The sequence below is a fragment of the Formosa sejongensis genome, assembly GCF_033447105.1.
In the GTDB taxonomy this organism is placed as follows: Bacteria; Bacteroidota; Bacteroidia; order Flavobacteriales; family Flavobacteriaceae; genus Formosa.
In genome coordinates, this window is the sequence record NZ_JAWQUN010000029.1 from 1 (window position 1) to 46,224 (window position 46,224).

Annotated in this window: 41 protein-coding genes; 6 read left to right on the forward strand and 35 right to left on the reverse strand. The window is 31.5% G+C overall.

From position 1 onward, the window contains the following. Positions 1 to 304: 304 nt before the first annotated feature. Both R6X41_RS17880 and R6X41_RS17885 read right to left on the reverse strand, forming a co-directional pair. On the reverse strand, positions 305 to 964 hold the full coding sequence (locus R6X41_RS17880; protein WP_318501723.1) for a BON domain-containing protein: 660 nt from the start codon (positions 962 to 964) through the stop codon (positions 305 to 307). A gap of 145 nt (positions 965 to 1,109) precedes the next feature. Beyond that, positions 1,110 to 1,325: a hypothetical protein gene (locus R6X41_RS17885; RefSeq protein ID WP_318501724.1), complete on the reverse strand. Its 216-nt coding sequence runs from the start codon at positions 1,323 to 1,325 to the stop codon at positions 1,110 to 1,112. A gap of 587 nt (positions 1,326 to 1,912) precedes the next feature. On the opposite strand from R6X41_RS17885, the gene R6X41_RS17890 reads away from it, so the two are divergent. From R6X41_RS17890 to R6X41_RS17900, 3 genes are all read left to right on the forward strand, one after another. Beyond that, entirely contained in the window at positions 1,913 to 2,971 is a 1,059-nt protein-coding gene (locus R6X41_RS17890; protein WP_318501725.1) for a response regulator, read from the forward strand. 180 nt (positions 2,972 to 3,151) lie between these two features. Continuing rightward, positions 3,152 to 3,997 carry an ATP cone domain-containing protein gene (locus R6X41_RS17895; RefSeq protein ID WP_318501726.1) on the forward strand — a complete coding sequence of 282 codons (846 nt, stop codon included), beginning with the start codon at positions 3,152 to 3,154 and terminating at the stop codon, positions 3,995 to 3,997. A 712-nt stretch (positions 3,998 to 4,709) separates the two neighbouring features. Then, the gene (locus tag R6X41_RS17900) at positions 4,710 to 7,226 is read left to right on the forward strand and encodes a cation-translocating P-type ATPase (RefSeq protein ID WP_318501727.1); all 2,517 of its coding nucleotides are present in this window, start codon (positions 4,710 to 4,712) and stop codon (positions 7,224 to 7,226) included. A gap of 167 nt (positions 7,227 to 7,393) precedes the next feature. Here the strand turns inward: R6X41_RS17900 and R6X41_RS17905 are convergent, their stop codons facing one another. The 14 genes from R6X41_RS17905 to R6X41_RS17970 form a co-directional block, all read right to left on the reverse strand. Continuing rightward, a complete protein-coding gene (locus R6X41_RS17905; RefSeq protein WP_318501728.1) occupies positions 7,394 to 8,131 on the reverse strand; it encodes an SDR family oxidoreductase in 738 nt (245 codons plus the stop codon). Between the two features lie 378 nt (positions 8,132 to 8,509). Then, positions 8,510 to 9,307, reverse strand: a complete 798-nt coding sequence (locus R6X41_RS17910) for a haloacid dehalogenase type II (protein ID WP_318501729.1) — start codon at positions 9,305 to 9,307, stop codon at positions 8,510 to 8,512. A 53-nt stretch (positions 9,308 to 9,360) separates the two neighbouring features. Then, positions 9,361 to 9,963: a TetR/AcrR family transcriptional regulator gene (locus tag R6X41_RS17915; RefSeq protein ID WP_318501730.1), complete on the reverse strand. Its 603-nt coding sequence runs from the start codon at positions 9,961 to 9,963 to the stop codon at positions 9,361 to 9,363. Between the two features lie 200 nt (positions 9,964 to 10,163). Continuing rightward, on the reverse strand, positions 10,164 to 10,871 hold the full coding sequence (locus R6X41_RS17920; RefSeq protein WP_318501731.1) for a HEAT repeat domain-containing protein: 708 nt from the start codon (positions 10,869 to 10,871) through the stop codon (positions 10,164 to 10,166). A 164-nt stretch (positions 10,872 to 11,035) separates the two neighbouring features. Next, a complete protein-coding gene (locus tag R6X41_RS17925) occupies positions 11,036 to 12,211 on the reverse strand; it encodes a DmpA family aminopeptidase (RefSeq protein WP_318501732.1) in 1,176 nt (391 codons plus the stop codon). Between the two features lie 244 nt (positions 12,212 to 12,455). Further along, positions 12,456 to 13,400 carry an alpha/beta fold hydrolase gene (locus tag R6X41_RS17930; protein WP_318501733.1) on the reverse strand — a complete coding sequence of 315 codons (945 nt, stop codon included), beginning with the start codon at positions 13,398 to 13,400 and terminating at the stop codon, positions 12,456 to 12,458. 42 nt (positions 13,401 to 13,442) lie between these two features. After that, positions 13,443 to 15,011 (reverse strand): GMC oxidoreductase, encoded by a 1,569-nt coding sequence (locus tag R6X41_RS17935; RefSeq protein ID WP_318501761.1) that lies wholly within the window; start codon positions 15,009 to 15,011, stop codon positions 13,443 to 13,445. A 706-nt stretch (positions 15,012 to 15,717) separates the two neighbouring features. Beyond that, the gene (locus R6X41_RS17940) at positions 15,718 to 16,941 is read right to left on the reverse strand and encodes a TAXI family TRAP transporter solute-binding subunit (protein WP_318501734.1); all 1,224 of its coding nucleotides are present in this window, start codon (positions 16,939 to 16,941) and stop codon (positions 15,718 to 15,720) included. 273 nt (positions 16,942 to 17,214) lie between these two features. After that, positions 17,215 to 17,739 (reverse strand): hypothetical protein, encoded by a 525-nt coding sequence (locus tag R6X41_RS17945; protein ID WP_318501735.1) that lies wholly within the window; start codon positions 17,737 to 17,739, stop codon positions 17,215 to 17,217. 335 nt (positions 17,740 to 18,074) lie between these two features. Beyond that, positions 18,075 to 18,626, reverse strand: a complete 552-nt coding sequence (locus tag R6X41_RS17950) for a GNAT family N-acetyltransferase (protein ID WP_318501736.1) — start codon at positions 18,624 to 18,626, stop codon at positions 18,075 to 18,077. 360 nt (positions 18,627 to 18,986) lie between these two features. Further along, positions 18,987 to 19,685, reverse strand: coding sequence for a DUF4488 domain-containing protein (locus R6X41_RS17955; RefSeq protein WP_318501737.1), 699 nt, complete (start codon positions 19,683 to 19,685; stop codon positions 18,987 to 18,989). Positions 19,686 to 19,868: 183 nt separating this feature from the next. Further along, positions 19,869 to 20,597: an NYN domain-containing protein gene (locus R6X41_RS17960; RefSeq protein ID WP_318501738.1), complete on the reverse strand. Its 729-nt coding sequence runs from the start codon at positions 20,595 to 20,597 to the stop codon at positions 19,869 to 19,871. Positions 20,598 to 21,182: 585 nt separating this feature from the next. Continuing rightward, positions 21,183 to 22,925: an amidohydrolase gene (locus tag R6X41_RS17965; RefSeq protein WP_318501739.1), complete on the reverse strand. Its 1,743-nt coding sequence runs from the start codon at positions 22,923 to 22,925 to the stop codon at positions 21,183 to 21,185. Between the two features lie 171 nt (positions 22,926 to 23,096). Next, positions 23,097 to 23,969 carry a LysR substrate-binding domain-containing protein gene (locus tag R6X41_RS17970; protein ID WP_318501740.1) on the reverse strand — a complete coding sequence of 291 codons (873 nt, stop codon included), beginning with the start codon at positions 23,967 to 23,969 and terminating at the stop codon, positions 23,097 to 23,099. Between the two features lie 108 nt (positions 23,970 to 24,077). Here R6X41_RS17970 and R6X41_RS17975 point away from each other — a divergent pair, with 108 nt between their 5' ends. Then, positions 24,078 to 24,701, forward strand: a complete 624-nt coding sequence (locus R6X41_RS17975) for a LysE family translocator (protein WP_318501741.1) — start codon at positions 24,078 to 24,080, stop codon at positions 24,699 to 24,701. Positions 24,702 to 24,784: 83 nt separating this feature from the next. On the opposite strand, the gene R6X41_RS17980 is transcribed toward R6X41_RS17975, so the two are convergent. Then, positions 24,785 to 26,851, reverse strand: a complete 2,067-nt coding sequence (locus tag R6X41_RS17980) for a cation:proton antiporter domain-containing protein (protein ID WP_412176281.1) — start codon at positions 26,849 to 26,851, stop codon at positions 24,785 to 24,787. A 1,031-nt stretch (positions 26,852 to 27,882) separates the two neighbouring features. Between R6X41_RS17980 and R6X41_RS17985 the strand changes: the two genes are divergently transcribed. Further along, the gene (locus tag R6X41_RS17985; RefSeq protein ID WP_318501743.1) at positions 27,883 to 29,073 is read left to right on the forward strand and encodes a winged helix-turn-helix domain-containing protein; all 1,191 of its coding nucleotides are present in this window, start codon (positions 27,883 to 27,885) and stop codon (positions 29,071 to 29,073) included. Between the two features lie 70 nt (positions 29,074 to 29,143). On the opposite strand, the gene R6X41_RS17990 is transcribed toward R6X41_RS17985, so the two are convergent. The 17 genes from R6X41_RS17990 to R6X41_RS18070 form a co-directional block, all read right to left on the reverse strand. Further along, positions 29,144 to 29,275: a hypothetical protein gene (locus R6X41_RS17990; RefSeq protein ID WP_318501744.1), complete on the reverse strand. Its 132-nt coding sequence runs from the start codon at positions 29,273 to 29,275 to the stop codon at positions 29,144 to 29,146. 27 nt (positions 29,276 to 29,302) lie between these two features. Continuing rightward, a complete protein-coding gene (locus R6X41_RS17995; RefSeq protein WP_318501745.1) occupies positions 29,303 to 29,431 on the reverse strand; it encodes a hypothetical protein in 129 nt (42 codons plus the stop codon). 1,269 nt (positions 29,432 to 30,700) lie between these two features. Then, positions 30,701 to 31,570: a hypothetical protein gene (locus tag R6X41_RS18000; protein ID WP_318501746.1), complete on the reverse strand. Its 870-nt coding sequence runs from the start codon at positions 31,568 to 31,570 to the stop codon at positions 30,701 to 30,703. Between the two features lie 9 nt (positions 31,571 to 31,579). Then, entirely contained in the window at positions 31,580 to 32,290 is a 711-nt protein-coding gene (locus tag R6X41_RS18005) for a hypothetical protein (RefSeq protein ID WP_318501747.1), read from the reverse strand. Positions 32,291 to 32,473: 183 nt separating this feature from the next. Then, complete coding sequence (locus R6X41_RS18010; protein WP_318501748.1) at positions 32,474 to 33,619, reverse strand: SMI1/KNR4 family protein; 1,146 nt, start codon at positions 33,617 to 33,619, stop codon at positions 32,474 to 32,476. 133 nt (positions 33,620 to 33,752) lie between these two features. Continuing rightward, positions 33,753 to 34,082, reverse strand: coding sequence for a hypothetical protein (locus tag R6X41_RS18015; RefSeq protein WP_318501749.1), 330 nt, complete (start codon positions 34,080 to 34,082; stop codon positions 33,753 to 33,755). Between the two features lie 187 nt (positions 34,083 to 34,269). After that, a complete protein-coding gene (locus R6X41_RS18020) occupies positions 34,270 to 34,710 on the reverse strand; it encodes a hypothetical protein (RefSeq protein WP_318501750.1) in 441 nt (146 codons plus the stop codon). Positions 34,711 to 34,803: 93 nt separating this feature from the next. Continuing rightward, positions 34,804 to 35,385, reverse strand: a complete 582-nt coding sequence (locus R6X41_RS18025; RefSeq protein ID WP_318501751.1) for a hypothetical protein — start codon at positions 35,383 to 35,385, stop codon at positions 34,804 to 34,806. Positions 35,386 to 35,786: 401 nt separating this feature from the next. Beyond that, positions 35,787 to 36,779 carry an ankyrin repeat domain-containing protein gene (locus tag R6X41_RS18030; RefSeq protein WP_318501762.1) on the reverse strand — a complete coding sequence of 331 codons (993 nt, stop codon included), beginning with the start codon at positions 36,777 to 36,779 and terminating at the stop codon, positions 35,787 to 35,789. Then, positions 36,776 to 37,411 carry an ankyrin repeat domain-containing protein gene (locus R6X41_RS18035; RefSeq protein WP_318501752.1) on the reverse strand — a complete coding sequence of 212 codons (636 nt, stop codon included), beginning with the start codon at positions 37,409 to 37,411 and terminating at the stop codon, positions 36,776 to 36,778. The genes R6X41_RS18030 and R6X41_RS18035 overlap by 4 nt, the downstream gene beginning before the upstream one ends. A gap of 18 nt (positions 37,412 to 37,429) precedes the next feature. Continuing rightward, on the reverse strand, positions 37,430 to 37,690 hold the full coding sequence (locus R6X41_RS18040) for a hypothetical protein (protein WP_318501753.1): 261 nt from the start codon (positions 37,688 to 37,690) through the stop codon (positions 37,430 to 37,432). A gap of 86 nt (positions 37,691 to 37,776) precedes the next feature. Then, a complete protein-coding gene (locus R6X41_RS18045; RefSeq protein WP_318501754.1) occupies positions 37,777 to 38,766 on the reverse strand; it encodes a WG repeat-containing protein in 990 nt (329 codons plus the stop codon). Positions 38,767 to 39,320: 554 nt separating this feature from the next. Further along, on the reverse strand, positions 39,321 to 40,097 hold the full coding sequence (locus R6X41_RS18050; RefSeq protein ID WP_318501755.1) for an MBL fold metallo-hydrolase: 777 nt from the start codon (positions 40,095 to 40,097) through the stop codon (positions 39,321 to 39,323). A 64-nt stretch (positions 40,098 to 40,161) separates the two neighbouring features. Continuing rightward, positions 40,162 to 40,737: a Crp/Fnr family transcriptional regulator gene (locus R6X41_RS18055; protein ID WP_318501756.1), complete on the reverse strand. Its 576-nt coding sequence runs from the start codon at positions 40,735 to 40,737 to the stop codon at positions 40,162 to 40,164. A 511-nt stretch (positions 40,738 to 41,248) separates the two neighbouring features. After that, positions 41,249 to 41,836: an HAAS signaling domain-containing protein gene (locus R6X41_RS18060; RefSeq protein ID WP_318501757.1), complete on the reverse strand. Its 588-nt coding sequence runs from the start codon at positions 41,834 to 41,836 to the stop codon at positions 41,249 to 41,251. Beyond that, the gene (locus tag R6X41_RS18065) at positions 41,826 to 42,170 is read right to left on the reverse strand and encodes a PadR family transcriptional regulator (RefSeq protein ID WP_318501758.1); all 345 of its coding nucleotides are present in this window, start codon (positions 42,168 to 42,170) and stop codon (positions 41,826 to 41,828) included. The genes R6X41_RS18060 and R6X41_RS18065 overlap by 11 nt, the downstream gene beginning before the upstream one ends. Before the next feature lie 686 nt (positions 42,171 to 42,856). Further along, complete coding sequence (locus R6X41_RS18070; RefSeq protein WP_318501759.1) at positions 42,857 to 43,636, reverse strand: 2-keto-4-pentenoate hydratase; 780 nt, start codon at positions 43,634 to 43,636, stop codon at positions 42,857 to 42,859. A 416-nt stretch (positions 43,637 to 44,052) separates the two neighbouring features. Here R6X41_RS18070 and R6X41_RS18075 point away from each other — a divergent pair, with 416 nt between their 5' ends. Continuing rightward, entirely contained in the window at positions 44,053 to 44,997 is a 945-nt protein-coding gene (locus R6X41_RS18075) for an IS110 family RNA-guided transposase (RefSeq protein ID WP_318501763.1), read from the forward strand. A gap of 50 nt (positions 44,998 to 45,047) precedes the next feature. Here R6X41_RS18075 and R6X41_RS18080 read toward each other — a convergent pair whose 3' ends face one another. Continuing rightward, complete coding sequence (locus R6X41_RS18080; protein WP_318501760.1) at positions 45,048 to 45,530, reverse strand: hypothetical protein; 483 nt, start codon at positions 45,528 to 45,530, stop codon at positions 45,048 to 45,050. Between the last annotated feature and the right edge of the window lie 694 nt (positions 45,531 to 46,224).

A 46,224-nucleotide genomic window follows, 5' to 3' on the forward strand; every position in this document is an offset into this window, starting at 1 on the left:
AGAAAGACCTATAAAATCAAGAAATAGTACAAAAATCTTTTTTTTAAGATAAAAAGTAAGTCAAATCCATTTAAAAAACATGGAACTTAGAAAATTATTAAATATTGCAACGGTCTTAATTTATTGAAAATGATTTACGGAATTATATTTTGCGATAAATCTATCCGTTGGCAGCTAATAGTTGGATTTGGCATACTGGTTCTTATAGGATTATTATTCGCTTTTTTATAAATCTATTGCAATAGGTATTCAGATAAAACTTCTGTTAATTATGATTTTCTGTGTCTTTCTAAATGATTAGTGTTTATGTAATAACTTCCAATTCATTTTTTACTTCATAAATTCCTCGAGCATAAAAAGCCGACTTTTGCGCTTCCTCCTTTTCAACAAGAGAATGAACTTTACCTGTTAATTTTATAATATGGTCTTCCATAAATTCAATAGTAATATTATTGGCATTTATATGTACAGATCGTTCAAAAGCTTTGCTTATTCTTTCTTTTATTTGAAACGGTTTTTCATCTGTTTTCTTAATGGTAATATCGCTAAATATGCCCTTAACTCCTGCTAAATTTTGTATCACACGTTTTGTATCTTCTTTTTGGTAAGACCAGTCAACCTCACCCGTTAAAAAAATATAACCATCTTCAACTTTTACACTAATTTTTTCTTCTGGTACAGCTGTATTCCATAGCAATGCATCTATAATTGCATTTGCGATTTCAGTATCGGTTCTATCTTCTTTAGTATCATACCCAACTTCAATATCCTCGGCAACCGCTTTTACGCCTTTTACTTTTTTCACTGCTTCTTCCGCAGCGATCTTATGGGCATAGCTAAACACTCTTCCTGTAAGGGTTACTATGCCATTTTTTACTATCACACCAATTTGGGTTTCATCTATATTTGGTTGAAATACCAATTCGTCTAACACATCTTGTTTAATTTGTGTATCTGTTTTCATGATAATGTTTGATATTTAATTTCCTTTAATCTGAAAAGTACTAAATACCCTAAATCCTTGAAGTGATATTTCGAAAATTCCATCTTCTTTAGTAATGGAATCATGTAATGTATTCACCGCTTGAGTGTATTAAAATTATTAAAAGCTACTTTTCTTTTTGGTGTGTTACAACATAGCTCTCCAATAATTCTTTTAATTCTTTAAGATATTCTTTCATTAATTTTTTATTCATATTTGGGTGTTCAAAAGCAGGAATCGTAATAGGTTGCTCGTCCAAATATTTATATAATTCAGGATAATCCGTTTCAATGGTATATGTTATATCAGAGATTTCTTGTAATATGGTTTTTAAATTAGGCATAATCTTGTGTTTTTTAATGAGGTAATGTCATGTTAAGATGGTGCATGTTTATAATTGTCTATAGGTCTAATTCTATATTCAGTTATAATTACTTATTTAATACTGATTATGTGAATGTAAAACGCAAAATAGAAATTGGAAATGATAATAATCATACAACTAGATTTCTCATCATTTGTGGCTTTGAGTAAATTTAAAAGGAAACGGATATAACGTTGCGATTTTCTGTAATGCATAGGTGTAATTCAGGGTTGTTAATATAAGTATTAGCTATACCACACTTTATCTTCTAAGTTTATTTTGAATTTGTAAAGCCAATTATTATTAGATATGAGTTGCTTTACCTTTTTAATCAAGATCCTATATTTTAAAGCACCAAAATAGATGTGATATATGTGTATACAAATGATAGATATAAGTACTTCAAAATTCAGTAAAATTTAAATTCGGGGGATTTGTGTTTAAACGATTAATATATCATCATTTACCTAACTAGAAATTGATATATCAATATAAATGAGGTAAATTAGAAAAACAATAAAAATTTGGCAATTATTTATTGTTCAGGTTTATACAAAATTAGGTTAATGAAAAAAACGATATTCTTAATAGAAGATGATAGAACGTTATTAGAAAACACGATAGGTTTTTTAGAATTAGAAGGTTATAATGTTATTAAAGCAACGAACGGAAAATTTGGAATAGAACACGTTGTAGAATTTAAACCTGATGTGATTCTTTGTAATATTATGATGTCGGAATCTGATGGTTATGATGTTTTAGAAATGCTATCTAGCCATCATGCTACTAATTATATTCCTTTTATATTTCTATCTGGAAAAACAGCCATTACGAATATTAACAGAGGGATAGATTTTGGTGCAGACGATTATATTACAAAACCGTTTACTGAAGATAGTTTAATTTCTACCATAAAGAAACGTTTAGAAAAGTCGGCAATAATGTCCAGAGTTCTTGATAAAGAACGTCGTTTATCTAAAATAGATGCTGAAAGTGATATTCATAATTTAAACGAACTTAAAAACTTTTTTGATGACAAAGGAGAACTCTCAAATTATAAAGACGGCGAAACTATCTATAATTATGGAGATCATTCAAATAAAGTGTATTTAATATTAAAAGGCGTTGTAAAATGCTTTAGAGTAGACGAAAAAGGTAAAGTGCTTACAACCGCACTTTATAAACCAGATGAATTTTTAGGTTTCGCCTCTTTCGATAATAACACAATTTATCACGAATCTGCTACAGCCTTAAATGATGTACAACTTGCAGGAATACCCAAAATAGTACTCAATCAAATATTGGGTGAACACCAAAGCATTTCGCTTGAGTTAATGGAGATGCTAAATAAAAATATTGAAGAAATAAAAGAACAATTATTACATATGGCTTACGGTTCTGTTCGTAGAAAAACAGCTCAATCTTTATTATATTTTGCGAAAGCATTCAATAAAAAATCTAACGAAAATATGCACATTTTAAGAACAGATTTAGCGAGTGTCGCTGGCATTGCCTCAGAGACTCTAATTCGCACATTGTCTGAATTTAAAAAAGCAGGGTATATAGAAGTAGATAAGCAATATATAAGGATTATAGATCTAGATCAGCTTGAACTTATAAGTTAATTTATAAAAATTTACATGCAGCCCTAATTTGAATAAGATTAGGGCTTTTTTTATTGTATTTAGTATTGTTTTTGTACTGACAATTATCATTGTAAACTCTTTAAGAAAATTTTATATTTGATAGTGAGCTGATTTTGAGTGGTTTTATAAATCAAATTAACTATTAATATACCTTCGATTATGAATGGGAATCAAGACTTTAATATTATAAAATCATCTGGAGAGAACGTTAAATTTTCATTTCATAAACTTAAAAATTCTTTAACGCGAAGTGGGGCAGACGAGGAAACCGTAGAGTCTGTTTTAAGCGTAGTAAAAAACGAATTATATCAAGGCATTTCTACTAAAGAAATTTATAATCGCGCTTATAGTTTATTGAAAAATAAAAAAGGTGTATTAGCTTCAAAATACAAATTAAAAAAAGCCATTTATGAACTGGGACCAACGGGGTTTCCTTTCGAGAAATTTATTGGTGCTCTACTACAATACTCAGGATATACTATAGAAGTAGATCAAATTATGCAAGGTAAATGTGTCTCTCACGAAGTAGATGTGATTGCCAAAAAAGACAAACATTATATTGTTGCAGAGTGTAAATTCCATGGTGAAGAAGGTCGCAATTGTGATGTTAAAATCCCATTGTATATAAACTCAAGATATCAAGATATTGTTGCACAGTATAAAAATAATGAAGATCCAAATTCGGTTCCCAACGAAGGATGGGTGGTTACCAATACGCGTTTTACAAAAGATGCTATTCAATATGGTAAATGTGTTGGGTTATACTTGTTAAGTTGGGATTATCCTGAAGGGAATTCGATAAGAGAGCGTATAGATCGCATTGGTTTGTATCCAATCACATCTTTAACGCTTTTAACTACAAAAGAAAAACAGTTTTTACTAACTCGAGATGTTGTATTGTGTAAACAGTTGCATAAGGATGATTTCTATTTAGATTATTTAGGAATTTCAGAAATCAGAAAAAAAAAAATTAATAACGAAATAAAACAATTGTGTAATGAGTAGTTCGTTTTTAGAATTGTCAGCAGTTATTTTATAGTATAAAACATGAAAAAAATGAATAGTCCAAATGATACCACAGAAGAATCCCTATTAAAATTTTATAAAGATGTTTTATGGTAGAAATCAATTATCGAGTTTACAGAAACTGAAATTTCATTTATTAATCGGTTACTAAATTCTGATGTCTTTGAAACAAATTATCTAAACCATTTAGAAAATTTGCACAAGTTTAAACATCAAATTAAAACAAAGACAAGAGGGTTTAATAATATTAGGGAAATAATTGAAAGTCACGAAAATAAAATGCGAGATATGATAGAATGTGATGACTTGACTTGTGTCGCCTTTTGTTTAAAGAATCACGAGTCACTAAAAGCCCATTTTGAGATGTTTTTTATTGATTTTTTAGAATTTAAGTCAGTAGTTTTTAACTATACAGGAAGTATTTTAAAAAGTTAATTGTGCTTTGTTTTAATGATACCTGTCCGTAATTCAAAGTCAATTCCATATTGTAATTGTAATGCGTTTATTTTTTAAAACTGTTTACATTGTTTTACAAAAGAAACTGTCATTCCTACGTAGTCAGGAATCTAAAATACAGATTTTTGGTTTTTGACTCTAATGTTAAAATAAAACAAGTGAAATACGGCTATGGTTCTGCGTCGAGGATGGTTGGTAAAAAAAAATATTTATTTTCATTTCATAAATGCTATACATGGTCATTGAAAACTACGACATAAAAGGTCTTACAGATAATCAAGTTTTGGAAGCACGTAAAGCGCATGGACAAAATATCTTAAATTTTAAGAAGGAAAGTGGGTTTCTGTATATCCTAAAGAATCTAATTAAGGAACCAATGGTTATTCTATTATTGGTTACTACTTCAATCTATTTTATTACAGGAAATATTGGAGACGGTGTATTTTTAGCCATGGCTATTGTTTTAGTTTCTGCAATTTCGTTGTATCAGGATTCTAGAAGTCGGGATGCTTTGGCAAAATTGGAAATTTATACACAACCAAATTGCAAGGTTATACGTCAAGGTAAAGTAAACGAAATTAAGAGTTCAGAATTGGTTATTGGAGATTATATGATGGTGGAAGAAGGTACGACAATTCCTGCAGATGGTATTATTGTCCATTCTAATGATTTCTCTGTAAACGAATCTATTCTTACTGGAGAATCTTTTTCGGTCTATAAAAATCAAACAACAGATAGTAATATAATTTATATGGGTACAATGATAGCTAGTGGATTAGCTATTGCAACGGTAACCCATATTGGTAATGAAACCAAGCTTGGTAAAATAGGTAAAAGTCTTGAAAATGTATTAGAAGAAAAGACACCATTAGAATTACAAATCAACAATTTTGTAAAGAAAATGGTTATTGTAGGTATTGCCATTTTTGTACTGGTTTGGGCTATAAATTATTTAAAATCCTATAATGTATTAGATAGTTTGTTGAAAGCACTAACGCTTGCTATGAGTATATTACCAGAAGAAATTCCGGTTGCTTTTACAACTTTTATGGCAATGGGTGCTTGGAGACTTATGAAAATGGGAATTGTAGTAAAACAGATGAAAACGGTTGAAACATTAGGAAGTGCTACAGTAATCTGTACGGATAAAACAGGTACAATTACCGAAAATAAAATGACGCTTGCTAAGCTTTATAGTTTTACTGATAAACAAATTAGTTCGATTAAAGCGGACATAACTAAAGAAGAAAAAGAGCTTATACGAATTGCGATGTGGGCAAGTGAACCCATTCCATTCGATCTTATGGAAATAGCCTTGCATAAAAGTTATACAAGATTCTTTGCATTAGATGAACGACCAAACTATAAAATGTTTCACGAATATCCTTTAGAAGGGAAACCTCCTATGATGACGCATATTTTTCAGGATGATTCAGCTAATCGCATCATCGCTGCTAAAGGAGCGCCAGAAGCTATGCTAAGTGTCTCTGATCTGACATCTTTTGAAAAAAAAGAAATTGAACACGCCATAAACATTTTGGCTCATGATGGTTACCGTGTTTTAGGAGTTGGTCAAACAACTTTTAATGGTGATAATTTTCCCTTTAAACAGCAAGATTTTAAATTCGATTTTAAAGGTTTGGTTGCTTTTTATGATCCTCCAAAACAAAATATTCAATCTGTTTTTGAAGATTTTAATACAGCCGGAATTAATGTAAAGATAATTACTGGCGACAATGCAGCAACCACTTTGGCTATTGCAAAACAAATTGGCTTTCGAGGGTATGAGCACAGTATTTCTGGAGATGAGTTAATGAAAATACCTGATTCAGAATTGCGAAAAACAGTTTCAGAAAATCAAATATTTACTCGAATGTTTCCAGATGCTAAATTGAAAATCATCAATGCATTAAAGTTAAATGGAGAAGTGGTTGCCATGGTAGGCGATGGGGTAAATGATGGGCCAGCATTAAAAACGGCACACATTGGCATTGCAATGGGTAAAAAAGGAACTGAAATAGCAAAAGATTCAGCATCATTGATATTGGTTGATGATGACTTGTCCAAAATGGTGGATGCTGTAGCTATGGGAAGAAAAATTTATAGTAATTTAAAAAAGGCCATTCAGTATATCATCTCTATTCATATTCCTATAATTCTAACGGTTTTCATTCCGTTGGTATTAGGTTGGGTCTATCCAAATATCTTGTCTCCAATTCATATTATTTTATTAGAATTAATAATGGGACCAACGTGCTCTATAATTTATGAAAACGAACCCATGGAAAAAAAATCAATGCATCAAAAACCACGTCCGTTTACCACTAAATTTTTTAATTGGAAAGAGCTAACCACAAGTGTAATTCAAGGCTTAATGATAACGACTGGAGTACTTATTGCATATCAGTATGCAGTGTTGCAAGGTTATAACGAATCTATTACCAGAACAATGGTGTTTACGGTTTTAATGTCGGCCAACATATTTCTAACAGTTGTAAATCGTTCTTTTTATTATTCAGTTTTTACGACCATTAAGTATAAAAATAAATTAATTCCTTTAGTTATTGGTATTACTATTTTTATTACCGCATTGCTATTGTTTGTAAAACCATTTAATCAGTTTTTTCAATTCGAAATATTGAATTCTACACTTATATTTATAAGTAGTGGTATAGGTTTTTTATCTGTTATTTGGTATGAAGTGATAAAATGGATTAAGAGGAGAAAGAGCCCATTTCTGAGTGCCTATTAATTCTTGAAATTTGGACATAATTTATATGCTTATAGTGTTTATAACAACATACGAAAAGGGTAGGAGTGTTATAGATGATACACTTAAAACTGAAGTATTGAGCAGTATCTCCTGAATTGAAAAGTTTAAAATCTCAGATTAATACTTAATCTGAGATTTTTTTAGTGCTATACTAGTGCTCCATTAGCTCCTATAACCTGACCAGAAATCCATTTAGAATCATCACTCGCTAAGAATAATACTACTCTCGCAATATCTATAGGCTTTGCTAATCGATTAAAAGCATTCATACTACTTAGTTTGTCAATTTGTTCTTGAGATTTTCCTGTCATAAAAAGTTCTGTTTCAGTCGCTCCAGGAGCAATAGCATTTACAGAAATTCCTCTTCCTATTTCTTTAGAAAACACTCTAGTCATTTGTTCTACCGCTGCTTTTGTTGCTGAATAGATTGCATAAGTTGGTAGCATTAATTTTGTAGTGCTAGATGAAAAATTGATAATAATACCATGGTCTGCCAATTTGCTATCTGCTTCTTGTAATGTATTAAAAACACCTCTTACATTAACTTCAAATTGTTTTGTGAAGTCTTCTTGGGTATTATCTTTTAATTTTTTAGAAATCATAACCCCTGCATTGTTCACCAAAACATCAATTTTTCCAAAAACTTCTAACGCTTTGTCGAATAATTGTGTGACTTGATTCCTATCACTCACATCTGCTTTTATAGCTATAGCTTCTCCGCCATTTTTTATAATCTCTTCAACTGTAGCTTCTGCTTCTTTTTGGCTGTTAGAATGATTAACAATAATTTTCGCACCATTTTTCGCTAACAGAATAGCTACTTCTTTTCCAATTCCTTTAGATGAACCAGTAACTAAGATGACTTTGTTGTCTAGATTATTCATGATTTTATATTGATTTTAATTTATAAACTGAACATATTGATAAAATAATGGCTATTACAACCAAAAGAAAAACAGGTTCTGAAATAACAAAAAACGCTATAGCTAAGCCTATTAATATGGTTGCTAATAAAAAAAGGTAAGCAATTTTCCCTACACTTTTATTGTTTGTAAAGACGTACACAAGGATTAAAATAACCATTGCAAATTCTGATATACCTGTAAAAATTCTAAAAAAAAAGTCACATTTATTCCCATGACATTTTCAAATTGAATAAAGCCATTAACGCTTTGTGATGATCCTATTAATTTAGGAAAGGCAAAAAATAAAAGTACTAATATGGATACAATGTTAATAGTTTGATGGATGATTTTTTTATCTTATTTTAAAGCAATTAATCTATTTGTAACTAATTCTAAATTCATTTCATTTATTTCAGGTTTTGGAGCAAGCGGGTATAATTGAGCACCTGGTCTACTTATAAAAGCCGTTCTCCAGCCAGCCCAAATGGCACCAGCAATATCCCAACCATGTGCTGCTACTAATAAACTCTCGCTTGGTGCAATACCCATTTTTCTTGCAGCCCAATTGTAAGCATCTGTATCTGGTTTAAATTTTCCGATATCCTCTATACTTAAGCGTTCGTCAAAATAATCTGTTAGTCCGGCATTTTTAAATTGAGTTTCGACACCTTTGTTTGAAGAATTAGTAAATGAAACCAGCTTATAACCCGCATTTTTCAATCTTAATAATGATGGTTTTACTTCTGGATGGGCAGGTAAAGAACGTATTGGTGTAAGTATGGCTTCTCTGGCCTGGGTTTCTGTTAAAGTAATATTGTTATTAGCTGCTACCATTTGCAATGCCGCTGCACCAATTATTCCAAAATCATTGTATTGTCCGCCAACTGTTGTTACTAATGAATATTGTAGCATCGTTGTAAACCATAGCGGTAATAAATCATTTCTATTTCCTAGTGCTTTTCCAACACTGTCTTTCATAGCCGTTAAGTCCAATAGTGTTTCGTTTACATCAAAAAACAATACTTTTGGCCTTGTACTTACTATTATTTTTGTTTTTTCTGCAACATTTGCAGCAGTTCCCATGTGTGAAGTTGTCGCAAGCCCTACTCCTAATAAGGTGGATTTTTTAATAAAATCTCTTCTTTCGTTTTTCATATTATAGATGATTTATAAAACATACTATTAGGTATGTTTATAGTTAAAAAAAATTAAACTTTTATTTGTTTCAAGTAAAAAGAAAGACCAGATAAATACTCTTCTAAAACAGAGTCATTATCATATAATTTTCTAATGCCTCTAATCCCTTCAAAAGCACTTATTAAATACATAGCAACAGCATTACTTGTAACCTCTTTTTTTATTGAATTTTCGAATTTTCCTCTTTCAATAAGTTTAATCAAGGCTGTTTTCCATAGTTCAATAATATTTTTAAGTGCTTTTTGATAAGCAATTTCGTTGTTGCCAATTTCGTTAATTAAATTATTCATCGGACAACCGTGTTGCTTGTCGTAAATAGAAAATTCTTTTAAACGATTTATAAAAACCTCCTCAAGTATTTGAAAGGCATTACCAGATTCTTTTAATGGTAAAATCATTCCTTTAATAACTCTTTTTTCTACTTTTAAGCTAATCACTTCTAAGCCTAATTCTTTCTTGCTTTTATAATGATGATAAAAAGCACCTTTACTCAATGTGGTTTCCTTCATTATTTTATCGATACTGGTTGTTTTAAATCCATGTTCGTAAAATAAATTAAAAGCCTTATTTATAATAAGTTGTTTAGTGTTTTCAGATTTTAGGTCTTGTTGCATGTTACAAACATAATAAAAAATACTAGTTAGTATGTTTATGTTTTGTTAATTAGTTAAAAGACTAATTATTTAGATTTTGGCCGACTATGAATCGTAAATTTGACAGACTAGCAAACAACATTGACAATTTAATAGCTCACTGAAGCAGGAATGATTTTATTTATGTTGTAGATTTTCGTGCTCATTATTAATTTACGCGTTTAGAGAATAGGGTTTCTCTGTTCTATTAACCATAAACTCCTGTATATTTCCTTTTTTAGTCTTTCGTTTTCTATTTCCGAGTATAGCTTTTTTAAAAACGTTTTACTTTCATGTATTCCACTAAAAGCTCGAATTATTTTCCACTTTATTAGATCTTCAGTTATATTACGGTTGTAACAAGAAGCTAAAGGTTCGTAGATATTTTCTGTTTTAGAATAGAAATTTATGTGTCCAATAGTATCAATAAGTTCGCTTAAAAAATCCTTGTCATTTGTTTCCAATTCTTTTAACAATTCGGGGATAGCTTTATTTCCTATCCTTATCAAAGTTCGACTTGCAATATCTCTAGGTAAAGGATAGCTGTCTTTTAAAAATTCTTTTTCAGGTATAGACTTATGTTGATTAGAACCGATTGTAGATAAACATTTTATTAGCGGATGTATTGCAATTTCATTGGGTTGGGATAGAGTATTACAAATCTCGATTTTTGAATAGAGTTTTTTTTCTGTTTTTAAAGCTTTTATAAGATATTCGACTGTTTTTTTAGTTTTATTGTTTTTTAGTAACCTTGCACCTAAAGTCCGTTCAGTTGCTATTTTGCTTTCTAATAATTCAATTTTTTTGTCAAACGAAATAGTTGTAAATCTTGATTCAATTTCGTCTTCTATAAATCCGCGATTTTGAAGTTGTTCTAATTTCGTCTGCATTTTTTTAATCTTGTTGCTAAGATATTTTAGAAATGGTTAAATAAAATCCTTGAAGATTTCCGTAATAAGGTTAGTAGAATTAATTAAATATTTTTTTAAACCAACTATACTCTAAGTAGAATCTGGAGGAATTCCTTTCGATTAAACGCGACTAGTTTACTTCGTTATTCGTTCAGGCGATTATATTTTTTCAAGGTTTTAATTAATAAATCGTGTGGTAAAGCATAAGCTTTATTTCCGTTAATGCCTTCCATCGTTTCTGCAGCTACCATTGCATTAATAATAGCTTCTTCAACAGCCTGAACTGTGGCTTCAAAAACAGGCATTAATAAATCATTTGGCATCGATTTTACAGTTGTAGTTTCGTCCCGATTAAATGCATTTTCATTCGCAGTAGAGAAGGCTAAAAAAATATCTCCAGAGCCATTACTTCCTCGACCTCCTACAATACCAACTCCTAAAGGAATTCTTTGAGTAATTCTTTTTAATTGATGTGGTAATAGTGGGACATCTGTTGCTATAATTACAATTATTGAACCATCTCCTTCTTGTCTCCTTGATTTTGGTGGAGCATTGAATATATAATTTAAGGTGTCTTTTAATTCAATTCCAACGGGAACACCTGCGATCGATAAGTTTCTTTTGGCTCCAAAATTAGATTGCACAATGGCACCCACAGTATAAGTTGAATCTTTGATTTTAAAAACTCTCGAAGAAGTTCCTGTTCCTCCTTTAAAACCCAAACACATCATTCCAGTTCCTCCACCAACATTTCCTTCAGCAATTTCACCGGCAGAAGAATTATTAATCGCTTCTAAAACATGAGTTTCATTAACGTGAAATCCATAGATGTCATTAAGAAAACCATCATAGGTTTCGGCAACCACAGGATACGTGTACCACCAATCTTCTCCACTATACCAATCCGTATCTACATACCATTTCAATACGGCGTCACGCACAACACCAACACTATTAGTATTGGTTATCATAATTGGAGTTTCCAAAAAACCAGATTCAGTAACCCAAGTTGTACCAGTCATTTCTCCATTGCCATTTAGACTGTACCAGTTGGCATAAACCGGGCTGAATTTTTTAGCTTTCCCTCTCGGAAAAATGGCAGTAACACCAGTTCTAATAGGTCCTTTGCCAACTAGATTTTCTCCTTCTCCTGAAATAATTGTGCTATATCCAACTTCAACTCCTTTTACATCTGTAATCGCATTGAATGTTCCTGTAGTACCAACAAATGGTACGCCTAAATCTCTTGCTCTTGGTTTTTGTCCGTAAGATTGGAACCAAATCATCATTACTGTAAAAACTATAAATATTGGTTTCATATGGATTGGTGTGTAGTGTTTTTTTGTGAGTTGAGTGGTTTCTCAACTAAATTAGTAAAAGGAAATACACCAAAGGAAAATCTGAGGGATTTTTCCATGAATATACAGCATAAGCAATTAAATAGGTATGCTTTAGTGAGAGTGCAGAGGCAATGTGCTTAGTGAATAAGCTGATTGGTAAATTTTGAGTGCTTTAAATGCTACTTTTTGAAATATTTAATTGTGATGAACGTTGGGTATTTTTTTACTTATTTATAAAATTTATCACAGGCTCTAGGCTTTCAATAGGGCTTTCTTCCATTGGTGTATGGCCTGTGTTGTCCAATATAACTAATGTGTTATTTGGTAGATTCTCCTGAAATTTATATGCATTTTCCTTAGTTATTAATAAATCCTGATTACCCCAAAGTATAAGTGTGGGTTGTGTAATATTTTTGATTTCTGTGTAATTAGTAGTTGTTGGTGTTTTAATTCGATCTACAAATGCTTGGCGGTTACCAGCTCTGAGGGTAAGTTCAAAATACCTTTCAACTAATGAGTCTGTAACTTTTGAAGTATCGAAATATACATTTTCAACACTGGATCTAACCATAAAACGAGGCGTAATATAGGTAAGTAACTTATTAATTACAGGAGTCTGACCTAGTTTAAAAGCAATTGGGACACTCGTTGAATTAATGGGATATCCTACAGCATCTATTAAAATCAACTTTTTCACCATATCTGGTTGCTCTAAGGTAAAGTTCCATGCTATTTCTCCTCCTAAAGAATTACCAACCAGTATGCATTGTTTAATATTTAAGGCCGTCAAGAAATCCTTTAAGAAGGTTGTATAATGAGTAATAGAGTAGTTGCGATCTGGAAATGGTCCCGTTAATCCAAATGCAGGAAGATCCATTCTAATTACCCGATTAGTGGTTTTAAGGCTGCTGGTCCACGCATCAAATGTATGTAAACTAGATGCGGTTCCGTGAATAAGTACGATTGGAATGGAGTCTGTTTGATTTCCCTCGTCACGAAAATGTACATCCATTCCATCAATAGAAATAAATGATGATGCTGCATTGGTGTACTTGGGTTTTAATTCGTTTATCGGAATATCTCGATGACCATATAAGACCACTATACCTAGTATAATAAGTATAGTAAACGCTGAAATTATTTTTAAAATTTTAATGAAGTACCTCACTGGATTTCAGTATTTAAACTTTATTATTTTGAAGTTTTTAATCTAATTTAATTCTTTTTTATTAGGTATTTGATTCATTGCTCGCTCTGCAATTGCTGTTATTGATAAAGATGGATTTACTCCAGGGTTTGCAGAAATCATGGAACCATCAATAATATAAAGATTCTGATAGCCAAAGATTTTGTTGTCTTTATCAATAACACCTTCAGATGCATTTGCTCCCATAACAGCACCTCCCAAAACATGGGCTGTTGAAGGAATACCAGCTATTGTTTCCAATGCGAATGAAGTACTTACGCCATTTACGGCCTGACTATATTCTTTAATTAATTTAACAGATTCTGGAATAAAAGGTGTCGGTTTTTTACCTGTACTAACCGTCGAATTCATAAAACCAAAAATGTTTCTCTTAAACTTAAGTGTGCTATCTAAGGTTTGCATAAAAAGAAGTACTACTGTTTTTTTTGCCCAGCTGTTAACAATATAAATTTTAAAATATTTGATTGGAGATTTTATTAAGGCCATAGCAATTTTTGCTAAACGAGAGATCATAGTATTTCCCGTAACATAAGGCAGATGAATTAATTTCCATGCATTAGAGCCTTCTGCGTACCTAACTATTTCCAGGTGGCTATTCTCGTCCGGTTCTAAAATACTTCCAATGGCCACACCTTTAGAATAATTTTTATCTTTTTCAAGACTAGAAACACTCACTAAAGTTTCATTATTAGTTCTGATATCTTGGCCTAATCTATTAGAAATATTAGGCAAGGAGGTCGTCTTTAATTTAAGTAATAGTTTGATGGTACCCAAAACTCCTCCAGAAAAAATGACAGCTTGACTTTTAATTTTCTTTCTTTTTGTAAATACTTTGGTGCTTGTTTTTAGTGCTATTTCATAACCATCTGCACCATCTAATTTATGTATTGGTTTAACATTGTAAACCTCATGTTCTGATAAAATTTCAGCACCATATTTTTGTGCTAAATATAAATAGTTTTTATCTAAAGTATTTTTAGAATTATTTCTACAACCTGTCATACATGCACCACAAAAATTACAACCTGTTCTTTCTGGTCCCAAGCCTTCAAAATAGGGGTCGTCTTTGGTTATATTTTCTTCTCCAAAATATACGGCAACATTTGTAGCGTTAAACTTATCTTCCATATTAAGTTTTTCAGCCACCTTTTTTAACCCAATATCTCCATCAAATAACTTGGGGTTTTTAGCTGCACCAAGCATTTTTAAAGCCAACTTATAATAAGGTTCTAATTCCGTTTCCCAATCATTTAGTTTGCTCCAACTACCCGTCTTAAAAAATGTTGATTTAGGTATAGGTAGTGTATTGGCATACACTAGTGAGCCTCCACCAACACCTGTGCCAGATAGAATTGCTACATGTTTAAAGATAGTTAACTTCATAATACCAAAGAAACGTAAGCTAGGCATCCATAGCCATTTTCTGAAATTCCAGTTTGTTTTAGGGAAATCTTTAGCCTTAAACCATTTTCCTTTTTCAATGACTAAAACTTTGTACCCTTTTTTTGATAACCTTAAAGCACTTACAGAGCCCCCAAAACCACTTCCAACTATAACATAATCGTAGTCCATTTTCATTTGTTATAAGGTGTTTGTATATGAGACAGTGTGAGTCTCGATTACTAATTTAGGGAAAAATAATCAGACCTAATTACTATTTTATGCTTTACCGAAAGCGTGGATTAAGCTGTCTTAATTTTAATGTTTAATAGCTAATAGTGAACTGTTCATTTAATTTTAGCCAATTATGTTGCTGTGTATTAGTATATGTTACACTAATTTTAAAGTCATAGTAATACTGAGTCTTCTTTCTTTTAATTTTTTATAGATGATTTTAAAATATTCAAAACCTAAGAAAATGCCATTATCTATGATCTCAAAAATGTTGTTTGTATTTTTAATACCTACTAAAATGTTTTTCGACAAAAATATAAATCAGCTGCTTTTTCATGTTTTTGAGAATGATATATCGTGTCTAATTTATAATATTGTGCACGGTATAAACTAGCTGTTCTCAAAATATCAAAATATCAAAATATCAAAGTATGATAAGCTTGTATTCGATAGTTGAATTAATTCACGATGAAGTGACCAACAAGTATTTCAGGTAAATCTGAACCGACTAAAATAGTTGCATTTTTATTCGGAATTTATATGTCTTCAATAGTTATTCTACTTTTTTTTGTGCTATTTCAGAATAATTAGATGTGAAATGCCTTAAAAAAATCACGTTTTGATTCGTACTCTTGCTTTAATACTGCCGATATTCTTTAGGAATTTATGATTGTCTAAAATTATTTAATTCCTGTTGAATAAGTCTAGAGAAAATATTAAAATCGTCTTTATCTAATTTTTCTTTCGTCATTTGTATTAGTGCACGTTGATGTAAATCATCTAAGTTTTTCTTAGTAATATCGTCAGTATTTTTTTCTGACCTAATTCTTATATATTCTATGAAATATAAATCAATACGTTCTTTTCTAATCGTTTGCAACCTATTTCGTATGGTCTGAATTAATCCAAATACAATAGCACCTATGGAAAATGCAAGGGCAAGAACATCTGCATATCTTTCGAAAAAAGTAGGTTCGTCTCTTCTAAAATAAGCATCTGTACCCGTGTGAATTGGGTATAATAGTGCAGGTACATCTATTGACTCATTGGCAGAACTATACATGACATCATATCCCATTAAATCTAATCGATGTTCTAGAATATAAGAACTCAGATTATAAATGGTTTTTTCTCCTAAATTAGAATTTCCCACAAGGTAGGTTTGAACAGCAAAAGTGTTAATGTCTTCGGAACCTTTTACTCCAGGAAGTGCAGGAAGTGTAAATGGAGTTAAAGCGGGGTCGTTAAGGCATATAAAATCTATCATATCTTGTTTCAATGAAACTTCATGCCAGTTATTAGCTAAAAGTTTGTCTGCCCTCGGACCATAATATGTTCCCCAAAAGTGAATAAAATCAGGATCATCATCTTGGCTTACTATATCTACATGCTCTATTTTAGAGATGTTAATTAATCTATTTAAATTGGCGTGAGTTTCTCCATTTAAAACTTCTATTCCAATCCTGCGACCTTCTAATAATTGTCTGGTATTTAAAGAATCATTATATTCTTTTTTAGAAAAAAGAAAAAATAATCGCTCGAATATTGGAGTTATAGTTCTTAGTTTGCCAGCATTACTATCTAGAACTTGTGGTATAAAATCACTGTTGTTCATTATAAAAGTTAAGTCGGCATCTCCTTTTGCGACTAGTTTATTGGCTGCAATGGCGTTTTCGGTTTCTATAATATTTATTTTATAGCCACCTTTTTCTAAGAAATATTTTAAATGCTTAGCAGAAGTTGAATACGAAAAATCACCTTTAGGAATTGCTAGCCGGAAAGTGGTTTGCGGTTTAAAAAAATCACATCCATTAATAAAAACAGCTATAAATAAAGTAAGTAAAAGAGGTAATATATTTCGTTTGTTTTTTTTTCGTATTTCGATCATTATAGTTTTATGAAGCACACCGTGGTGTGTAAGATAAGTTGCTTGGTTTAAGCACTAAAGTTAATAAATAAAATAGAGATTTAAAGTATGTGAGTATTTTTAGAACTCCACTAGAAGGAGTCATTATTTATGGCTCTTGTTTTAATAAATCTTGTTGCTTGGAAGTCTATTGTTTTACATTAAAAACACATAAGTCATCGTGCTTTTTTTTTCTCACCTAAAAGCAACAGTGAACACTCTGGTGTGGCGTTGGTTTATTAGCAGCCCATATACTTAGTCATAAGCGGGTACTGTTTTTGGAGTCGGGTCATTCTCTTTTATTCTAATTCTGCATTTTTTTTCAATGTCAAATACATTGGGAACTTCAGAAATATAAATGATGTCAGGTACAAATTTGTTCGGACCTTTATTTTTGCTTTTCATTTTCCCTGTTCTTAATTCGAGTTCCAAATTTCCCGAGATTGTTTTAATTTTAATATTTCCAGAAAATTGTTCCCAATCTTTAACTGTGAATTCTCCGTTTCTATACTTTATAAATCGAGTTTCAGTTCCAACAAAATAACCTCCTTTTTGAAAAAAGATAATCAATGCCCAAATAAACAATCCAATTCCAACTGCAACAAATAAACCAATGATTAAACTCGGGACTAATAAGGGTTCCCAATTTTCTAAACTTGCTGTCGTTGGTTCATCATTAACTTTAAAATTAACTTCTTTACCCATTATTACGGGTACAATAAAAACAAGTACAAAAATGCTGATAAATGCATTCCAAAATAATGAAAAAAACAAAAGCATGTACGCCCTTTTTTTTGGGTAATTTCTTCGGCTTTTAACTATAAAATCAGTTTTTTCTGAATCTATAAAATTTCTTAATTCAATTGGAATAGTGTTGGAAGTCATTTGTTGATAATTACTCGTGTATGCTTAGTTGCGTTGACTAGCAACTAAATTAGTAAAAGAAAACGAAGCAGAGGGAAATTCACTGGATTTTCCAAGTAGGAGCGAAGTAGGTAATTAATTTCTCGTCTTTTTGCCTTAATATTAATTTTACTGTTTCAGTATTTAGAGCGTTATATTTAATTTAATATTCCGTTAGATTTCAATTTGAAGGGTCTCCGTTTTTGTGCTATTTATTTTTTTCTATCGTCAGTTTCAAGTATTGAATATTCGAAATTATCCGACCAGCCCGATTTTAAGGGTAATACTTGTCTGAGTCTACCTTCTCTAATCATTCCAGATTTTTCCAAAACTTTAAACGAACCAATGTTTTCTACAGCGCATCCAGCTTCTATACGATGCAGTTTAAGATTTTCAAACCCGAAGTGTATTACTGCTTTTAAAGCTTCTGTTGCATACCCTTTTTTCCAGTGGTCGGAATGTATTTTATACCAAACTTCTCCTCGTTTATATTTTTCGTTCCCGAGTTTTAGTCCAAATAATCCGATGAATTCTTCATCCAACCTGTTTTCAATAGCAAAGGTGTAATTCTTTATTTTGTTTAATTTGTTTTCAGCAATCCAGGGTTCAATTATAGTTTGTGTTGCTTCGCTGTTTTCTGGAATTCCTAGAGCGTTGAATTGATCTGTTTCAGGTAAAGAATGTAATTTATGAATGGCATTTAAATCCGTCAATTCAATAAATCTTAATTTTAATCTTTCTGTTAATATTGCGATTTCAGTCATTTTTTATAATTCTGTACAACGTTGTTCTAAATAATTAGTTTCGTGTGTAAGCAACTAATTTAGTAAATATTCCAGTCTCTTGTTTTTATGGGGTTGAAAATCAATTTTTTAAGTTTATATCTGTGAAATGCTGAAAGATACCCGAACGAAATCGGAAAAAATTAATTTGTTTAAAAAGACACTACGACGATAAGTATGTATAGATTTGAATAAGAATAGTAGGTAGACCAAGAGCGTAAAAACCTAAATTAGGGATTACTATTTGCGTAACGTTACTTAAGAAGTACTGTTATTTTAGAACAGCTAATAAGTGAGTCATTTAGACGGTTCTGAATTTATATTTATGCTTTAATTATAAAATTAATCTCTTAAGCTCCATATTTCATTAATTGGATCGCCTTTACTCGACAAACCTGAGTGGTGCCAATTGTTATCAATCAATTCGTAATTAAAATTTAAGCTAAGTCCGACTTTAGAATCGTCTTTCGAAAAGAATTCGATATTCTCAGAGTATTCACCATTTTTGGTTGTGTAAGTACCTCCTCCAGTGCCCATAAATTCTTTTGTCTCTGTATTGTAAGCAATCCATTGAAATTGAGTTCCCGACAAAATTTTCATTGTTTTTCTTGGACTACTTGTATCACGTAATTGTGTTTCACCATTTTTTATTCTGCCAGACATTAACCATGCACCTTGCAAGGCACCGGGCTTTCCATTATCTATTCTATTTAATGTCATGTCGTATCCAATAATTTGAATAGACGTATCGGTAATATCTACTTGAAAACTAACCTCGGTGCCAACCTGTTCGGGATCATCGGTGTTAAACTCTATCTTTTCTGTCATTGTATCTCCTTCTAATGTCCATGTACCACCGTTAGACTGAATAAATTTTCCGGTGGTTGCATTATATTTACTTAAAACTTGGTAGCCATCAGTAAAAATAACAACTATTCTTATTGCGTCTCCATTCTCAGAAGTCGACATGCTTTCCCAAGCACCAATAGGACTTTGTGCTTTAACCGTAAAGGATAAAAAAGCACAGATGAGTAATATCATAAATTTTGTCATAACCTTTGATTGTATTTATGGATATACATTATTAAAGTTAAGGGTTTTATGTGTAATTTGCTCTGATTGAGTTACTAAAAATTAAAAAGTACTAGGGCACAGAACAATAATAGCAAATACAAAATTATTTTTGTGAGCAATAGAAGGTTCAGTAATTAATTAAATAGGCTACTATTTATTCTTAACAAAAATTAATTTGTGTTTACTCTTTTGGTTTTCTCTTTGTTCAATTTCGAACTCACCAATAGATTTAATTAAAGGCGTTAATTTTTCAAACCCATAATTTCTTGAATCAAAATTTGGTTGTTTTTTTTGAAGCAAGCTTCCAACATCTCCTAGAAAAGCCCAACCATCTTCGTCTGATAAATCTGAAATAGTAGTAGAGATTAGTTTGGTAACTTTTGGAGTCACTTTATCAATACTGTCTTTAACGTTGTCTTTATGACTCACGTTTTCTTTCTTTTCAGTTTGCTTTCTAATAATTTCGATATAAATAAATTTATCGCAGGCTACTATAAAGGGATTTGGTGTTTTTTTCTCACCAATTCCAATCACTTGCATCCCAGCTTCTCTTAATCTAGTCGCTAATTTTGTGAAATCGCTATCACTTGATACAAGACAAAATCCACTTACTTTTTCACTGTATAAAATATCCATAGCATCGATAATCATCGCCGAATCTGTAGCGTTTTTACCAGAAGTATATGCGTATTGCTGAATTGGAGTAATTGCATTTTGTAGCAATAAGTTTTTCCATTTAGATAAATGCGGACTTGTCCAATCTCCGTAAATCCTTTTAATTGTTGGATTACCATACTTTGCTATTTCTTCCATCATTTCCTTAACGTCGGCAGATGGTATATTGTCTCCGTCTATTAATACGGCTAAATTCATATTCATATTGTTTTGGTGTTACTTCATTTTAATAATAGTAGAAGTTACTTTTTTATTCTAATTATCTCTAATGTGTTCATATTGAAAGTACGGGTTTGGGTGCGATGATTTTCTTTTGGAAAATCTGAAGCTTGCAAACGAGTAACTCCCATTAATCAAGCTAAAATTAGCATTTTTTTTATATATAATCTTGGTAAAAGTATTTTGTTTTTTAGTAAAAAGAGCCAATGGAGTGTCTTTCTTTAATGATATGAATTTTTAGAGTCCACAATAAATATTTGTTCTTTAAAACTAGGGTTTAAGTCTAAAATAAGTAAGTTTATTTCTGGAGTGCGTACCAGCTGTACGAACGCTTAGTTATACTTCGTGTCATTTTTTTTAATTAAAATGATAAGATTTTATTGTGATTGGAACAACAGTAAATACCGATAAAAAAACATGGAACAGTCATTAGACTAAGCTTAGGATAGGGTATGGGTAAACCCAATAATCAGATGGATATTGAACTTGTGTCTTTAGTGAATTCTAAATGCATAGTAATTCATCTCTAAACTTGGAATGGGGATATAAATGAGTTTATAAATATTAAATTTATTCATTCAGCTCATACACTATTTTACCGTCAAAAATAGTCATTACTACAGTGGTATTTAAAATGTCTGCTTCAGGAACCGTCATTAAGTCTTGATTGTAAATCGTGAAATCGGCTAGTTTACCTACGCTTATAGATCCTTTAATATCTTCTTCAAAAGCACCATAAGCGGCATCTAATGTATACGATTTTAAAGCTTGTGCTCTGGTCATTTTTTGCTCGGGTTCATAGCCGCCTTCTGGCGTGCCTTGAAGTGTTTTTCTGCTAACGCTAGCATAAAAGCTAGCTATAGGATTAATAGGTTCAACAGGCACATCTGTTCCATTAATAATTGGGACACCACTTTGCAACAATGCTTGCCACATATAGGCACCTTCTTTTATTCGTTTTTCCCCTAAACGGTCGATTGCCCATGGTCTGTCCGAAGACATATGTACAGCTTGCATGGCTGGGATTACACTTAATTCTGCAAAGCGAGGAATGTCGTCTGGGTGTAAGTGTTGCGCATGCTCGATACGAAATCTATGATCGCTACCTACCATCGAATTTTCTATGAATGTGGCTTCATAACGATCTAGAATTTCTCTATTAGCACGATCACCTATGGCATGCGCACAGATTTGAAAGCCGTTTTGAAGTCCGTTGGAGGCCGTTTTTTTGACAAATTCCATCGGTAGTGTCTCATGTCCAAAGTGGCCTGGTTGATCGGAGTAAGGTTCTAAAAGCCAAGCGCCACGTGAACCTAAAGCACCATCGCAATTTAATTTTATGGAACGTATAGTAAACAGATGATCTGTATCTATATCTGGCCCTTTTAAATACCATTCATTAAGCAATTCTTCGTCCCAACCGGTAATCATGGCATACATTCTAATGCCCATATTATCCTCCGATTTCATTTGATTATAAAGTGCAATGGTTTCTCTGCCAATTCCAGCATCATGAAAACTGGTAATACCGTTTGTATGGCAGGCTTCAATAGCCAAATTAAAGGCCTGAATATTTTTTTCAGGGGTGTTTTTAGGGATGTGTTTTGTAATAAATGTCTGCGCGACCTCATTAAAAATTCCTGTTGGTCTGCCAGATTGATCTATAATAACTTCGCCACCTTCTATTTCAAATGTTTTAACACCTTCCATATTTAATGTTTGTAAACCTGCCGTTTTCATGGCTTTCGCATTGGCAAAACCTGCATGTCCGCTGGCATGACTTAAATACACAGGGTTGTCGGGAGAAACTTCACTAAGTCTATGGTGTGTTTGAAACCCTTTTACAAGGTCGGAAGGCATACTGTCCCATTTACTTTGGTGCCATCCTCTCCCTACAATCCACTCCCCAGGTTTCGCCGTTTTAACACGCTCGGCCACTGCATCAATTATATCTTGATAGCTATTTGTATTCATAAGGTCGAGACTCAGTTCCGTATAGCCTAATCCCATAAAATGACCGTGACCTTCAATTAAACCAGGTGTCATGGTCTTGCCTTTTAAATCAATACGTTTTGTATGCTCGTTATTATAGGTTTCAGCTTTTGCAAGATTTCCCGCAAAAAGAATTTTATTGTTTTTTGTAGCTACAGCTTCTACGGTGGTTTGTGTGGAGTCTACCGTATATATCGTTCCTCCGTAAATAATTAGTGTCGCAAATTCTTTATTCGTATCCGAACAAGAACCAAATAGAAGAACGGCAAGTACCATTGAAATTGACAGAGAAACTCGAGATGTCATAGTGCTTATTTTCATACTTGTAAGTTACACTTTTTATATAATATCGATAATTACGAAATTACTTAATGGTATTCCAAATAGGGATTCCATTTTTTTTTAAGTTGAATGCATTCCAATACGAAATCACATTTTAAAGCAATAGAACAGATATATTATAACTGTTTTTTGTAGCGAAATTGACAAATATTACTGGGTGATCGCTTTAGTAAATTCAACTATTTTTTTGATGGTTTTATTGGGATCCTTTTTACGCCAATTTATAAATAAATCGATGTTTTCATCTAATTCTATGAATCTGATATTCTCACACATGGCATATTTATACGAATAGGGGAGTATGGAAATCCCAATACCTTTAGATACTAAATTTAAAATCATGCCACCAAAATCGGATTCTATTATGGTTTTTGGTTGAAAGTTGATTTTGTCGAAAAAGTGTCTTAAAAGCGATGCAAAGAAGGTAGTTTGGTGTAAGCCCGCGATAATGAATTTTTCGTTCTTTAGTTCGTTGAGGTTGTCTAAAGATGCTTTGTTTAACCAATGATTTTTGGGAACGACTACACAAATAGGTTCTGAATGTAATTTTAGCGAATCAATATGTATATGTTGTATTTGGTCTCTGCTAAACGCGATATCTGTTTTATAATTGAGTAGCAAATTTTCATGATCCTCATCTGTAGGTTCAATCAATTCTAACTTCAAATCTGGCAAGTTTGTATTTAGTGTTTCTAAAAAGTTGGGTAGAAATTTAAACGCAATCGATCCAGGATAACTAATAGAAACAAAACCCGATGTGCCCTCATCAATTTTCTTAGCCTGTTTATGAACCTGGTCTAAATCGTTAATTATGCTTGTCCAATGGGTTTGGAGAAATTTACCAGCATCGGTTAGTTTTACGTTTCTCTTATCACGTTCAAAAAGGGTGACGTCCATTTCATTTTCAAGCGCTTGTATTTGTCTGCTTAAAGCCGATTGTGATATAAAGACCTGCTCTGCAGTTTTCCAAAAATGAAGTTCTTTAGAAAGTGCTAAAAAATATTTTATTTGTTGAATAGTCATCTGTAATGCGTTTTTTGCATTAATAGATCAAAAATAAGTATTTTTTATAAGATAACGTAATCGTTCATTTGTGCTTTGTTTTATGTAATAATTAAGTACAGAAACCTAATGGGTATACAAAATTTTATAACGTTTATATTAACGGCATTAGTGTTTGTTATGACGCCTGGAATTGACACAGTATTCGTGTTAAACAAATCTATAGGTCAAGGTCGGAAATCTGGAGTTTATGCGTCTTTAGGTATAAATACTGGTGTTTTAGCGCATACTTTTTTTGCAGCATTGGGTTTAACGGTATTACTTTCTAAGTCGGCAATGGCTTTAATTATATTAAAATATGTCGGTTTTTTTTACTTGATGTATATAGGTGTTTCTAAACTTAAAAACAGCAATGCAGTACTCGCTGTTATTGCAGAACCTAATACAGCTAAAAAAGGCAAAAGCGATTTTTGGTCTGGATTTTTTACAAACATATTAAACCCGAAAGTTGCATTATTCTTTCTGGCCTTTTTTCCTCAGTTTATTAATCCGACACACATTGAAAATCCTATTCCTTTTATTTTGTTAGGATTAACTTTTGCATTATTAGGTACGGTTTGGTATATCGGACTCACGTACTTTGCTAGTAATTTTACTGAAAAAATAAATAGTAATCCAAATTTTAATGTATGGTTAAATAGATTGAGTGGTTTTGCGTTTATACTTATGGGGATTACAATTGTACTGAATTAAAAATTAATTTTACGCTTTTATAAGTAGACCATATTAGGTGTTTTATAATCTAAATGCACCCATTTACGGTGTTGTTATAGGTCTTATTTTCGTCTGAATATTTTAGCAATCGTTTTTCCAATTTCGTCAAGTGTTTCAAGCGGCTCAATAAAAGTTGCGCTTTTTAAGTCAATTTTTGAAGTGTCTGTTACGCCTGATTGCATTGGATAAATTAAAATGTAACTAGTGTCTTTAAAATAGGTGTTTAGATACGCAGGTATTTTTGCCATATTATTGTTGTAGGACGGTTTATCTTTTCGGCTTAAAACGATTATTAAATTATCGTCTCTGTGAAAGTTTCTAGTAAGAATTAAAAAATCGTCCCAATTATTAAAATGTTTAAACTGACACTCTATGGGGTGATTAGATTGAATGTCCTGTATGAATTTTAGTGTTTCTGGAGTCGCATAAAAAACAAGTTTAGCCCCTGAGTTTCTTGCAATGTTCCAAACCTTTATAAGCCAAAAAGGGAAGCCTATTTCTTTTTCTGCATGCTCTGGAACAATAATAATATGCCTTTTAATGGTCCCAAAAGGTTGGGCAGGTTTGTATATTAATGTTGTTATGTTGCATTTTGTTAAAATACCTTCTGTTAGATTGCCTAAGAAAGATTCAGAAATCCCTTTGTTTATATGCAGACCTAATATTAAATCTGTGATTTTATGTTCTTTGGCAACACTGGTAATGCCGTTAACAATATTCAAGTCGTAGCGAAATAGTTCGTGTAATACATTGTCTGTTGCCGAGGCTGTTACAGTTGCTCTACTTAAAATTTTTTTAGCTTGTTTGTCTGCCGAACCGTCCATAGTATTATTATCTACAATACTTAAAGCATATAATCCATCTTTGTTTTTATTCGATTTAATAGTAATTCCCAAATTTATAAGTTCGTCTGTGGTCTCAATATTACTTATCGGAATTAAGATTTTCTCTTGATTTTCTTCGTCGTCAGAAGATGTGTCTGCGCCTTCCAAGAGCGCAATATTTGTTGCTCCTTTTTGAGCCACAAAGGAGGCAATTGTGCAAGTAAAAAGTATCATTAAAATTGTTCCGTTCAAGATGCTTTCACTTAATAGTCGGATTGGCTCTCCAGTTTCTGTCTCTCCAATAATAATGTTGTAACCAACTAAAACGGCTGCTAAAGTTGCGGCTGCTTGTGCGTTACTTAACCCAAAGATTAATCTGCGTTCATCAACTGAAAAGTTATACGTTTTTTGGGTTATCCAAGCAGCAAGGAATTTAGCGGTAGTGGCCACAATTATCATAACCGATGCAACCTTTAATGTTTCAAAATCTTGAAAAAATACACGATAATCAATTAGCATTCCTACGCCAATGAGAAAGAAAGGAATAAAAATAGCATTTCCAACAAATTCAATTCTATTCATTAAAGGTGAAGTGTGAGGAATTAATCGGTTAAGTGCTAAACCTGATAAGAACGCTCCAATAATGGCTTCGATCCCTGCCATTTCTGCGAGAACAGCACCAAGAAATACCATCACTAAAACAAAAATGTACTGTGAGACATTGTCTTCAAACCGTTTGAAAAACCACCTGCCGATAATTGGAAAAAGTAACATTACAATTAAACCAAATACAAGAATAGACACCGTTAACCTAATCCAAAATTCAGTGTTAACCTGTCCCGTGGTCATTCCTACAATTACGGCAAGAACCAAGAGGGCTAAAGTATCCGTAATCATTGTTCCGCCTACTGTGATATTAACAGCTTTGTTTTTTGCAACACCCATTTTACTGATTAAAGGATATGCGATTAATGTATGAGAAGCAAACATACTTGCTAATAAAACAGACGTTGGTAATGAAAATTTTAAAACATATAGACCTGCCAATGTTCCTAAAATCATTGGAATAATGAATGTATATAAGCCAAAAACTAAACTTTTTTTACTATTTCGCTTAAAATCTGCTAAGTCAATTTCTAAACCAGCAAGGAACATAATGTATAAAAGTCCTGCTGTTCCCGAAAGGATAATACTACTGTCCCTTTCCATTAAATTCAATCCATTAGGTCCAATTACTGCACCCGCTATAATTAGTCCGAGAAGATGAGGGATTTTTATTTTGTTCAGAATTATCGGTGCGAACAAAATTATTACAAGTATCAAAAGGAATTTCGACACTGGATTTGTCAATGGTAAGGTGGTCTCAAATATGTTTAATATTATCATCCTGAATTGTATTTGTCTTTATTATATCGATTTTTTTATCCTGTTTTGCATAAATTAAGCTACAGGTTAAGACTGGTTTTTACGCTTATAATTGATCTATTATATTAGGTGTTTTATAAACTAAAGATAATTGTAATCTGATATCATTGTATACAATAGTTGTATTTATTGTTGCGTTTTTTGCATAGTAAAATCAGCATGAGCTTATAAAGATCGTTACAGAAGAATTTTAGTAAGAAATTAAGTTGTTTTTCATCTCAGCACTGAGAGGGATAACGTTTTTATCTTGTCTGTTTTTTTTCATTAGAAAAGAATTACTCGGGGTTTGCTAATTAAACTGTCATTCCTGGTAAATACCGCTATAGATTGTCTTCGAGGATAGTTGGTTTCTAAAAATAGTTGTTTATTCAGTACTTAATTCAGTACGTTTTTTTATTCGTTCAGAATCTTTTACTCGTATTACAGTTAACGTTTTGGCTTCGTGCGCTTGGCCCGAAGTAGTATAATCGCATAGCATTAATAATACGCAAACTTCGGTTTAATTAATCGCTATCTACTAAGTGACTAGTCAACTGGTATTGTCAATCAATTTTTATAGAAATAAAAGATCGTAATCGTTTCATGATTTTAAGTAAATTAGCAAAATATAGGTCTACAGAAAATAGTATAGAATTATAGGAAATGAATATTACTGATGCAAATTTATTTCTTTTGAGTTTTGAGTTAGTTGAATATAATAAGGGAGACTACTTATTTTAAAAAAAAGGTGATATGTGTAATAAATCCAACATTTTTTTAAAAGGTTGTACCCGCAGATTTGCACTTGTTTAAGGAACAGAAAAAATAACCAAATTATTTTACAGTAAGTCGCTTTTTATATTAGAATTTCTCCGGAACATTTAGGCCGTATTCTAAAAGCAGTTTGTAATTCTAAAATTTAATTAATTTAAATGTCAAAATCTCTTTCTATTCAAGAAGCACAAAAGCTGGTGTTACAGTCTCAAAATATTTTAACTTCAAATGAAAAAGGAAGTGCCTTAGATAAAACCTTATCAACCATTGAACATCTTGGTTATATTCAAATCGATACTATTTCTACTGTTCAACGGGCACACCATCATACGTTATGGAATAGGAACCAGCAATACCAAAACAACCACCTTGATGAATTGGTCGCACAGAAAAAGGTGTTTGAATATTGGTCGCATGCAGCTGCTTACCTGCCAATGCAAGATTTTAAGTACACGCTTCCTCGTAAAGATGCTATTTCAAAGGGAGAACAAAAGCATTGGTTTGAACGTGACGATGCCTTGATGAAAACTGTATTGAAACGTATTGAAACCGAAGGTCCATTAATGGCTAAAGATTTTGTTCAAACAGAAAAAATAGGAGCGTGGGGAAGCAAACCAGCCAAACAGGCATTGGTAAACTTATTTATGCAAGGAGAATTAATGATTTCGTCTCGAAAAAACTTCCATAAAGTGTATGACTTAACAGAACGGGTTTTACCAAAAGGCATTGACATAAATAAACCAACACAAGAGGAGTACATTCGTTTTTTGATAAAAAGTTACTTGAGAGCAAATGGTATCGGACAAGCAACAGAAATAACTTATTTACTTAAAAAGACAAAAGTATTGGTGTCTAATGGATTAAAAGATATGCATTTAAATGGTGAATTGGTTATAATAGAGGTGAATAATCAATCTTATTTTGCCTTGCCAGAGTTTGAGTGTTTATTGAATATCCCTTTGCTTAGTAGTCAGTTAAAAATACTTTCTCCTTTTGATAATTTGCTGATTCAACGCAAACGTATGCAGATGTTGTTTGATTTTGATTATCAAATTGAGTGTTACGTTCCCATGGAAAAACGTAAGTATGGCTACTTTTCTTTACCCATTTTGTGGACTGGTAAATTGGTAGCTCGAATGGATTGTAAAGCAGAAAAAACAACAGCAGTTTTACACATTAATCATTTAGCATTAGAAAAAGAGCTACTGGATTTGGAAACTTTTACAATTGATTTTTGTGAAGAAATTAATAATTTTATGCAATTTAATAATAGCACCGTAATTTGTATACATAAAACAACACCGGATAGTTTTAAAACTGTTTTAGAGGATTATCTTCATAAGTTGTAATCTGTTAATTATATCCGAACCTCTATTTCTTAATAAATTGTAATGTATTACTTCTTTCTAAGCAATACATTTACTTTTTTATAATTTCCTCAATTTGATTTTTAATGGCTATTTCTGTACTAATAATATCTAAAATCATTAATTTTAATAGTTCTTTTTTATCAATTCCAGTTTCTTTAGTGTTTGGGAAAACGAAGTTCATTAAATTTTGACTTTTCGTTTTTAATAATTACTTGTGCTCTTCAATATTTGCCAAAGTAGATACTTTATCATATTCCATTAATTCAATTTTTGAATTAGAAATAGCTTTCCAAGAATTTATTTTGATTGTAGGAATATACATTTCGTTGACTTTCATTACGACATCAAAAATCGAAATTTTGTCATCTTTTTATAAAATTCAATAGAGTCAACAAGCGTTTTTTGAAGTTTTATTTTATCAATAATGTCTTTAGTCGTTTCAGTTAACTCTTTGTTAATAGAGGCAGAAATTTGGTTAATGTAATTTCTATCTTTTCGGTTCTCATTCCAATTGTTGATCTACAACGCCATTAGAATACCAACAATTATTGGAATGATCTATTTGATAATTGATTTTATACTATTTTTCATTTAATATAAATACGTGTTATTTATATTAGCTAATGTCTAACGTCCTGCCCATAAAGCGTAGCGTGTAAATAGACGCTAATTTATCGGATTATACTTGTGCAAAATTTTTAAATTTATCTTTATATTATCAAAACACTAAATTTAAAAATTTGGTGTTCTTTATAAATAAGTAATAAATCTTCTAAAAAGTCTAAACTAGGAATAGTCACAACTATTATTTCCTCAATAGCATATAGAAAGTATTTAATAATAATCGTGTCCTAAATAATATTATATGTTCATTTTTTTCATTGATAAAAAGATCCTTCGACTACGCTCTGGATAAACCAAGCCAAAAAAATCTAGGTTTACGAACTTTTATCTAAATTTTTCGTTCAGTATCTAAATTTAAAGAACTCGCTACTAAAAATCAACAATATAGAAACATACGTTTAGCTCAAACAGCTTTAAATTTCGCGATACTTTCTCTTCAAATTTTACGATAAATTTTCGATAGGCCAACCAAAAAAACAAAATTCAACTTATGTAGAAAAAGTACCTCCCTCAGCGCAAGTAATTCAATAAAGTCAGCACCGGTCAATCTTTTTTAAAAATGAGATTAATCGTTTAGGACGCTATTGATTTAATAATTGATTTGTCTTGAAATATGGCAAGAGGTTAAAATTGATTTTACGCTGTTAATTTACCTATTTGCCGGATGGGTAGACATTTCATACTTGCTGTTCTGAATTCTAAAGATATATGTAATCTTATTTCGTTGTATAAATTAATTGCGTTTTCTGTAGCTTCTTTCGCGTGTGCTATGTTTTCTAAAGTTTCAAAGGCAGTAAAATCAAAGCTGTTAAATGGTCTCGATTTATCACAAAAGCATATCTAAATGTGTTTTGTCTTTAGTAATTGGGATACAAACTGGGCTAAATATGTTTAGAGATTATCGACTGTATAACAAGAGCCGTATGAATCGAGATTTTTACGGACGGTTCTGTGAGAGTTTTAGGATTGGAATGCCTTTTTTCTAGTTGATGGTAGTTGTTTTTATAATGTTATACTTAAACTGTAGTACCCTTAAATTCCATAATGTTAAAGTTTGGATTGCTGTTATTTTTTCATTTTCAGAACTAACAACTAGTTTGTCTTTAAATGACTTAATAAATTTAGTCCATAAGTTTCCTTTAGAATCTTTTAATAAAAAGTAAAACCCACTATCTCCAATTTTTCTTCCAGACGAGTTTAAAATAAGTTCACCATTTTTACCTACAATGGGATTTAATATAACTGTTGCGCTTCCGTTTGGTAAAGGAAAAATAGCTTTTATACAATTTTGGCCATTTGGAATTGTACAAGTTTCATAAATTCCTGAATACACAACTTGCTCAGATTTTTTGAAAGTCCTTAGCCATATTGTTCGTTTAACTTCTTTTGTTTTTTGGTTTATTAAATAAATTATTTCACTGTTTAAAGCTGTAGATTCTTTACTATTATTCATTGGAATATTTAGCTGTTCAATACGATTGCTAAATAGTTTTTTTAATAAAACTCCAAACATTTTAAATAGTGGATTCCATTTTACTTTTAAGTCAAAATCATAATTACTTGTGTTTTCGTAAAAGTCAATTACATTTTTAGATAATTTGTTAAGTTCTTTTTCAGGTAAGTTTAATTGGTTAATAGACTGTAATAAGCCTTTATCAACTTGTTTTTTATCTATTATTAATTGTTCGTTTTTTGCTAACTGTGTTATGAATTTTAAGCCAATTCCGTTAGTTTTACCAAAAGGGCCTAATAACCACTCGTTTTCATTAGGAATAATTTTTTTACCGAAGAGTATGACCCATTGTTGAGTTATCCAATCTTGAAACTTTTGTTTTAAAGGTGCGATTCCCATTAACTTAGGTTAGTTCTTTTTGAGGTTTGGAATGAAGTTTTCTTGTCCTCTCCAAAATCCAAATTCAGAAATAGGTTTAAAACGCAAGGTCGTGAACTCAAAATGGAAATTTTTTCGTTCTCTTTCCTGCATTGCATTTGAATGTCTTTTTGGTTTTGGCATATCACTGTGCCCGTGAACCATATTAGTCATTTCTTTCTCTGTTTTCCATATAGAAAAGGTAGATACAGTATTTGGAAATCTAATTGATGCTAAAGAAAGTATGGTACCGGAATGGTCTCTAACCAATTTTTCAACGGGTCTTCCCCAGCGTAAAAATCTTGGAATAGCAAAAGGTTTCATTCTTGCAATTGTAATAGCAACAACAGGAGACGATTCGTTTTCTAATCTTGCTTTCTGTTCAGGGATTTTATATCCACGTATTTTTCCCCATTCCCTTATAAATACTAATCGAACGTGCCAACCCTTAATTAAAATTTTACCGAATTTTTCATTTTTCAAGTACTGTTCAAGAGCGTCTTCATTTTCCCATTGTGCAAAAATTGCAACTTGTTTTATAAGAAATCTAGAGGGTGATAGGATTGGAGCACCTAATGTCATTGCTGTCATAAATTCAGAATGAATTAGACCTTTTGTTTTCTTATCAATTGGGTTAGAGAATAATCCTTTTATCGCCATTGTAAATGGTATTTTGACAAGATGATAAGAGAATATATTCATATTTATTTAGCGTATAAAAATGATTTTTGTTGTGTTCTGAAATGACATTCAACATGTTTAAGTAAGATTATTTACGTGGTTTAATCACTAAATTTAGTAAATTAACACCAACTAATAAAGTCCGTTTGGACTTTTGTAAGTAGGTAAAAACTAGCAATTAATTTTATAAGATGTATGGCATAGTTATTTTTCAAAACCATTATTTAAAACATCTTTTCCTTCAATAAGTTGCTCTAGGAAATCTTCCATATTTTTAGCAATAAATCGAATTTTAGTTTCATCTGCTCCAAAAGCTATAATTTGTCCAGAATTCCCTTTACTCCCAGGTAAATAATCTACAGCGATAAAGTTTCCGCCACCTGTACTCCAAAAAGGAATCCAATAGGGATTAGTATAAATTCCTATGGTTTTTTTTCCGTCAGGAAGGTTGTTACCTGTTAAATCAGTGAGCATCCAATTGGGATCATTAAAAATAGCATTCCAGTTTTTCCACTCATTTAGTATTTCTTCAGCAGATAAAAAACCTGTATTTTCAATCCCATTGTGTGTATCTAGTACTATTTTTAATGCTTTGGGAAATTTATAATTTGCTAAAGACTCAAATTCATCATAAATCTTCTCATTATCTCTTGGTGGGTTTGGTTTGAAGTGCTTTGTATTAATAAATTCATTAAACAGTTTCTGCAATTGAACCGAATCTATATTTTCAGAGTTAGTGTCGATATGTTTTTTTAAATAGTTCTGCTTTTCTTTCGAAATTTTTGTTTCATTATATTGCTTTGGAGCATTTTTGTGTAAATAAATTCCTGTATTTTCATATGGACGTTCATCTATCATCATTCCTGAATTTACCCATTTTTGTGAAAATTGTCCTTTTTCTAAAATAAGCATAAATTGTGGATTAGGATTAAGCTCTGGTTGACTATCGAATTGACCATTTTCCTTATATTCCTTGAGTTTTTCGAATTGTCGTTTGAAAATAATATCCATCCATTGCTTAAAATGTCCTGAATCCTCAAAGTGCATAGCTACAATATGTTTGTTGGATAAATAAGCATACCCATCATATGATAATTTACCTTCTTTAGGTGTTATTAAAATTAATTTTAAAACCTGACTCTGTAATGTCTCACTTAATTGAGACAGCAACACGTCCCTAAATCCCATTGTATCATAAGATTTATGGCTTCTGGCAGTTTCACTTTTATGATGAGAATAATCTTGAAAATAAGGTTCAGGAATCCCTTGTAATAAAATGTTATTAAATGGAATGTCTGTAATGTTATTCTTTTTAAGCTGATTATTATATTCTATTTTTTTTATTCCCATTTTATTTGAGCAAGATGTTAAAATTAAGAGTATAGCGACTATGAATCTATATTTCATTTTAATTATGCCTAACGGTTTTGTAAATATTTAGTATCGTGTTTAAGCAACTAATTTAGCAACCCAAAACTAGCAATTAATTATAGACAGCTCTTTCCGAATGTAAATCTGAGATTTTATTACAATAAGTTGTTTTATAATATTTTTCAAAAACCTTTTTTTCATAATAGGATTTCAGCTTGAAAAATAACCATATTGAAAATAGCATCAATGTACTAGTCGAAATGAATATAAGCCATGAATTATTATAAAAAAGAGAGTATGTTCCCCAAATTGGCAGAAAAAAGAAAACGATTGGAAGGAAGAAAAATATTCTTTGTATGATGTAAAATTTTTTTAAAAATAAGTTTTTCCAAAGTCCTTGTTTTGATAAATATTCAAGAATTTCATTTTCGCTTTTATTCATGAGTACTATTTTTGTTCTTTGAATGTTTTTTTAGTGTCTCATTTTTTCATTACAGCCAACGTTTTATACACACACAAATATAATATTTTAGAAGTGTCTATTCTAAGGTGTCAACACTGTTTATGTGGTTTTTAGCTCATTTTAATACCAAAATTCGTATTAATTATGGCCATTGTTACATGATGTTTTATTCTTTTTCAATGGCTATAAATTCATCGATATCAATTGCATAAGACCAAATAATTTTATCATAATTATCAAAGTGAATTCGTAAAAGTTTTTCGTTTTTTTCAAGAACACTACCTGATTCTATATTTTTTCGCAGTATATAAGCTAATGAAAACCCAATAACATTATCAGACTTAGTTTTCTTAAAATTGTACGTCAAATTTGCATCATCAGGCAAAGTCATTAATTCTATTACCTGACCCTTAGTCATACCTTTTTCTAGGGTGTTCATGTTATTTAGAATAGTCGTTTTTCTTTCTTCTGATGCCTGATAAGGGTATTTAATATCTTTTTGAAAAAGTTCAATGTTTTCAATCTTCATTATTTCATTGTTTTTTTGCCCGTAACTTAATGATGCTATTTGAAGTAACACTGTTAAAATTATTATTTGTTTAATCATTGTTTTTTTTAGACATTATAACGTTTGGTATAACAAGCTAAGCATCCTGTAAATTGTTGCCTGTCAGTATTTTTTATGTAAGTTTTTCAATCTTTAATCTCTTATTTTTATCAATTCATCATAAAAATTATCTAAAAATCTTTGTTGCTTTATATCTTCGCTAAAATGTCTTTGATAACTTCCACAGCCTTCAATATCCAAAATATTTTTTTTATTAAAAGACCAATCATTTATGTCTTTTACATTGATACTTAGGTCACTATTACAACTTTGCCATAGGTTAGAAAATTGAGTTTCTTTATTTAATTTATCGAAATCGGGATAAACAGAAAAGCCTATCATTTTTGGATTATAAAATTGAAGAATTTTAGAGATTGGTACCCCTCCCCAGTATATTACTTCTTTAAAAGAAATCTCAAAAATATCTTTCTCATCGAGTAATTTTTTCTGCTCATATTTTTCCCAAAAGTATTGTTTTTCATATATAATTTTTGTTCCTATAGGTAGTGATATATTTTTAACAATTATTGGTTGAGTAGTCATATAAAAAGGACTTTCATCAAGTTTGTTAGCAACACTATACATTGAACCTGATGCTTTAACATAGCAATAAAAGTAACCAATAGCAATAAGCACTATTATTCCAAGTACTATAAATATTTTTTTTGTTTCCATTCTTTATTAGAAATTTCGCTTCATATTGCAGGCAACTCGTTAAATAAGCTATAAATATACTCATAAACCTAAAATAAGCGGGATATCCAATTGCTAATATATACCATTTTACAAAACATGGTTTATGGGAAACCCGTAAGCCCTACTCTATTTATTTGTGTTTTTCTTTAATAGTGGCAGATACCGACTTCTTTTTGAGGAAATTAGAGGTGGGCAAATTAATAAATTATTAGATTTTTAATTATTTTTTAGTGCCGTACTTCTGAAGTTAGCCCACATTTACTTTTTATACGAATAAATACAAATTAAAATGTGCTCACCTTATCAAGAAACAGGCTCTGTTATGTCTTAGAAAATTTACTTTGTTTCTTAAATAGCATGATTCATACTAATACAGTAAGCTAGTAATTGCTGAACATTTCCGCAATTTCATCAGAATAAGCTTCTCCTAATTCTTTGGGTGTAACACCTTCGTTGTCTTTTATGCTGGGAGTTGCACCATATTTTAGGAGGCTAGGTACTAAATTATGAAACCCAGATTCAGCGGCGTAATGAAGCGCAGTTCTTCCTCTTTTATCAAGAATATCTGCATTAGCACCATCCTTCAGAAGTACATCAATTGCCCATGACTTTCCTTCTTTTGCACAAATTTGAAGAAGCGTGTTTCCTTCTTTATTTGGTGTGTTTGGATTAAGCCCTGCATCAAGAAGACGTTGGGTATAACTAAATTCTTTATTGTACGGCTCTAGTTTTATGGCAAACGCGAGTAGGTTTTCTCCATTTTCATTTATAACATGTAGGTTACCAGATTTGGTGAGTACTTCCATGGCATTACCAATACCCAATGCCGCGGCCATTTGAAGTGCTGTAAAGCCGTATTTATAAATTGTATCGTCACCCATTTCGTAATAAATTTGAATAAATGCGGGCATAGATTTAAAATATCCTTTTCGAAGGACTGCTTCTATTGGCGTTTCATAATATTGGCTTTTTTGAAAAAAGAGCTTTGTTGCATCCTTGAAGTACAAAACGCTTTCGCAGCTCATATCGGGGTTGATTGTATTAAGAACATTTTCACCCACTTTATTAAGTAGGTATAAGTCTGCACCAGCTTCAATGAGTAGCTTAATTGGTGTTTGATCGTAAGCATAGGTGGCAATATGAAGCGCGGTATCTCCTTTTTTATTCTGAATATTTATTGTTTTTGTTGACTTTTGAAGCACTGTTTCAATCAGCTCATTCTCTCCTTCGTCAACAAGGAGGTGTAGAAGAGAGCTACCATCATTAAATATCGTGTCGGGTTGATTGTTAGCTACTTCAACTAATGATTCATAGTGACCAAATTTTACCGCAGCTATATGCTGTTCATTAGACAGTGTAGCACCTTGTTTTATAAGTGTTTTTCCGCAAAGGAATTGTCATGCTCAAAGCAATAGTCAAGCATTGTTTTTCCCTTGCTGTCTTTAAAATTAATATCTACTCCGGCCTTGGCGGTCATTTCAAGCACATATCCATAGCCTTCAATGGCTGCAATATGTAAAGGACTCTCACTATTAACTTCTTGTCGGTAGTCATAACCAGTCTCAATAAGTGACTTTACGCAATTGTCGCTACCTTTTTTAACACAGTACATTAGGAGACTCATCCCATCGGAGAGTAGGTGGGTTGTATCTGCTCCATGATTGATGAGTAATTTAAAAAATTCTCCTTGATTGTATTTTGCAGCATAAAAAAGAGGTGTGAATAAAGTCTCATCAGTATTGTTTACATCGGCTCCATTTGCAATGAGTAGTTCTACCAGTTGGAGATGTCCATACTCTATAGCAATATTTAAAGCACTTCCTCCGCCTTCAAACTTTGCATTGACATCTGCTCCATGAGTAATTAGGTATTGTAGAATTTCAGGTTGATTATAAAAACAAGAGGTGTGAATAACCTGATAATTATTTTGTGATGGTGCGTAAATATTGGCACCTCTATGAAGTAGTAGTTTGACTGTAGAAATACGTTCTGCGTCAACAGCCATTTGCAAAGGTCGAACTTGTTATTTGGATTCTGCTTCGATATCTAAGCCATGATCACGAAGATAACTAATAATATCATCTTGCCCTTGGTTTGCAGCATAATGAAGGATTGTTGAATCATCTTCAAGAAGCAGTGTAAGGTCAAAGCCATTGTTTACTTTTTCTTTCAGGTTATTCAATTCTCCGTTATCAATAATCTTCTTTATTTCCATCATAGTATAGGTGCTTAATACAACAATTTGAGTTTTGCGATTGGTTACTTCAAGTTGTTCTACAGTCAAAAAGTGGGCTAACGTTTAGTATAACACGCGTAGCATCTTACTTGGTGCTACGTTGTTACTAGGTTTTTTAATCGTTAAGAATAGCATTATTTTGATTGCCATATAAATTCACCCAACTTATTGATATATCCCTTTTGTTTTCCCTGTTCAACATAGGCAAGCCCATTTTTAAAAGGCAAAGCTGTTTTAAACTTTTCAGAAATTACTATTTGTCCTTTTTTGTCTATGAATCCTTTGGTTTTCATGCCAAGTCTTTTCACGCAAGCTAAACCATCCGAAAACCTCAAACTTTCTTTAAATTTTGGTTCAATACTCCATTCACCGCTTGTGTTTATAAAACCATAACTTTCAGTTTCATTATCATAAATATTCGCTAGCCCTTCTGAAAACATCGTTGCTACTTGGGATGTTTTTTCAAATGGAATTTCTCCTTCCAAATTGATAAAATAATAATCGAAACCGTCTTTTACCATTGCAAATCCTTCTGAAAATGCGTTCCCATAATAATTTTCAGGTTCAAAAACAACCTCTCCACTTTTGTTTATGTATCCATAATTATTTTCACTCTCAAGTCCGTCGTCACCAATATTAAAACGAACCATTGCGAGTCCTTCTGAAAACCTACTATTATATTCAAAAGCTTGATTTATGCCATATTGACAATTTATAACTTGATTGCCTAGCTCATCTATAAAGCCAAATAACCCATTTATAGATACAAGTGCTCGGTTTTCCGAAAAATGAAATGCTTGATCGTAAATAGGATCGGTTACAGGGTCTCCAAGCCTATTGATATACATCATTTTTTTGTTGTCAGATTGAATAGGAGCCAGTCCTTCAGAAAAAAGACTTGTTTCAGACATAGACCAGCCATAACCAGAAAAAGTAGGTTCAATTTGCCATTCTCCGTTTTCATTTATAAATCCTGAAAACCACTTTTCATTTTTTTCAATTACTGCCCAAGCAAGACCTTCATTAAATTCAGAAACCCTTTCAAATACAGGTTTAATTACTTCTTCTCCGTTTTCATTAATGAATCCATATTTACCATTTCTTCTGATGATATATCTAAACATATTCTGTTTTTTTTCAAATTACACACAACAATTATACATAACACATTTATGCTATATACACCCAAATATAAGTTATATGTAACATATGTGCTCTATATCTTTTATGTGATTAAAGCCTATTAAGCAATAAAGCGGTATAATAACAAGGTGAATTCAATACATGCATGTTTATACTGAGCGACTTAATCAAGTCTGCCAAAGAAGGTTGACTAACTACCGTTTAACTAACCTCTACGCAAAAGTTAAAAACCTAATTCAGCTAGCAATAGAAGCTGGACAAACATATGCTTGGAGTAGAACAAGAATGGGAGGCAACGCAGTTGCTCAAAGCTCCATTTTATAGACTGCTATTAAAAAGTCTAGGGGTAAACGAAAAGGGTTTTAGATTACATTAATAATAAGCAAAGTTCAATTTGGTGAACCTCCGTACCTGCCTGGTGGTAGGCAGGTACGAGACCTGCTTGGCTTGTCCAGAGCTTGTCGAAGGGTACGGTTGTATAAGTAGAACTGTGAGAGGCGCACTCTGGCTACTTTAGTCAGAGCCGTCTACGCGATTACCTAATGGCTATTTCCATAACATCTCCATCTTCTGGAATGAGAACTTTATTGATTAAATCATTCTCAATTAATATTTCTCTTAATTTTTTTCGAGTTAAAGGACAATGGTTTAAAGATTCCATATGATTAGCAATTACTTTTCCTGATGAGTTTTTAACAAACTTTAAAATATCATCAATATCCATAATAAGTTGTTTGAATAAGTCAAATTGAGCGGTTCCACAGGCTAAAACACTAATGTCAGGTTTGTAATTCTTTAGAACTTTATCGACTGAATCTGTATAAATTGTGTCAGAACTCAAATAAATAGATTTTTGTTTAGGTAATTTTATATAAAACCCAATTACGTTTCCCATAGGTTTAGAAACAAAACCATAACCGTGTTTTGCAAGAATCCCCTCAATAGTCCCTCCTAAAAAATCTTGTTTTTCCCAATATTTTAATGTTTGAATAATATTTAAGCCACTTTTGGAAAAAGCTATTTTATCTTTAGTACTGCAAGTAACAGGAATATTATTTTTCTTCAAAAATTGAACTCCAGCTTTATCTATATGGTCTGGATGTTGATGTGTGATTATGCAATGAGTAACTTTATTTAATATAGATTCTATAGTATTAGGCAAAGCAACAGTTGGATTTTTTCTTGCTTTATGTCTGAATAATGTGAAAGAAGGCATAATACCAATATCTCCTAACATTGGGTCAATTAAAATTACATCTTTTTCTGTTTCCAAAATCATAGTTGCATTTCTTATATGATGAATTTTTAGCATTTTGTATGTTTTTTAAGTGTTATACAAAAGTCTAATAAAGCGTTATCATTTTCATTGATTCAAATCAAGAAGTGCGTTTTCTAATACGACTTAGTGTTTCAGGTGTTATATTTAAATATGAGGCAATGTGATATTGAGGAATACATTGAAGCCATTCAGATTTGTAATTGAATAACTCTTTATATAGTTCTTCTGGAGTTTTGGTAATTCTATTAAACTCCAACATTTCTTTTTGTTTTAATAGTTTTTGAAATGATGATTCAACAAAGGATTTTCCACATTGGTATTTCTCTAATAAATCAAAAAAAGGTTTTCTGTCAATACTTAAAACTTCTGCAACGGAAAGACATTCTTGATTTTTGTTGGTCTTCGAATTTTGACTAAAGGTTAATAAATCAGAAATAAATTGTGGTTTTACATAAAAGTTAATATTGATTTCTTTTTCTTGGTTTGAATAATATTCCCTTACTATTCCTTTATTAAGAAATCGAAGTTGTTTCTCTTTAGATTGAGCTTGAATTAATAAACTTCCTTTTTTGTGTTTTCTAATTTCAAATAATGAGAATAGTTCCTCTAATCCATCTTGATTTAATTGATACTCAGATTTGAAAAAATTTGATATTTCAGTAAAATCGTTCATTTTTTTGAGCTTGTAGGTAACAATAATACATAACACATAATATGCTACACACTCAAATATAAGTTATATGTAACATATGTGTTCTATATCTTTTGTCTAATTTAAAAGTATCGCCACATTCAAAGTTTACTTAAAAATGTCTTTTACACCTGCTAAAGCCTATTCAGTATTAAAGCGGTATAATAACAAGGTGAGTTCAATACATGCATATTATACTGACGGTCTTAATTAAGCCTGTCGTGGCTAGGCAGTCGCTCAAAACCCTATTTTAAAGACTACTATTACAAGGTTTAGGGGTAAAAGAAATGGGTATTAGATTACATTATTAATACGCAAACTTCAATTTGGTGAACCGCCGTAGTTGCTTGCCAGTAGGCAACTACGAGACCCGCTTGGCCTGTCCAGAGCTTCGCGACGTGTACGTTGGTACTTCGACCTTACTCAGCAGAACTGGGAGAGGCGCTCTCTGGCTACTTTAGTCAGAGCCGTCTACTTGACTGTACACCGTTTATTATTTTTTTGAGATTGCCTTTTTAAATTTTAAAAGTAGAGTTATTATAATAAATAGAGTTGCAGTTAAAAGTATCATTACAGGAATGAACCAATAGCCTAATACTTCTTGGTAATCAGAATTGTTTTTAACAAACCCTATAGCTTGAAATTTGCCTTCTTTGAAATACATACCTACATTACTATTAAATAGTTTTGCGAAAATCAGAAAGATAAAAGAACCTAACGATAAGTATAGCAAAAAGAAAATAATATAACTCACACCATTTGTTATGTTGAGTGATAGTGCTTTTAAGATTTGTAATGGATTGAAAGATTTTGTTGCTCTTTCCAATAACTTATCTGCGATTAAAGGTTTTAGTACTACTTCTGGCGAACCTAATTTTTCTATAGTATTTAAAAGAATATCTATTTCCAATTTAGATTTATTGTTCTGTAATGATTCATATATATGACTATTAAATTCCATTAGCACTTCTTGCCTGTCTGAATCTAGAATGGGTTTTAATACATTTCTTATACTATTAATATAGTTGTCATAAACGCGTTGAGCATTTTTATCTTTAAGTTCTATTTTTTTAAATTTCATTGTTTGTGATTTTAATAATTGATTCTTGTAATTCGTTCCAATATGTACGCATTTGTTTTAAAGTGATTTTACCTTCTTCAGTAAGTACATAATATTTTCTAGGTATGCCTGACTCTTGTTCAACCCACTTTGAAGTGGTTAATCCTTCTTTTTTCAACCGATTCATTAGAGGATATAAAGTACCTTCTGCTATTTCAATAGCTGTTGACTTTTTAATAATTTCGATTAGTTCGTAGCCATACAGCTCCTTTTTGCTTATGGCATTTAAGACAAGAAAAGAAAGGGTTCCTTTTTTAACTTGCGATTTCCATTTGTTTAAAAATTCATTCTTCAAAATACATTGTTTTGGTTAATACATTGTAATACTATGTAAATATATGTAACAATACATAGTTAAGCAATGTATTATTGCGAAATTTTTAAATTAAATTCATAAAATACTATTGGTAAGCGTATTATGGTTTGTTTAAAATAATAAAATAGAAGTTGAGAGGTTTTTTAATGGTGTACAACAATAATACATAACACATAATATGCTACACACTCAAAATATAAGTTAGATGTAACATATGTGTTCTATATCTTTTAGGTAATTAAAAGTATCGCCACACTCAAAGTTTAAATAAAAATGTCTTTTACACCTGCTAAAACCTATTCAGTATTAAAGCGGTATAATAACAAGGTGAATTCAAACCATACCTTTTATACTGAGTGACTTTATCAAGTCTGTCGAGGCTGGGCAGTCGCTCAAAGCCCTATTCTAAAGACTACTATTACAAGGTCTAGGGGTAAAAGAAATGGGTATTAGATTACATAATTAATACGCAAACTTCAATTTGGTGAATCGCCGTAGCTGCCTGCTTGTCCAGAGCTTGTCGAATGGTACGGTAGTTTCAGCAGAACTGTGAGAGGCGCACATAGTTATTTAATAGCGGAACCATCCGCTCGACCGTGTAGCGTTATTTTTAATCAAGACATATTCAATTAAGACATGGCGACTCTTTTTTAAGTCTATTTCGATTATTCCTTCTTAAAATTTGCTATTACACTTCCTACATTATCAATCACAATTTTCAATTCAACATCTTGATTAATGTTTATGAGTTCAACAGGAGATCCCGGAATTACCAAGTTCCCTTTTTCTAAAGACAAGCCTTTATCGGTTAGAAAATTTACCAACCATCGTAAAGAGTGAAGTGGACCTCCCATAATCTCCGAAGAAGGTGCAGACATTAGGAAGGAATTATTCTTATAAACAGCAAAATTCTCATCTTTGAATTGTAGATTTCTAGGAGATACTCTTTGGTTTCCTATGATAAGTCCAGTATGAATGCCACCAGAACAAATTAATTCTTGAATGGTCGGTGGTTTAATCCAAAAATTGTATTCATGAATTTCAATTCCAGGGCTGATATAGTCAATCGCACTAATAAGATCCTTATCTGATAGGTTTTTTCCTTCTAGTTTTTTTCCGATTTTAAAGACCATTTCTGGTTCTATAGCACAGTTTATGTAATTGCTCCAATCAATATTTATTTGATTTTCTGTTGTATGGGGGTGAAATAGCCTTCCATTAATCGGCTCACTTAGACCAAACTGCCTCCTAATCGGACTACTTGTGCACCCTACCTTAAATCCTGCAAGAGTTTCTCCAGACTCAATTCTTTTTTTTGTTACTAAGTCCTGAACTTCATATGCTTCTTTAATGGAAAGATTTCTTATCAAGGTATCCTCTCCATGCCATTTTTTTTCATAAAATGAGTGATAAAAATCGTTTGCTATGGATTTTAGATTTTTCATATGCTCTTGCTTTTTATGATACACAACGTTTTTGTGTATCTTAAGTTAGTCTTATCAAATATAAGTTATAAATTAAGTATCAAATCAGAAAGAATAAAAAGAACGGATTAAGGTTATTTTGTGTATTGAGACTTCAGGTCTCGTCGACATTGAAAATCCCCTCTCTTTTTGTTCATCTTTTAATGTTTTTTTACAAGGTATTCAAGAATCTCACTTTTCGATTTCTACACAGATTTCGTACAGTTCTATGAGGCTTTTAGACCTCGATTTTATAGCCTGTACAGAGCTTGTCGAAGTATTCAAACTCGCGTAGGTTGTACTTTCAAAAAACACATTTATTATGAATAAAGATATTAAATATTTTGTACTGCAAAGCAGATCATTAATTCATACTAAAAATTTAAACGCATGAATAAATAGACATTAGTCATTTAGTATTCGATGTTACAGATTCTGATGGCAATTATTATCAGTTTAAGAATACCTCTTCAGGCTTCAGTAAGTTTATTAAATTCTTAGATATTGATAGTCATTGTGCGATGGAAGCAACAGGCTATTATCACTACCAATTGGCTTATTTTTTACTAGAGTCAGGCATCAAAGTATCTGTAGAAAATCCATTAGCAGTAAAACGGTTTATACAAATGAAATTGTCTAAAATCAAGACAGACAAAAGTGACTCTAAGTTGATTTGTGAGTATGCAAAACAGGTAGAATTAAAACTGTGGCAAGGAAACTCAAAAGTTCAAACGGAGTGTCTACAAATGACTAGACTCCTTTCTGTATATACAAAACAGAGCTCTATGTTGAAAAATAAAATACATGGAGAAACTGTTTTAGGCAATCCAAGTAAAGTAGTAGTCAGTTCCTTAAAACGAAGTTTAAAACACGTTCAGAAAGAGCTAAAAACTTTAGAAGACAAACTATTAGTCTTAGTAAAACAAGAGTACCAAAATCTATTAACTCGCGTAAAAACCATTCCAGGAATAGGAAACAAAACAGCGGTTATGCTATTGGTGTTAACCGATGGGTTTGATCGTTTTAGAAGCGGAAGTGAATTATGTAGTTACGCAGGATTAACACCTGTAATAAGAAAAAGTGGAAGTAGTATAAATAGACGACCCCGAATTAGTAAAATAGGTAATCAGAAACTACGCAATCTGTTATTTATGTGCAGCTTTAATGCATGTAAATACAACAAAGCTTGCCGAGATATTTATGAGCGTATAGTTGCCAAAGGAAAGAGTAAAAAGTTAGCATTAATAGCTGTGTGCAATAAGCTCCTAAAACAGGCCTTTGCGATAGCAAAATCAGGATTGATTTATGAAGATTCTTATAGAAGTACTTTACTGAAAAATTAAGTAGATTTTACTTGTTTTTTACCACAGTACTTTGTTATGCATAGCTTTTTTTACATAACTTTCTTAATAAATGCAAAAATCAACTCTTCTATTTTACTCTTATCTAACTCGGTCAAATTAAATTCTCCAATATCATCATTCGTTGCACTATTTCCAGTTTTTAGTCTTTCTGTAACTTTCACAATTGAATTACTTGGAAGTCCCTCAAAATAAATATATTTCTCCAAACTTTTATTATTCATTCCTTTCTGCAAATATGAAATTTTTACGAAATGTTTAATTTGTTCTTTAAATTCTTTTGTTGTCTGATTAGAGTTATATTCAAGTTTGCCTACAGATTTCAACGCTTTTTCGCCTTCCTTGAATGATGGTATAAAAACAGTATTTTGAAGTCCTAAAAAATTTGATTTGAATGTTTTTTCATCAGCTTGCATTTTGGCAATTAGTTCTTCCGATTCTATTTTACTATTTTTAGTTGCCTTCGCTTTTTGTTCAGCTAATCTTTTTAATTCGTCGATTTGATTTTGATTCATAATTTTTTTTTTAAGATGTTATTTCAGGTAGTTTTTTTAAGTTGTGCATATGCTTCGTTTTTGATTTAGCGATTTACTTTGCAAGTAAATACTGGCATTCAATTTAAACAAAAAAATTGAATTAGTACTGGACAAAAATGAAGTATATATGGTGTTGTAACTGCAGTAATTAATTTGTCTTTAACCGACTTTGGTGTGTTAATTACTTTGTCACTAGAACGCTACATAAAATCACTTTTAAATGTTTTGCGGTTTATGATTTATCATTTTTATCAAACAGGACTGATAAGAATGCGTCAATCTTAAAGCTCGGGAAACCCTATGAAATCAGCTCATCCACTAGATTTAGTATTTGCAGATAGTGATTTATCAAATTTGACTTTCTAAAATTAAATCACTACCTTAACCAAGCTTTTATGCGAATTTATTCGTATTTGATAGTGGAACTCTCACACGATTTAAATCGAAAAGCTTATAGGGTCTTTTTAATAACAGACCCATACTAAATCTAGTAGATATCCGCACTTTTATTCCCGATGCTAAACGTTTAAATTTCCGTAAGTTCGAGTTATGTCTTATCCTGAAATATGGCTACAGGTTAAAATTGAATTAAGCTGATAATTTATATACCATATTGGGTGTTTTATAATCTAAAGATAAATGTAATCTTACTTCATTGTATAAATCAATTGCA

Excerpts from the sequence above, each read along its gene's own strand:
- R6X41_RS17880 (WP_318501723.1), bottom strand. The coding sequence starts at position 964 with ATGAAAACAGATACACAAATTAAACAAGATGTGTTAGACGAATTGGTA.
- R6X41_RS17885 (WP_318501724.1), bottom strand. The coding sequence starts at position 1,325 with ATGCCTAATTTAAAAACCATATTACAAGAAATCTCTGATATAACATAT.
- R6X41_RS17890 (WP_318501725.1), top strand. The coding sequence starts at position 1,913 with ATGAAAAAAACGATATTCTTAATAGAAGATGATAGAACGTTATTAGAA.
- R6X41_RS17895 (WP_318501726.1), top strand. The coding sequence starts at position 3,152 with ATGAATGGGAATCAAGACTTTAATATTATAAAATCATCTGGAGAGAAC.
- R6X41_RS17900 (WP_318501727.1), top strand. The coding sequence starts at position 4,710 with ATGGTCATTGAAAACTACGACATAAAAGGTCTTACAGATAATCAAGTT.
- R6X41_RS17905 (WP_318501728.1), bottom strand. The coding sequence starts at position 8,131 with ATGAATAATCTAGACAACAAAGTCATCTTAGTTACTGGTTCATCTAAA.
- R6X41_RS17910 (WP_318501729.1), bottom strand. The coding sequence starts at position 9,307 with ATGAAAAACGAAAGAAGAGATTTTATTAAAAAATCCACCTTATTAGGA.
- R6X41_RS17915 (WP_318501730.1), bottom strand. The coding sequence starts at position 9,963 with ATGCAACAAGACCTAAAATCTGAAAACACTAAACAACTTATTATAAAT.
- R6X41_RS17920 (WP_318501731.1), bottom strand. The coding sequence starts at position 10,871 with ATGCAGACGAAATTAGAACAACTTCAAAATCGCGGATTTATAGAAGAC.
- R6X41_RS17925 (WP_318501732.1), bottom strand. The coding sequence starts at position 12,211 with ATGAAACCAATATTTATAGTTTTTACAGTAATGATGATTTGGTTCCAA.
- R6X41_RS17935 (WP_318501761.1), bottom strand. The coding sequence starts at position 15,011 with ATGGACTACGATTATGTTATAGTTGGAAGTGGTTTTGGGGGCTCTGTA.
- R6X41_RS17940 (WP_318501734.1), bottom strand. The coding sequence starts at position 16,941 with ATGATCGAAATACGAAAAAAAAACAAACGAAATATATTACCTCTTTTA.
- R6X41_RS17945 (WP_318501735.1), bottom strand. The coding sequence starts at position 17,739 with ATGCTTTTGTTTTTTTCATTATTTTGGAATGCATTTATCAGCATTTTT.
- R6X41_RS17950 (WP_318501736.1), bottom strand. The coding sequence starts at position 18,626 with ATGACTGAAATCGCAATATTAACAGAAAGATTAAAATTAAGATTTATT.
- R6X41_RS17955 (WP_318501737.1), bottom strand. The coding sequence starts at position 19,685 with ATGATATTACTCATCTGTGCTTTTTTATCCTTTACGGTTAAAGCACAA.
- R6X41_RS17960 (WP_318501738.1), bottom strand. The coding sequence starts at position 20,597 with ATGAATATGAATTTAGCCGTATTAATAGACGGAGACAATATACCATCT.
- R6X41_RS17965 (WP_318501739.1), bottom strand. The coding sequence starts at position 22,925 with ATGAAAATAAGCACTATGACATCTCGAGTTTCTCTGTCAATTTCAATG.
- R6X41_RS17970 (WP_318501740.1), bottom strand. The coding sequence starts at position 23,969 with ATGACTATTCAACAAATAAAATATTTTTTAGCACTTTCTAAAGAACTT.
- R6X41_RS17975 (WP_318501741.1), top strand. The coding sequence starts at position 24,078 with ATGGGTATACAAAATTTTATAACGTTTATATTAACGGCATTAGTGTTT.
- R6X41_RS17985 (WP_318501743.1), top strand. The coding sequence starts at position 27,883 with ATGTCAAAATCTCTTTCTATTCAAGAAGCACAAAAGCTGGTGTTACAG.
- R6X41_RS17990 (WP_318501744.1), bottom strand. The coding sequence starts at position 29,275 with ATGAACTTCGTTTTCCCAAACACTAAAGAAACTGGAATTGATAAAAAA.
- R6X41_RS17995 (WP_318501745.1), bottom strand. The coding sequence starts at position 29,431 with ATGAAAGTCAACGAAATGTATATTCCTACAATCAAAATAAATTCTTGG.
- R6X41_RS18000 (WP_318501746.1), bottom strand. The coding sequence starts at position 31,570 with ATGGGAATCGCACCTTTAAAACAAAAGTTTCAAGATTGGATAACTCAA.
- R6X41_RS18005 (WP_318501747.1), bottom strand. The coding sequence starts at position 32,290 with ATGAATATATTCTCTTATCATCTTGTCAAAATACCATTTACAATGGCG.
- R6X41_RS18010 (WP_318501748.1), bottom strand. The coding sequence starts at position 33,619 with ATGGGAATAAAAAAAATAGAATATAATAATCAGCTTAAAAAGAATAAC.
- R6X41_RS18015 (WP_318501749.1), bottom strand. The coding sequence starts at position 34,082 with ATGAATAAAAGCGAAAATGAAATTCTTGAATATTTATCAAAACAAGGA.
- R6X41_RS18020 (WP_318501750.1), bottom strand. The coding sequence starts at position 34,710 with ATGATTAAACAAATAATAATTTTAACAGTGTTACTTCAAATAGCATCA.
- R6X41_RS18025 (WP_318501751.1), bottom strand. The coding sequence starts at position 35,385 with ATGGAAACAAAAAAAATATTTATAGTACTTGGAATAATAGTGCTTATT.
- R6X41_RS18035 (WP_318501752.1), bottom strand. The coding sequence starts at position 37,411 with ATGGCTGTTGACGCAGAACGTATTTCTACAGTCAAACTACTACTTCAT.
- R6X41_RS18045 (WP_318501754.1), bottom strand. The coding sequence starts at position 38,766 with ATGTTTAGATATATCATCAGAAGAAATGGTAAATATGGATTCATTAAT.
- R6X41_RS18050 (WP_318501755.1), bottom strand. The coding sequence starts at position 40,097 with ATGCTAAAAATTCATCATATAAGAAATGCAACTATGATTTTGGAAACA.
- R6X41_RS18055 (WP_318501756.1), bottom strand. The coding sequence starts at position 40,737 with ATGAACGATTTTACTGAAATATCAAATTTTTTCAAATCTGAGTATCAA.
- R6X41_RS18060 (WP_318501757.1), bottom strand. The coding sequence starts at position 41,836 with ATGAAATTTAAAAAAATAGAACTTAAAGATAAAAATGCTCAACGCGTT.
- R6X41_RS18070 (WP_318501759.1), bottom strand. The coding sequence starts at position 43,636 with ATGAAAAATCTAAAATCCATAGCAAACGATTTTTATCACTCATTTTAT.
- R6X41_RS18080 (WP_318501760.1), bottom strand. The coding sequence starts at position 45,530 with ATGAATCAAAATCAAATCGACGAATTAAAAAGATTAGCTGAACAAAAA.